Origin of the sequence: Streptomyces sp. NPDC048337 (genome assembly GCF_043201175.1) — a bacterium.
Taxonomy (GTDB): Bacteria; Actinomycetota; Actinomycetes; order Streptomycetales; family Streptomycetaceae; genus Streptomyces.
The window spans coordinates 141,117-196,625 of the sequence record NZ_JBICYR010000015.1; the positions used below are offsets into that span (position 1 = coordinate 141,117).

The window sequence follows — 55,509 nt, forward strand, 5'->3', positions numbered from 1 at the left end:
ACCTCCCCCGCGGCCCTCGCACGTCGCCCCCCCGGGGGACCCCCGCGCCCCCCCCCCCGCCCCCGCCCCCACCCCCGGCCCCACCTCCGCCCCCCTGCCCCGGCCCCCTGCCCCTGCCCCTGCCCCGGCCCCCTGCCCCACCTCCGACCTCCGACCCCCGACGCCTGGCCCCCGGCCTCCGGCTCCCGCCCCGTGCCCCCGCAGCAACCCCACCGCCGCCCCGCCCGGCCAGAGCAGCAGTCAACGCGCGCCCCGCCCGGCCAGAGCAGCAGTCAGCGCGCGCCCCGCCCGGCCAGGGCAGTGGTCAGCGCGCGGTCAGCGCAAGGGCGTGGTCCAGGGCCTGGAGGAGCCGACCCGTCGTGGCCCGGTCGCGGACCGCCAGCCGGAGCCAGGAGTGGTCCAGCCCCGGGAAGGTGTCCCCCCGCCGCACCGCGAAGCCCAGCGCGCGCAGCCGGGTGCGGACCTCCGCCCCGCCCGGCACCTGGATCAGGACGAACGGCCCCTCCGCCACCCCCACCACCGTGACTTCCTCGAACTCCGCGAGCCCCGCCAGCAGGTGCGCCCGGTCCGCCGCGATCCGCCCCGCCGCGGCCTCCGCCTCGGCCAGCGCCGCCGGAGCCACACACGCCTCGGCCGCCACCAGCGCCGGCGTGGACACCGGCCACAGCGGCTGCGCCGCCGCCAGCTTCGCGATGACCTCCGGCTCGGCCAGCACGTAGCCGATCCGCAGCCCCGCCAGCCCCCACGTCTTCGTCAGGCTCCGCAGCACCACCAGCCCCGGCAGGTCCATCCGCCCCGCCAATGCCTCCCGCTCACCCGGGACCGCGTCCATGAACGCCTCGTCCACGACCAGGATCCGCCCCGGCCGGGCCAACGCGGCCAGCGTCGCCGCCGGATGCAGCACGGACGTCGGGTTGGTCGGATTGCCGACCACCACCAGGTCCGCGTCCTCGGGCACCGCCGCCGGGTCGAGCCGGAAGCCGTCCGAAGCCCGCAGCACCACCCGCTCCACCCGGTGCCCGGCGTCCCGCAGCGCCGCCTCCGGCTCGGTGAACTGCGGATGCACCACCACCGGCCGTACGGCGCCCAGGGCCCGCGCGATAAGCACGAAGGCCTCCGCCGCCCCGGCCGTCAAAAGCACCCGCTCGACCGGCAGCCCGTGCCGATCCGCCACCGCCGCGCGGGCCGACCGGCCGTCGGGGTACGCGGAGAGATCCCCCAGGGAGGCGGCGATCCGCTGCTTGAGCCACTCCGGGGGTGTGTCCGCCCGTACGTTGACCGCGAGGTCCACCAGCGCCGAGCCCGCGTCCATCACCTCCGCGTCCCCGTGGTGCCGCAGGTCGTGCGCCTGGGCCGTGGCCACCGCGCAGGTCGCCGCCACCGACCGGCGCTTGGGCACGAGGAGTTCCCCGCCCCCCGCGAGAGCCGCGGCCTCCGCCACCGACGGCGTACCGGCGGCCGTGCGCGCCGCGTCCGAGGGGTGCGGCACCGTGATCGCGGCCAGCTGCTGGGCGGGGTAGCTGAGGAGGGGCACGCCGAAACGTTCCGCCGCGCCCGCGATCCCCGACTCGCCCGCCTTCGAGTCCACCGTGGCCAGCGCCGTCACCGCCCCCGAGGCCAGCCCGGCCCCCCGCAGCGTCTCCTCGACCAGGGCGCAGACCTCCGCCACGGAAACCCCCGCGCGTCCGCCGACCCCGACCACCAGCTGCGTGTCGTACTCGCCCACCGGGGGCCCTCCCTCCGTAGTCGCCGTCACCGGCTCGTCGTGTCCGTCGTCAACAGTCCGACACAGCCCACCCGCGCGCGGAAGTGCGCGCGCGGTGAGGAGTCGGTATTCAGGGGCACATGGCCGTGATGGTGGCGTTGGGCGCGTTCCTGATGACCCTGGCGGGCGGATGGACGGCGCAACGCGTCACCGACCGCCGCCACCTCGTGCTGGGCCTGGCCGGCGGGCTGATGCTCGGCGTCGTCGGCCTCGACCTGCTCCCGGAGGCCCTCCACGCGGCGGGCGCAGAGGTCTTCGGCGTTCCGCTCGCCCTGCTGCTCTTCGTGGCCGGCTTCCTCGTCGCACACGTCGTGGAACGGCTCCTGGCCGTACGTCAGGCCGCGCACGGCGCCGAGAACGGCGCCCGCGTCCCGCAGGTCGGGCTGACGGCCGCCGCCGCGATGGTCGGCCACAGCCTCGCCGACGGCGTGGCGCTGGGCGCGGCCTTCCAGGTCGGCGGCGGCATGGGCGTGGCCGTGGCGCTGGCCGTCATCACCCACGACTTCGCCGACGGGTTCAACACGTACACCCTCACCAGCCTCTACGGGAACGCCCGCCGCAAGGCCCTGCTGATGCTCTTCGCGGACGCCGCCGCACCGGTGGTCGGCGCCGCGTCCACTCTGCTGTTCACCCTTCCGGAGGAACCGCTCGGCGCGTACCTCGGCTTCTTCGGCGGGGTCCTGCTCTACCTGGCGGCCGCCGAGATCCTGCCCGAGGCGCACCACAAGCACCCCGCCCTGTCCACGCTGATGTGCACGGTGGGCGGGGTGGCCGGGATCTGGCTCGTGGTGGGCTTCGCGGACTGATCTCACGGCCGGGCGGCCGCCGCTTCGACGAAGCGGAGGGCCACGGACGGCTCCGCCGCCCAGTGCGTGTGCAGGTAGCTGGCGTGCACGCCCTGCTGTACGAAGCCCTCGACGCGGCGTTCCGGATGCGTGAACCCCCACGCGGGGCCGGTGCCGGCGCCGGGCTCGATCACCGTGCGGTGGAACTCGTGCCCGCGCAGCCGGGTCCCGGCGGGGGCGAGGGCGCTGTCGGACACCGCCACCGCCTCGCGGTAGCCGAGGGTGAGGCGCTCCGACATCCGGGCGTCGGCGTCGAGCACCCCGCACATGGGCTTCCCGTCCAGCGAACGGGCCAGGTACAGCAGCCCGGCGCACTCGGCGGCCACCGGGCCCCCGGCCGCGGCGAATTCGGCGACCGCCTTCCGGAGCGGCTCGTTGGCGGACAGTTCGGGCGCGTACACCTCGGGGAACCCGCCGCCTATCACCAGACCGGAGGTCCCGATCGGCAGGGCCTCGTCCCTGAGGGGATCGAAGGTGACGACCTCCGCCCCGGCCGCGGTGAGCAGCTCCGCGTGCTCGGCGTAGGAGAACGTGAACGCCGCCCCGCCGGCGACCGCGACGACCGGCCGTCGGCCGGGGGCTCCGCTGAGCTCCGCGGGTGCGGCGCCGTTGCCGGTGGCGCTGCCCCCGGGCCCTCCCCCAGCTACCGCTGGGGTTGCCCCCAGCGCCTCAAACGCCGGCGAGGCCGGATGTGGCTGCTGCCGTCCGTTCGGCGCCGCCGCATGTGCGCTGCGCGTCAGCGCAGTGGTCGCGGACCAGGGCTCGCAGGCCAAGGCCGGGGCCGTGCGGGCCAGGGCCAGCAGGGCGTCCAGGTCGCAGCCGGCCCGGACCTGGTCGGCCAGCGCCGCGACAGCGGCAACGGCATCGGCGCGCCGCTCGGCGACCGGCACCAACCCGAGGTGCCGCGACGGCGCCGCCACCTGCGGAGCACGCCGCAGGACGCCGAGCACCGGCATCCCCGCCTCCTCCAACGCCTCCCGAAGCATCGCCTCGTGCCGGTCGGAGCCGACCTTGTTCAGGATCACGCCCCCCAACCGCACCTGCGGGTCGAAGGACGCGAAGCCGTGCACCAGCGCCGCCACCGACCGCGACTGCGACGACGCGTCCACCACCAGCACCACCGGCGCCCGCAGCAGCTTCGCCACCTGCGCCGTCGACGCCAGTTCACCCCGGCCCGCGGCCCCGTCGTAGAGGCCCATCACGCCCTCGACCACGGCGAGGTCGCACCCGGACGCCCCGTGCGCGAGCAGCGGAGCGACCAGCTCCGGCCCGCACATGAAGGCGTCCAGGTTGCGGCCCGGCCGACCGGTGGCCAGTGCGTGGTAGCCGGGGTCGATGTAGTCGGGCCCGGCTTTGTGCGGGGACACGGCGAGGCCGCGCTCCGAGAAGGCCGCCATCAGGCCCGTGGCCACGGTGGTCTTGCCGCTGCCGGAGGACGGCGCGGCGATGACCAGCCGGGGAATGTTGAACGAGGTCACCACTCGATGCCCTTCTGGCCCTTCTGGCCGGCGTCCATCGGGTGCTTGACCTTGGTCATCTCGGTGACGAGATCCGCGAACTCCACGAGCTTCTCGGGCGCGTTGCGCCCCGTGATCACCACGTGCTGGGTACCGGGACGGTTCCGCAGCACCTCGATGACCTCGTCGACGTCGATCCAGCCCCAGTGCATCGGGTACGCGAACTCGTCGAGGACGTACAGCCGGTGCGTCTCGGCGGCCAGATCGCGCTTGACCTGCTCCCAGCCCTCCTTGGCCGCCTGCTCGTTGTCGAGCTGAGCGTCCCGCTGGACCCAGGACCAGCCCTCGCCCATCTTGTGCCAGACGACGGAGCCGCCCTCGCCGGAGGCGCCGAGCACCTTGAGCGCGTTCTCCTCGCCGACCTTCCACTTCGCCGACTTGACGAACTGGAACACCCCGATCGGCCAGCCCTGGTTCCAGGCGCGCAGCGCCAGCCCGAAGGCAGCCGTGGACTTGCCCTTGCCGGGGCCGGTGTGGACGAAGACGAGCGGACGGTTGCGGCGCTGGCGCGTCGTGAGCCCGTCGTCCGGAACGACGGACGGCTGTCCCTGAGGCATTACGCGGCCCTCCTGTTGGTGTCGGATGCGGCAGATGTCACTGCGGTACGTACGTTCTTCACGAGCCCGGCCAGCGAGTCGGCCCGCAGCCCGTCGAGCGTGACGGCGGGCCCGCCGAGATCGGCGGCGAGCACCCCGGCCAGCCCCAGCCGGACCGGCCCCGTCTCGCAGTCCACGACCACCGACGCGACCCCCTCGGCGGCCAGCAGCCGGGCGCCGCGCGCGGACAGCTCGCGCGGATCCCCGCCGACGGCCCCCGCCGAAGTCGCCCGCCCGTCGGTCACCACCACCAGCAGCGGGCGGCGGCTCGGATCGCGCAACCGCTCGATCCGCAGCACCTCGCGGGCCTTCAGCAGACCCGCGGCGAGGGGGGTCCGGCCGCCGGTGGGCAGCCGCTCCAGCCGGCTCGCTGCGGCGTCCACCGAGGAGGTGGGCGGCAGCGCCAGCTCGGCCGTGGCACCCCGGAAGGTGATCAGGCCGACCTTGTCCCGGCGCTGATACGCGTCCAGGAGCAGCGACAGCACGGCGCCCTTGACCGCGCTCATGCGCTGCCGGGCGGCCATCGAGCCGGAGGCGTCGACGACGAAGAGGACGAGGTTGCCCTCGCGGCCCTCCCGCGTGGCCTGACGCAGGTCGTCCTTGCGGATCACCAGGCCGGGCCCGCTGCGCCCGCGCGCCTTCTGGTGCGGGGCGGCCGCGTGCACGGTGGCCGCCAGGTGCAGCTTGCCCAGGTGGCCGCGGGGGCGCTGGGCCCCGGTGGTCCGGCCGTGGGCGGTGCGGGCGCGCGAACGCCGACCGGCGGCGCCCTCGCCCAGCCCCGGCACGCTCAGCATCCTGGTCCGGAACGGCTCGGAGGCCCGTACGGCCGCCTGCTCGGGCCCGTCGGCCCCGCCCTGCGGGGCGGAGGGCTGCGGCTCGGGGGTCTCCCGGGACTCCGGGGTCTCCGGGGCCGCCTCCTCGGGCGCGTCGGGCGCGTGCGCGGTCTCGGGCCCGCCGCTCTGCGGGGGCACGCCGCCGCCGTCCCCGTCGGGACCGCCGTCGTCGTCCGGACCCTCGGGCTCCGGGTCGGGCTCGGGGTCCGCCTCCTCGTCGGGGAACCCGTCCAGGATCTCGTCCAGCTTGTCCTCGTCCAGGCCGGGCGCGTCGAAGGGGTTGCGGCGGCGCCGGTGGGGGAGCGCCAGCAGCGCGGCCTGCCGTACGTCTTCCTTCCGTACGTCGGTCCGCCCGGCCCACGCGGCCAGCGCGGTCGCGGTCCGGGCCATCACGATGTCGGCACGCATGCCGTCGACCTCGAAGCCGGCGCAGGTCGCGGCGATCTGGAGCAGCGCCGTGTCGCCGAGGGCCACCTTCGGAAGCAGGGCCCGCGCGGCCACCACCCGGGCCCGTACGTCCCGTTCGTCATCGGCCCAGCGGGTCGCGAAACCGGCCGGGTCGTCCTCGTAGGCGAGGCGGCGGCGCACCACCTCGACGCGCTGGGCGGGCTCGCGGGAGGCCGCGACCTCGACGGTCAGCCCGAAGCGGTCGAGGAGCTGCGGCCGCAGCTCGCCCTCCTCGGGGTTCATCGTGCCGACGAGCAGGAACCGGGCGGCGTGCCGGACCGAGACGCCCTCGCGCTCGACGTACGAGGCGCCCATCGCGGCGGCGTCCAGGAGCAGGTCGATCAGGTGGTCGTGGAGCAGGTTGACCTCGTCGACGTACAGGATCCCGCGGTGCGCGTCGGCGAGCAGCCCCGGCTCGAATGCCTTCACGCCTTCCGCCAGGGCCCGTTCGATGTCGAGGGCCCCGACGAGCCGGTCCTCGGAGGCGCCGACGGGCAGCTCCACCATGCGCGCGGGCCGGGCCTGGCCCGGACCCGGCTCGTGCGGGCCGTCGGGGCAGGCCGGGTCCGGCGCGGCCGGGGCACAGCTGAACCGGCACCCCGGCACGACGTCCACCTGCGGCAGCAGCGCCGACAGCGCGCGCACCGCGGTGGACTTGGCGGTCCCCTTCTCGCCGCGCACGAGTACGCCACCGACCGCCGGGCTCACGGCGTTGAGCAGGAGCGCCAGCCGCAGGTCGGTCTGGCCGACCACTGCGGTGAACGGGTAGGGCGTGCTCATGTGGTGCTCACTCCTTCGAGGGTGGTGCGGACCGTTGCCGGGGCTCCGCCCCGGACCCCGCGCCTCAAACGCCGGCGGGGCTGGATTTGGCTGCGGCTTTCCGCCTGCTTGCCGGAGTGCCGTGTAGTGAGCCGCACTTGCGGGTCCGGGGCGGGAAAATCCAGCCCGTCCGGCGTTTGAGGACCGGGGTTCGGGGCGGAGCCCCGGTTTCGGGAAGGGGCGGGGTGGGGGAAGGCCGCCCGCAGGGCCGCCGCCGCCCTCACGGGGCGCCCGGGGGGAGGAACGGGAGGCCCGCCGGGGCTCCGGACTCGATCAGGCTCAGCAGCGCACGCGTGTCCGCATGTTCCTCGATCAAATCGCCCAGCAGGTCCAGCTGTTCCTCCCGCAGCGCAGCGAAAGACGTGTCCGGCGCCGGGATGAAGCGGCGCCCCGAGGCCGCCGCCACCTCCCGGAGGAACGCACGGCGGAACCCGTCCGACTCCAGTGAGCCGTGCCAGTGGGTGCCCCACACCGACCCGACCCGGCAGCCGTCCAGGAAGGGGGTTCCGCCCAGGACTTCGGCCACGCCGTGGTGGATCTCGTACCCCGAGACCTCCTCGCCCAGCGCCGAGCCCACCGGCCGGGCCAGGGTCTTCTCCCGCTCGAAGCGGACGCGCACCGGCAGCAGGCCGAGCCCGTCCACCACCCCCGCCCGCGACTCGACGTCGTCGGAGATCCGCTCGCCCAGCGCCTGGAACCCGCCGCAGATGCCCAGCACCGGCCGCCCCTCGGCGGCGCGCCGCGCCAGCGCGTCCGCGAGCCCCCGCTCCCGCAGCCACTCCAGCGCCTTCACCGTGCCCCGCGTACCGGGTACGACGACCAGGTCCGCGTCGGCCAGTTCCTCGGCCCGGTCCACGAACCGCACCACGACCCCCGGCTCCGCCGCCAGCGCGTCGACGTCCGTGAAGTTCGACATCAGCGGCACCGCGCACACGGCGACCCGCAGCACGTCCTCACCCACCGGCGGCGCCACGACCGATTCCCGTACGGCACCCCGCAGGGAGACCCTCCCCCAAGTTCTCGACTTCGCTCGAACAGGGGGGACCCCCATCCCGTCCTCCTCGTCGATGCCCAGCCCGTGTCGGAAGGGCAGCACCCCGTACGTCGAACGGCCCGTGAGCCCGCGCAGCATCTCCATGCCGGGCTCCAGCAGCGAGACGTCGCCGCGGAACTTGTTGACCATGTACCCCGCGATCAGCGACTGGTCCTCCGGCGACAGCAGCGCCGTCGTGCCGAAGAAGGACGCGAAGACGCCGCCCCGGTCGATGTCCCCGACCACGACCACCGGGAACCGCGCGGCCCGCGCGATGCCCATGTTCACGATGTCGGTCCGGCGCAGGTTGATCTCGGCCGGACTGCCCGCCCCCTCGCAGATCACGGCGTCATACGTGCCCCGCAGCTGCTCCAGGCAGTCCGTGACGATGCCGAGGAGCTGCTCCTGCCGGCCCCCGTGGTAGCCGCGGGCGCTCATCTCGCCGACGGGTTTGCCCAGCAGCACCACCTGGCTGCTGCGGTCGCTGCCGGGCTTGAGCAGCACCGGGTTCATCAGCGCGGTCGGCTCGACGCGGGCCGCCTGGGCCTGCATGGCCTGGGCGCGCCCGATCTCGGCGCCCTCGCGCGTCACGAACGAATTCAGCGACATGTTCTGGGCCTTGAACGGGGCCACCTTCACGCCCTGCCGGGACAGCCAGCGGCAGATGCCCGCCGTGACCACGCTCTTGCCCGCGTCCGACGTGGTGCCCGCGACCAGCAGTCCGCCGCCGCGCTTCGCGCCGCTCATGCCTTTCCCCTCCTCGTACGGGAGACCAGCGCCCGGGCCGCCACGCAGGCGCCCAGGGCCAGCCATGTGACCTGACGGGACAGCCGTACGGCCCGCTCGATGTCCGCGACCTCCACCGGCCGGCCCGCCGCGCCGTTCAGCACCGCCCGGTGCTCGACGCGCCCGCCGTACGAGAGGGTTCCGCCCAGCCGTACGCCGAGGGCTCCCGCGAAGGAGGCCTCCACGGGCCCGGCGTTCGGGCTCGGGTGCGCGGCGGCGTCCGCCCGCCAGGCCCGGACGGCCCCCCGGCGGTCCGGGCCGGCGAGGACGGCGGCCAGCGCGGTCAGCCGGGCACCCGGCCAGCCCGCGACGTCGTCGAGGCGGGCGGAGGCCCAGCCGTAGCGCAGGTGGCGGGGGGACTTGTGGCCGACCATCGCGTCCAGGGTGTTCACGGCGCGGAAGGCCAGCAGCCCGGGGACTCCGGCAACGGCGCCCCACACCAGGGCGCCGACCACCGCGTCGGAGGTGTTCTCCGCGACGGACTCCACCACGGCGCGGGCCATCTGCTGCTCGTCCAGGGCCTGCGGGTCGCGCCCGCACAGGTGCGGCAGCCGCTCCCGGGCGACCTCGGCGTCCCCGGCGGCGAGCGCGCCGCCGATGGCGCGGGCCTCCCGGCCGAGCGAGGTGCCCCCCACGACGGCCCAGGTGGCGGCGGCGGTCAGCGCGATACGGGCGGCGGCGGGCCGGGAGCGCACGGCGCGGGCGCCCAGCGCGCCGACGGCGGCCGCGCCCCCGGCGCAGATCAGGGTGTGCAGGGCGCCCCGCGCGCGGTCGTCGCGCCACAGGGCGCCCTCGACGGCGGCGGCGGCTCGTCCGAAGGCGGCCACGGGGTGCCCTCGGCGCGGATCCCCGAGGATCCGGTCGCCGATCAGGCCCGCCGTGGCGCCGTACGCGAAGACGCGGTCGGCACGCATGGTGGCAGGTATGTCCTCACTCAGGGTCCGCGCCCTGGTTCGACGTGTCCGGCGGCGAGAGTTCCTGGCTCCCGGGGCGCACGCACGGTGTGCGCTCCCCGGTGACAGTGGCGGGACCGCGCCGGATTCGCACCGGACTTCCTCTCCATGCCGCCGTATTGGCTCGGGCAGTCCACCACGCACCGCGAACGCCCGTCAACTCGCCGTTGACCTGCGCCGGTGCTGCCGTGGCGGCTGTGCCTGGGCACGCGAAAGCTCCCCCCGGGACGAACCCGGAGGGAGCGTTCAGCGCCGGCGCGTCAGGAGACGATCAGGTAGATCCCGTACGCCACGGCCGCCGCGACGAGCGCGAAGCAGGCGTACGCGCCGCTGCGGGCCAGGGTGGCGGTGCCGCCCTGCTCGGTGGCGGTCTCGTGCTTGGAGAGGCCCACCAGGCCCAGGGTGAACAGGGCCACGAGCGCGACGGTGGCGGAGAGGCTGACCCCGAAGACGGAGCCGAGTGCTGCCCAGTCGATCTTCATACTGCCGTTCCTCTGTGTGTCTCGGTCAGACCGCGGCGGCCGGGGCCGCCGGAGTCGTCGTCGCGGCCGGGATGGTGGCCTTGAGGTCCTCGTCGGTCACGGCGGCGGTGGTGCCGGCGGCCGCGATGGGCGGGACGGCGACGGCGGCCATGGCCGTGGTGACGACACCCGGCTCCTCGGCGCCGGCCGGCTGCACGTCGTTGACGTTGTGGTGGTCGACGACCTGGCGGCGGGAGATGAACCAGATCGCGGCGCAGGCGGCGACCAGGAAGACCGCGACGGCGGCGACGCCGACGTCACCGGTGCGCATGACCAGCTCGGCGCCGGAGGCGACGAGGGCGGCGGCCGGCAGGGTCAGGCCCCAGGCGATGAACATGCGGGTGGCGGTGGACCAGCGGACCACGCCGCCCTTGCGTCCCAGGCCCGCACCCATGACCGCGCCGGAGCAGGCGTGGGTGGTGGAGAGGGAGAAGCCGAGGGTGGAGGAGGCCAGGATGACGTTGGCGGCCGAGGTCTGGGCGGCGAAGCCCTGCTGCGGCTGCAGGTCGGTCAGGCCCTTGCCCATGGTGCGGATGATGCGCCAGCCGCCCAGGTAGGTGCCGAGCGCGATGGCCATACCGGCGGAGACGATGACCCAGACCGGCGGGTTCGCGTCGGGCGCGATCGCACCGCCGGCGATGAGGGCCAGGGTGATGATGCCCATCGTCTTCTGCGCGTCGTTGGTGCCGTGGGCGAGGGAGACGAGACCGGCCGAGGCGATCTGGCCGGCGCGGTAGCCCTTGGTGGAGGTCTTCTCGCCGACCTTGCCGCCCAGCTTGTAGGTGACCTTGGCGGCCAGGTAGGCGGCGACACCGGCCACCAGCGGGGCGGCGATCGCGGGGATCAGCACCTTGGTGACGACCACGCTGCCGTTGACGGCGCCGATGCCGGCGGAGGCGACCGCGGCACCGATCAGGCCGCCCATCAGGGCGTGGGAGGAGCTGGAGGGCAGTCCGACCAGCCAGGTGACGAGGTTCCAGAGGATCGCGCCGACCAGGGCGGCGAAGATGACCTCAGGCTGGATGCCTTCCTCGTTGACCAGGCCCTTGGAGATCGTCTTGGCGACCTCCACGGACATGAACGCGCCGACGAGGTTGAGCACGGCGGACATGGCCACCGCCGTCTTGGGCTTGAGGGCGCCGGTCGAGATGGTGGTCGCCATCGCGTTGGCTGTGTCGTGGAAACCGTTCGTGAAGTCGAACACGAGAGCGGTGATGATCACGATCCCGAGGAGAAGCGTTATGTGCTCCATTTACCCAGGCTTCTGTTTGGCGTCAGTGGCTCGGCGACCGTAGGCAACCTGGATGAACGGAAGGTGAACTGACGCGGGCGGACCGGTGTACTGAGACGCCACGCGTTCAGGCCGTTCGTCCCGATTCTTTCGTAGATATATCGATTAATGCACGTCAAAGTCGGGTGAACGGGCCCCTCCGCCCGGCCGATCCGCCCCCTCGGCCCACCTCTCCCAGCCCCCGAAAGTGAGCCACATCACTCCGCTTCTGCCCCACGCGCACCACCGACGGAACGATCTCCTCCGGTGGCCCGCCGGAGCCCGCGCCTCGACACTGGAGCGGTGCGTACCGCCACGACGACGGCAGCGGCCGTCACCACGACCCTCCTGGGAGCCGGTGCGGCCGCGGTCGCGGCCGCCGTCGCGGGCGGCCGGTATGCCGCCGACGCGGCCCTGCGCACCGAACCCGGGCGCCCCCTGCCCGGCGGGCCGCGCCTCAGCGTGCACTCCACCGCCGCCGGCCGGGTCGCCTTGACCCGGTCCCTCGGCTCCCTGCGCCCCGGTACGTACGGACTGGACGCGCCCGGGGTGCACGCCGTGGTCGGGCCGGTCCTCCCCGACGCCGAGCACGACCCGGACACCGTCGTACGCCGGCTCCTCGCCGTCACCCACGGCAGCCTCGACCCCGGCACCCGGGTCACCCTCACCCCCCAGGTCCACCTCGGGAACCCGCGCACCGCCCTCGGACTCGACCACGCCGACGTGGACGTCCCCGGCGAGCTCGGCGCGCTGCCCGCCTGGTTCCTGCCCGCAGCCCGGGACACCTGGGTCATCACCGTGCACGGGCTCGGCAGCAGCCGGGAGCACCCGATGGTGGTCATGCCCTTCCTGCACCGCCACCGGCTGCCCGTCCTCGACCTCGCCTACCGCGGGGACCTCGGCGCCCCCGCCTCCCCGGACGGCCTCGGCCACCTCGGCGAGTCGGAGTGGCGGGACGTGGACGCCGCCATCCGCTACGCCCTGCGCTACGGCGCCCGGCGCGTGGTCCTGCACGGCTGGTCCACCGGCGCCGCCATGGCCCTGCACGCCGCCGAGCGCTCCGCGCTGGCCGACCGGATCTGCGGACTGGTGCTGGACTCGCCCGTACTCGACTGGCACGCCACCCTGCGCGCCCTCGCCGCGGCCCGCCGCACCCCGGCCGTGATGCTGCCGCTCGCGGTCCGGGCCGCCGAGGGCCGCGCCGGGCTGCGGGCCGACCGCCGGGCCCCGGGCGCGGACCCCGGCGCGCTGCGCGTCCCCGTACTGATCTTCCACGGCCCGGACGACACCTTCGCCCCCTGGGAGCCCTCCCGCCGGCTCGCCGCCGCCCGCCCCGACCTCGTCACCCTGCGCACCGTGCGCGAGGCCGGGCACGGAGCCATGTGGAACGCCGATCCGGCCGGGTACGAGGAGGCGCTGCGCCGCTTCCTGACCCCCCTCATGTGACGCGTCATGTGACCTGGCGGTGAAGGGGGTGTGGCGGCCGGGGCCCCGAGGGCCGTTCGTGCCGGTATGCACCCCCGGTGAGGAGTGGAAACGACCCGTTCCGTTTGGGCTTTCGGCCAGTGACGGGCGAGACTGCTTCCGTGACGTCCCGAAAGCCTGATGAGCAGTTGGCTCGCGACTCCAGACTCCGACTCGTCTCCCCGCGTTCCGTCGCCACGGCCCGCAAGGCGGTGACGGACCGACGTACCCGGCCCGCCCCGAGGCCTCCGGCGGGCACCCCCGCCACGGCCGAACTCGCGAACCGGGCGCGGGCCTCGCTCGCCGACGCCGTACGCCTGACCCGCTGGGCCGAACGCAACCTCGGTGCCGGGGACGGGGGTCGGCCCGCCCCCGCGGGCGCCCTGCCCGCCGTCGACGTCGAACGCGCCGCCGGGGAACTGAACCTGACGCACGGCCAGATCAGAGTCGGCTGGGACCGCGCCCGGCTCGCCGGGCTCGTCGAGGTGCACGGCGGCCACGCCCGGCCCGGCTGGCGGCTGCGCGCGTGGGACCGCGACGACACCGCCGTACTGCGCGGCTGGGTCGCGCTCTTCGACGCCTGGTCGCTCGTCCACCCGGCCCCCGCCGACATCGCCCCCGCGGCCGTCGCCGAGGTCGTCGAGGCGATGCCCCAACTCCTGTCCCTGCTCCAGCTGTCCGCCGGTCCCGTGACCGTCCCCGACCTCCTCGACCTCCTCGGGCAGCGCGTCACCGAACTGCGCGACGAGCGGTGCGAGGTCCCGTACGAGGCGGAACCCGCGACGGCCGGCACCGACCGGGCCGACCGGCCCGTTCCGCTCGCCCGGCTGCTGCGCTGGGCACTCGGCGGACTGGCCGCCGTGGACGCCGTCACCCTCGGCCCCGCCCGGGCCGCCCTCACCCCGCTCGGCAGCTGGGCGGTCTGGGTCAAGCTGGAGCAGATCTGCGTCGCCGCGCAGAGCCCCGCCGGGAACATCGAGCAGTCCGCCGCCGCCATGCTGCACGGCTGCGCCCGGCTCACCCCCGGGCCGGCCCGCGCCGAGTACCAGGCCTGGCTCGCCGCCCGCCCCGTCGGGCACGCCGTGGCCGAGCTGCTCCAGGCCGCCCGCGGCGAGGACGCCCTGCTGCGCGGCCTCGCCTTCGAGGCGCTGCGGGTGGTCGGTGCCCCCGCCGAGCCCGAGGTGCGCGCCACCGTACGGGAGCCGGCCCTGCGCCCCTACGCGCTGCTCTGGCTCGCCGAGCACGACGGGGTCGACCCCGACGAGGCGCAGGACGTGCTCACCCCCGAGGAGTCGACCTGGCTCTGGGTGGACACCGCGGCGGCCATCGCCGACCACGGCGAAGCCGACCTGCTGGCCCGCCACCTCGACTCGGCCGTCCGGACCACGGTCCCGCGGCTGCTGGACGAGGTCCGGGCGGTCGGGCATCCGCGCACGGTCCAGGTCCTGGTCGCGCTGGCGGCGGCCCACCCCGACCCGGCCCTGGCCAAGGCGGTCCGCCGGGCCGCCTTCCAGGTCCACACCGGCGGCGCGTAGCGGTACGGACGAACGCGCCGCGGGTCCCGGACGACTCAGACCTGCGGCGCGTACGTCCCGAAGCTCCAGATGTTGCCCTCGGCGTCCCTGGCCATGTAGTCCCGCGAGCCGTAGTCCTGGTCGGTGGGCTCCATCAGGATCTCCACGCCGTGCTCCGCGGCCCGCCGGTGGTGCGCGTCCACGTCCGCCACCACCACATAGACCCCCGAGGGCCCCGCGTCCGCCATGGCCTTGTCGAAGGCGCCGCCGGTGCCCTTGCTGCCCAGCATCACCACGCCGTTCCCGTAGGCCAGCTCCGCGTGCATCACCGAGCCGTTCTCACCCTCGTACACCGCGACCTGGCTGAAGCCGAAGGCCTCGGTCAGCAGCCTGATGGCCGCCTTCGCGTCGCGGTAGACCAGCGTGGGACAGATGGACGGAACGCCTGCCATGACGATCACTCCCTCTCGTGACGGTGACCCACGTCACAGCATGGCAGGCGCCGCCGACAGTCAGCGGAAGGTGTTGCACTGGGCCATGTCGCCCGTGCGGTAGCCCTGGTAGAACCACTGCTGGCGCTGCTCGGCCGACCCGTGCGTCCAGGACTCCGGGGTCACCCGGCCCTGGAACTTCTCCTGGATCCGGTCGTCGCCGACCGCGGCCGCCGCGTCCAGCCCGTCCTTGATGTCCTGGTCGGTCAGGCTCGTGATCAGCGGCCTGCCCGTGGACTCGTCCGGGGTCCGCGTCGCGTTGTGCGCCCACACCCCGGCGTAGCAGTCGGCCTGGAGCTCCACCTTCACGGCGTTGCTGTTCGCACCCGGCCGCCCGTCCTGGGCCTTCTGGAGCGTCCCGGTCAGGTTCTGGATGTGGTGCCCGTACTCGTGGGCCACCACGTACGCCTGGGCGAAGGGGCCGCCGCTCGCGCCGAACTTGTCCCGCAGGTCGTTGAAGAAGCCCAGGTCCAGATAGACCTTCCGGTCGGCGGGGCAGTAGAAGGGGCCGACCGCCGAGGTGGCCGCCCCGCAGGCGGTGTTCACGCGGCCGGTGAAGAAGACGGTCGGCGCCGGGGTGTAGGTGCCGCCGCGCCGGGTGAACTCCTGCCTCCAGAAGTCCTGGGTGCTGTTGACCACGGCGACCAGCCGGCAGTCCTCCCGGGCGTTCGCGGACCGCCCGGTCTTGCACGCCTGCTTCACCTCGTCGACGGAGGACGAGGCCGGCGACGGCTCGCTGTCCCCGGAGGACAGTCCCAGCTGCTCCGGTCCCACACCGAACAGCAGGCCCATGACCAGTGCGATCAGTCCGACGATGCCGCCGCCGATGGTGGCCCGCCCGCCGGGGATGCGGCTGCCGCGCCGGTCCTCGACCTCGGAAGTGTCCAGACTGGCGTCGTCGTCGAACTGCATCCCGCACCGCCCTCGATCCGTGAAGCCTGGGAGCCAGGTGTCCGCCCCTGCGGCGAGTATCAACCCCTTCATCCTGATACGCGCCCCGGCCTTCCGGGCCGATCCCTGGGCCGAACGGGGGACGAGCGGGAGTGGCGTACGAGGTCCCGGCACCCCGATAAGTAGTTGCGCACCCCCGGTAGAATGAATCCCATGGCAAATCTCCTCGCGGATTAGCGGCGTCGAAGCATCGCGTCCTGCCCCCCTTCCGCCGTCCCCACCGCCCTGGAGTATTTCCGTGATCACCGCCACCGGCATCGAGCTGCGCGCCGGCGCCCGCGTCCTCATCGAGTCCGCCTCCTTCCGCATCGCCAAGGGCGACCGCATCGGCCTGGTCGGCCGCAACGGAGCGGGCAAGACCACCCTCACCAAGTGCCTCGCCGGCGAGGGTCAGCCCGCCGGCGGCACCATCACCCGCTCGGGCGAGGTCGGCTACCTCCCGCAGGACCCCCGCACCGGTGACCTCGACGTCCTCGCCCGCGACCGGATCCTCTCCGCCCGCGGCCTCGACGTCCTGATCAAGAAGATGCGGATGAACGAGGAGCGCATCGCGGGCGGCTCCGGCGCCACCCGCGAGAAGGCGCTCAAGCAGTACGAGCGCCAGGAGACCGAGTTCCTCACCAAGGGCGGGTACGCCGCCGAGTCCGAGGCCGCGACCATCTCGGCCGCCCTCAGCCTGCCCGACCGGGTCCTCGGCCAGCCGCTGCACACCCTCTCCGGCGGCCAGCGCCGCCGCGTCGAGCTCGCCCGGATCCTCTTCTCGGACGCCGACACCCTGCTCCTCGACGAGCCCACGAACCACCTCGACGCCGACTCGATCGTCTGGCTGCGCGATTACCTGAAGAACTACCGCGGCGGCTTCGTCGTGATCTCCCACGACGTCGACCTGGTCGAGACCGTGGTCAACAAGGTGTTCTACCTGGACGCCAACCGGTCCCAGATCGACGTCTACAACATGGGCTGGAAGCTCTACCAGCAGCAGCGCGAGGCCGACGAGAAGCGCCGCAAGCGCGAGCGCCAGAACGCCGAGAAGAAGGCCGCGGCCCTGAACTCGCAGGCCGACAAGATGCGCGCCAAGGCGACCAAGACCGTCGCCGCGCAGAACATGGCCAAGCGCGCCGAGCGCCTGCTGTCGGGCCTAGAGGCCGTCCGCGTCTCCGACAAGGTCGCCAAGCTGCGCTTCCCGGACCCGGCGCCCTGCGGAAAGACCCCGCTGACCGCCGAGGGCCTGTCGAAGTCGTACGGCTCCCTGGAGATCTTCACCGACGTCGACCTGGCCATCGACAAGGGCTCCCGCGTGGTCATCCTCGGCCTCAACGGCGCCGGCAAGACCACGCTGCTGCGGCTGCTCGCGGGCGCCGAGAAGCCGGACACCGGCGAGGTCACCCCCGGCCACGGCCTCAAGCTCGGCTACTACGCCCAGGAGCACGAGACGCTCGACCCCGAGCGCACGGTCCTGGAGAACATGCGCTCCGCCGCGCCCGACCTGGACCTGGTCGCCGTACGCAAGACGCTGGGCTCCTTCCTCTTCTCCGGCGACGACGTGGACAAGCCCGCGGGCGTGCTCTCCGGCGGCGAGAAGACCCGGCTGGCCCTGGCCACGCTGGTCGTCTCGTCGGCGAACGTGCTGCTGCTCGACGAGCCCACCAACAACCTCGACCCGGCCAGCCGCGAGGAGATCCTGGGCGCGCTGCGCACGTACAAGGGCGCGGTCATCCTCGTCACGCACGACGAGGGCGCCGTGGAGGCGCTGGAGCCGGAGCGGATCATCCTGCTCCCGGACGGCGTCGAGGACCTGTGGGGACCGGACTACCGGGACCTGGTGGCCCTCGCCTGACCGCCCCCGGGCCCCTGATCCAATTCCTTATGGATCATTCGGCTCAGGGGTGATCCATCATCTGAGTGAGACGGTCTCGTACCGTTGCACGGCGCACGACGGCCCCGGCCGCACCCCCGAGCGGGAGCGGCCGGGGTCGTGCGTTTTCCGGCGTCCCGCCCCTGACCTGGCGATTCCCCGCGAGGGCGGTGAAGTGTGACGGAGGTCATGCAGCGGAAGAGGAGATTCCGTTCTGCTCGGGTGTCCACCAGTCGAGAAATGCCGTCGCACCGACCTTGCTGAATGGGTGGCCAGGAAGCGTGGGAGGGGTGATCATGAGAAGTCCAGAGCGCACTTCCCATGAGGAGGCACGGGTGGCCGAGACTCTGAAGAAGGGCAGCCGGGTGACCGGCGCCGCGCGCGACAAGCTCGCGGCAGACCTGAAGAAGAAGTACGACTCCGGTGCGAGTATCCGGGCGCTGGCCGAAGAGACCGGCCGGTCCTACGGATTCGTCCACCGGATGCTCAGTGAGTCCGGGGTTTCGCTGCGCGGTCGCGGTGGCGCGACGCGGGGCAAGAAGGCGGCTACGGCCTGACCCCGTTCTCCGCGGTTCCACATAGGTTCCAGCTGTTCCAGCAGTACCTTCGGTGACCCCCGGTCGACTCCGCGGTCGGCTGGGTGGTTACTGTGCAGTCACTTAGGCCGGAATCGCGGCCGACTGCACACCGGAGGCATACAGATGACTCTGCTCGACAAGGACGGCGTACGACTCACCGTCGACGACACGGTCGCCACGGTGACACTGACCAATCCGGCCAAGCGAAACGCCCAATCCCCCGCGCTCTGGCGGGCTTTGGCGGAGGCCGGAAGGTCGTTGCCGGGCACCGTCCGGGTCGTCGTGCTGCGCGGCGAGGGCAAGTCCTTCTCCGCCGGGCTCGACCGGCAGGCGTTCACCCCCGAGGGTTTCGAGGGCGAGCCGTCCTTCCTCGACCTGGCACGCGGTTCGGACGAACTGCTCGACTCCACCATCGCCGAATACCAGGAGGCATTCACCTGGTGGCGGCGTAACGACATCATCTCCGTCGCCGCCGTGCAGGGGCACGCGATCGGCGCCGGCTTCCAGCTCGCGCTCGCGTGCGACCTGCGCGTGGTCGCGGACGACGTGCAGTTCGCCATGCGCGAGACCAGCCTGGGTCTGGTGCCCGACCTCGCCGGCACCCAGCCGCTGACCTCGCTCGTCGGCTATGCCCGGGCGCTGGAGATCTGCGCCACGGGCCGCTTCGTGCACGCCGAGGAGGCCGAGCGCGTCGGCCTCGCCAACCTGGTGGTCCCGGTGGAGGAGCTCGACGCCGCCGTCCAGGACCTCACCACCGCACTGCTGGCCCCGCCGCGGGACGCCGTCATCGAAACCAAGGCCCTGCTGCGCGACGCGCAGTCCCGGCCGTACGACGACCAGCGCACCGCCGAGCGTGCGGCTCAGGCACGCCGCCTGCGCGACCTGGCGGGCCTCTCCGACTGACCCGCGGGTGCGGATCCGGCCGATGCCGATCGACTGGCGTAGTCCCGGCGCGGGAGCGGCGCCGCGCGCTTAACGTGGTGCGGAGTGAGTCCGCACGCGCGAAGGGACGAACGATGACGGAATCCGCACCCGCATCCGCATCCGGGAGCTCCGGCAAGGCCCCCGGCGACCGCGGTCGCACCACCATCGAAGGCGGTGTGGTCGAGAAGATCGCCGGGCTGGCCGCGCGCGAGGTGGTCGGCGTGCACGCCATGGGCAGCGGCAGCGCCCTCTCCCGTACCTTCGGCGCCGTCCGCGAACGCGTCCCCGGCGGCCAGAAGGCCGCCGTCAGCCGCGGGGTCAAGGCGGAGGTCGGCGAGGTGCAGACCGCCCTCGACCTGGAGATCGTCGTCGACTACGGCGTGTCGATCCGAGACGTGGCCCGGGCGGTCCGTGAGAACGTCATCGCGGCGGTCGAGCGGATGACCGGCCTGGAGGTCGTCGAGGTCAACATCGCGGTCAGCGACGTCAAACTGCCCGACGAGCCCGACGAGCCCGACGCGGAACCGCAGACCCGGCTCCAGTAGCCGAGAGGAGCCACGCAATGAGCATGGCGGTCGCCGGCCTCTTCGCCGGCATGGCCCTCGCGTTCGCCGGATACTTCGGCGGCTTCGGGGCCTTCCTGCTGGTGGCCTCCCTCGGCGCCATCGGCTTCGTCGCCGGCCGGTTCCTCGACGGGGACCTGGAGCCCGGGGACCTCTTCCGCCGCCGCGACGACCGGCGCGGGTGAGGCCCCGATGAGCACTCCGCCCCGGGCCACGCCGCCCCGGGTGCCGCCCGCCGACCGGGGGGCCACCCGTATCGCCGACCGGGTCGTCGCCAAGATCGCGGCCCAGGCCGCCCGGGAGGCGCTCACCGCACCCCCGGAGCAGGCCGCCGCGCCGCACGCGACCGTCACCGTGCACCACGACATCGCACGGGTACGGGTGAGCCTGGAGCTCGCCTACCCCTCCGACCTCGCCGCCCAGTGCGCCGCCGTACGCGGCCGGGTGGTCGGGCGCATCGAGGAGTACACGGAGATGTCCGTACCCGAGGTGGACATCGACATCGAGCACCTGCACTCCACGCACACCCGGTCCGCCGCCGGCCGGGACCGGCGGCTGCGGTGACCGGCGCGCACCGGTTCCGCTCCGCCCGGCGGACCCCGGCCGCGCTCGCCGCCCTCGTACTGCTGGGGGCGTCGGCCCTGTTCCTGTACGACCTGGCCGCGGTACGGGCCCACCGGCCCGGCATGGGCTGGCGCCGCGAGCTCGCCCACGAGCTGGACCGGCACACTCCGGCGGACCTGGGGGTGCTGCTGGGCGGCGGGGCCCTCGCCGTGGCCGGAGCGGTGCTCCTGCTGCTGGCGCTCACCCCCGGGCTGCGCGGGATCCTGCCGATGCGGACGCCGGAGCCGGCCGAGGGCGCCGCCGCGGTGCGGGCCGGGCTCGGGCGGAAGGACGCGGCGCAGGTGCTGCGGGACCGGGCCATGGAGGTGTCCGGGGTGCGGTCGGTCCGCGTCAGGATGGGGCGGTCCCACGTCGGGGTGCGGGCCACCTCGCACTTCCGGGAGCTGGACGACGTACGGGCCGACCTGGACGCGGTGCTCGCCGTCGGCATCGAGGAACTGGGACTCGCGCACCCGCCGCATCCGCACGTACGGGTCAGGAGGTGAGCGGGTGCTCGGGCTGGTGAACCGGATCCTGCTGGCGGTGGCCGGGCTGGTGCTGCTGGCGGCCGGGGTCTCGGTGCTGACGGCGTCCTGGCCGCTCGGCGGCCGGCACGCCCCGCTGCTGACGGAGGAGGCCCGGCGCCGGTACTGGCATGCCGAGGGCTGGTGGTGGTGGGCGCTGCTCGCCGGGCTCGCGCTGATGGTGCTGCTGGCGCTGTGGTGGCTGCTGTCCCAGCTGCGGCGCTCGCGGCTCCAGGCGGTGGTCGTGGACACCGGGGACGGGGCGTTCGCGCTGCTGCGGGGGCGTGCGCTGGAGGAGGCGGTGGCGGCGGAGGTCGGTGCGCTGGACGGGGTCGCCCGCTGCCGGGTCGCCCTGCGCGGGCGGCGGGGCTCGCCCGCCCTGCGGGTCGCGCTGGAGCTGGAACCCCACGCGGTCCCGGCCGACACCCTCGCCGCCCTCGCGGGCCCGGTCCTGACCCACGCCTGCCGCTCGGCGGGCCTGGCCGATCTGCCGACGGAGGCCCGCCTCCGGGTCACGTCCCACCGGGCCCAACGCGTGACCTAGCCCTGCGGCGCCGCTGCCGGGGGCTCCGCCCCCGGACCCCCGCGCCTCAAACGCAGGCGAGGCTGGATTTGGCCGGCGTTTGAGGAGCGGGGTGCGGGGCGGAGCCCCGGTCTTGTGGCCGCACACGCAGGGAGACGGCGGGTCAGAAGCCGTGCCGGGAGCCGCCGTCGACCGGGAGCATGATGCCCGTCAGGTAGGAGGCGGCCGGGGAGAGGAGGAAGGCCGCCGAGCGGCCGAACTCCTCCGGGGTCCCGTAGCGCCGCAGCGGGATGCGCGACTCGTGCCCGGCCCTGGCCGCGTCGGCGTCGCCGGACAGCGCGTCCAGCTCCCGCACCCGGTCCGTGTCGATCCGCGCAGGCAGCAGCCCGACCACCCGGATCCCGCGCGGCCCGAGGTCCACGGAGAGGGACTTCGCGAAGCCCGCCAGCCCCGGGCGCAGCCCGTTCGAGATGGTCAGGCCGGGGATCGGCTCGTGCACCGAGCCCGACAGCACGAAGCCGATGACACCCCCCTCGCCCAGTTCGGCCGCCGCCGCCCGCGCCAGCCGTACCGCGCCCATGAAGACGGAGTCGAAGGCCGCCGACCACTGCTCGTCGGTGTTGTCCGCCGCCACACCCGGGGCCGGGCCCCCGACGCTGATGAGGATGCCGTCCAGCCGGCCGAACCGCTCGCGCGCGGTCGCGATGAGCCGAGCGGCGGCCTCAGGGTCGGAGTTGTCGGCCGCCACTCCCACGGCGTTCGGGCCGAGCGCGGCCGCGGCGTCGGCCGCCCGCTTCTCGTCCCGCCCCGTCACGACGACCTTCGCGCCGTCGGCGGTCAGTTCACGGGCGGAGGCGAAACCGAGGCCGCGCGTGGCCCCGGTGACGATGTAGACACGGTCCTTCAGTCCAAGATCCATGCCGACACGCTACGCCGTCGCCGGCTCCGGCTCCGGCTCGTCGGCGGATGCGGCCTTCGCGGCCGCTTCCGCACGGTCGCGCTTCTCCCGCCGTACGAGGATCAGCCAGCCCACCGGCACCGCGGCCGCGAACAGCCACCACTGCACCGCGTACGCCATGTGCGGCCCGATCGAGTCGTGGTCGGGGTCGCCGATGGGCTCGGGGCTGCCGTCCGCCGGGGTCGGAGCGGTGAGTTCGAGGTAGCCGCCGAGGACGGGCCTGCCCAGGTACTCCGCCTGCTGCGCGCTGTTGATCAGCATCACCTGGCGGTCCGGGAGTCCCTTGCGGTCCTTGATGCCGCTGCCGCCGCTGGTCTCGTCGGCCTTCAGCCGGCCGGTGACCGTGACCTCGCCCGCGGGGGCGGCAGGCACCGGCGGGTAGGCGCGGGGGTCGTCGCCGCCGGGCACCCAGCCCCGGTTGACCAGCACGACCCGGCCGTCGCCGAGCACCAGCGGGGTCACGACGTGGAAGCCGACCTTGTCGTCGGCCGAGGTCCGCATCCGTACGACCACCTCGTGCGCGGTGTCGTACGTGCCGGTCGCGGTGACCGCGCGCCAGTAGTCCGCGCGGGGGACGGTGTGGCCGGGGGAGGTGATCCCGGTCATCGGGACCGGCTTCGCCCGCAGGTTCGCGTCGATGAGCTGGTTCTGCGCGACCCGGTGCTCATGGCGGTGGAACTGCCAGAACCCCAGCTTGATCATCACGGGGATGAGGACGAGGGCGATGAGGGTGAGGCACACCCACTGCCGGGTCAGCACAAAGCGGTACACGCCCACGACGGTACCCCCAGCGACGAGGACCCCGGCGGCCGGGTGGCCCACCGGGGTCACGGGAGGGAACGGGGCGCGTGGTGCGGGGGAGTCAGACGTGGTCGACGATGCCCACCTTCCCCTCCGCTCTGGCGCAGTGCGCCCCGCAGTACCACTGTCCTTCGACCTCGGCGCCCTGCCCGATGATCCGGACCTGGCAGTGCTGGCAGAGGGGCGCCATGCGGTGGATGGCGCAGGAGAAGCAGTCGAAGACGTGCACCGCGCCCTGCGCGTGCACCTCGAAGGACATGCCGTAATCGTTTCCGCAGACCTCACAACGTGCCATGTGCCGAATGCTGCGCACGGCGGAGGACCGGAACAAGATCCAGCGGGGTGAGTCGCCGCGCCTGCACCCGCCCGGCGCAACGCCCCCCGCTCAGGACTCCGCGTCCGCCACGTCCCGCAGCAGCTGCGTGAAGGCGGCCTCGTCGACGATCGGCGTGCCGAAGGACTTCGCCTTGACCGTCTTGGAGGTCGCCGAGTCGGGGTCGTTCGTCACGAGCAGGCTGGTGAGCCGCGACACGCTCGTCGCCACGTGCAGGCCCGCCTCGACGGCGCGGTCCTCCAGCAGCTCCCGGTCGACCGAGGTGTCACCGGAGAAGGCGATCCGCATGCCCTGCTTCAGCGGCTTGCCGTCCTCGAAGCGCCCCGGGTTCGGGTACGGGCACGGCGGCCGCTTGCGCGAGGCCCGCCAGGTGCCGCCGCCCCCGTACGAGGCCTGGTAGCCGACCCGCGGGGCGGCGGGGGAGTCGGACCACTCCGTCAGCGGCCGGCACTCCAGCAGGGGCAGCCGTACGCCGTCCCGCGCGGCCGCGTGCAGCGACGGACGGAAGGCCTCCGCCAGTACCCGGGCGTCATCGAGCGCGTGGTGGGCGCGCTGCTGGACCACGCCGAAGTGCGCGGCGAGCGACTCCAGCTTGTGGTTGGGCAGCGGGAGGTTCAGTTCCTTCGACAGGGCGATGGTGCACAGCCGCTGACGGACCGGCGCGGTCTCGGCGGCGCGCGCGTACTCCCGGGCGATCATCTGCCAGTCGAAGATGGCGTTGTGCGCGACGAGCACGCGGTCCGCGAGCCGGTCCGCGAACTCCTCGGCGATGTCCTTGAAGAGCGGAGCGTCGGCGAGCATCGCGCTCGTCAGACCGTGGATCCACACCGGTCCGGGATCGCGCTGCGGGTTGACCAGGGTGTACCAGTGGTCCTCCACGTTGCCCCGGGCGTCGAGCCGGTAGACGGCGGCGGAGACTATCCGGTCGTCGCGAGCGAGTCCGGTGGTCTCCACGTCGACGACCGCGTATCCCTGGGGGTACGCGGTCGGCCACATCGTCTCTGCGGTCGTACGGTCGTCGAGCATGGTCACAGAGGATATCGGCACGGACTGACATCGCCCGCCGCCCGGGATCATCCCAGGGCCGCGACGAGGTCCCCGGCGGCCAGCTGTTCGAGCCCGCAGCCGTCAACGGGCCCCGGCAGCAGCCGGTATACGGACCCCCGCGCACCGGCCGGCGCCACGTCCCCGTCCACCAGCGCCAGGAGGGCGGAGCGCCCGGAGGCGGCGGCTCCCGCGAGGGCCTCCACGTCCGGAGCAGCCAGGGCGGTGTCCGGATCGCCCAGCCCGACGAGCCGTGCGGCGAACGCCGCGGTGTCCTCGCCCGCGCGCCGGCGGTAGGTCCACAGCTCGTCGGGGTCGCTCGGCCGGGGCGTGCGGCGCAGTACGACGACCTCGCCGCAGCGGGCGGCGGCGTGCCAGCCGGCCAGCTCCCACAGGGTGGTGCGACCGGTGGAGAAGTACTGGAACAGGTCGCGGCCGATCCGGGCCAGGTCCTCCTGGTGCGCGTACACGCTGTGGTAGCCCTCGTCGTCCGGCAGGTGCACGTCGGTCCACAGGAAGCCGCGCCGCTCCAGGTCGACGAGGAGCGGCACGTGGATCCGCGAGTTGCCGACCAGGTCGTAGCGCTGCCGGACGGCCCGCGGGTCGTAGCGCGAGGTGCGCCCGGAGCGGCTGGGCAGCGCCATGAACCCGGCGAAGGCGTCGGGCAGCACCTCGAAGGGGAAGTTGTTGTAACTGAAGACGACCGGCATGGCGAAGCGCACACCGGTGTCGGCGAGGGCGTCGAGGTCGATGTCCACGTACTCGCTCGCCCCGGCGGGCGCGGGCGCGGAGGTGAGGTCGCCCGAGTGGACGACGGCCCGCCCGCCGTAGACCAGGTTCGTGTAGTCGCACAGGCCCGCGTAGTTCCAGTCGGAGTCGAAGAGCACCACCGACAGGTCGAGGTCCACCGTCTTCCTCGGCGGCTCCATCCAGTGCAGGAACATCCGCAGCACCTCGCCGTCGGGCAGCGCCTGGAAGCTGCCCTTGGGGACGGTGACCAGAGCCTTGGCCGCGGCCCGCTCGGCGGAGGGCACGTGCAGGTGGGCCAGGCGGGAGTCCAGCACCGCCACGTCGTACGGCTCGGCCGTCGACAGGCGGCGCAGCAGCTCCCGCTCGAACAGCCCGCTCACCGCTCGGGTCACCGACTCGGCGAGCGGGGCCCGGGTGTCGTCCACGGTGTAGGAGTGCGCGACCTGGCCGCGGGGGAAGAACACCCGCCGGGTGCCGGGCAGATGGCGGATCCGCAGCCGCCCCAGCGCGGACAGGACCGGGCCCGGCCCGGCCTTGGGCAGCCGCTCCGCGAGCACGGCGGCGACCCGTTCGGGCAGGGCGTCCGAGTCGTAGCGGCGCAGCAGGTGGTCGAGGCGGCGTACGAGCTCCCCGGGCCGCTCCGCCAGGACAGCGAGGGCGCGGTCGGGGTCCCCGCCGCGCAGGGCCTCCTCGGCGCGCCCGGTCCAGGTGGCGGCCCTGATGCGCGAGCCGTCGACGCGTACGGCGTGCGGGTGGGCGGCGGCGGTGGCCAGCAGGGCCTCGCCCAGCGCGGTGCCCCGGACGTCGGTCTCCCGCAGCACGGCGAACGCCAGCGCCGCCCGCGGGTGGCGGCCGTGGTGCTCGAAGGGGTGCAGGATCTCGGCGGCGCGCTTCCAGGTGTCGGGGTGGCGCAGTACGTCCTCGACGAGCAGCGCGGGGTCCAGCCCGTCCAGCAGGCCGAGCAGTTCGCGCCGCAGCGGGCGGGGCAGGGAGCGCATCCGGGGCGGTGCCAGCAGGTCGGCCTCGCCGCCGGACCACACGGCCAGTAGCCGCAGGACGTCGGTCGCGGTGGTCAGCCACCGGGGCAGCAGGGCGCGTACGGCCTCGCGGGTGCGGCGCTCGAGCAGCAGGGTGCCGAGCACCATGGCCTTGGTCTCGCGCACCGGGATCGCGTCCGGAAGCCAGTCGAGGCCGGCCGGCGCGTGTCCGAGGAGCACCCGCGCCTCCGCGGTGTCCTGGGGCGACAGCGGGGTGCGGCGGGCGAGCAGCCGGCCGAGGGCGGTGACCGCGTCGGCCGCGCGGTCGGTGCCCAGGCCGAGCAGCCGCAGCGGGCCCGCGGAGTCTGCGGGTGCGGGCCGGCCGGGCCGGGGTGCCGGCACCAGGAACGGGTCCGCGGGGTCGATCCGGCGGTGGCAGATCGGGCAGCCCGTGTAGACGCTGCCGTCCCAGCAGCTCCGGCACACCAGGTGGGCGCACGGCGAGACGGGGTGGACGCTGCCGACGGTCGCGCACAGCACGCACGGCTGGGCGGGCCACTGGAGGAGCAGGGTGAAGACCCGGTCGATCCACAAGGCGTACGTGTCGTCGGGCACGGAGGCCGGGAAGGTGCGGAAGAGCGGCATGTGGGTGCGGTCGGCGCCCAGCAGGACGTCGATGTCGCGGACCAGGCGGGTGCCGGCGTCGGCCAGCCCCCTGGGCCCGAGCCAGGCGAGTGCGGAGCGCAGCGGAGCCGTCAGGGCGAAGCCCCGGTCGAGGAGTTCGGCTTCCAGGGCCGTCAGGCCCTCGGCGGTCGAGGGGTCGCCCGGGCGGGGCCCGGCCTGGTCGACGTACACGGTGTGGAGACGGCGCAGCAGAACGGTCGACAGCTCGGGCAAAGGGGGGATTCCTCCGGAACCGGGGAGAGAGGTGGGGCGGGGGCGGAGAGGGGACGCGCTGCGGTTTTCGGAGAAGGATGAGAAGGAAGCACGTCGCGGAGCCGCCCCCGCGGACCAGATCCAACCACGGCGGCGGGCCGGCGCAAACCGATTTAACGGCCCGTCCGCGGGGTCGGCGGGGCCGGTGCCAGCACGGTCGTCACCAGGGCGCGTACGGAGAGCAGGAAGAGGTGCTCCGGATCGGCGGGGCGGGCCAGGGCGCGGGCGAGGGCCGGGTCGTGGGGGGCGGTGGCCGGGTCCCAGAGCTCGCTCTCGGCCGGGGACTGGGCGGGGGAGCGCTCGCGGTTGCGCTCGACCAGGAGGAAGCCGACGATCTGGAACTGGATGGCGCGCACCGCGTCGGCCGCCCGGGCTCCGCGCAGCCCGCCGGCGTGCACCTCGTGCACGAGCGCCTGCTGCGCGGGCAGGAACATCCGCTCGGTGAGCCCGCGTTCGTGCACCATCGCGATCAGGTGCGGGCGTTCGCGCAGTTCGCGGCGCAGGGTCCGGGCCACCGAGACGATCCGTTCGGCGGGGGTGCGGCCGAGCGGGCGGATCGCGCCCATCTCCTCCACCGTCCGCTCCACGAGCGCGTCGAGCAGCGATTCGCGGTTGCCGACGTGCCAGTAGATGGAGGTCACCGCCGTGCCCAGCTCGGCGGCGAGCTTGCGCATGGTGAGGGCGGCCGGGCCGTGCTGCTTGACCAGGGACGCGGCGGCGTCCAGTACCTCCCGGCGGGTCAGCGTGCTTCTGGCCATGTCAGCGGGCCGCCAATCTGTCGATGCGTCAGTTCGGTGCGTGCAGGGGTCTTTACCCTTCATCGGTGGCAGTGTAACTGTGTTACAGAGCCGACCGAAGGAGTGGTGCTGGAGATGGCACGCGTACGGTACGGAGCGCGCACCGAAGCCGAGATCACGGCGTCGCGCGAGAAGAGTTCCCAGCTCCCCGACATCTGGTCCACCGGTGTGGTGGCCGTCTGGGAGAGCGATCCGGACGTGGTGGCGGCGGTCCTCCCGCCGCCGCTCAAGCCGGCCGACCGGCCCCTCGTACGGGCCAACATCAGCAAGGTCGACCTGCCCGGCTACCCGCTCGGCGCCGGCTCGGTGGCCGTCGCCGCCCAGCACGGCGGGGTCGAGGGCTGGTACCCGCTGGTCATGCCGATGACCCACGAACGCGCCCTGATCGGCGGCCGCGAGGTCTTCGGCGAGCCCAAGAAGCTGGGCGAGGTCACCGTGGAGCGCGAGGGACTCGTCGTACGGGCCTCCCTCGCCCGGCACGGCATCGCCTTCGTGGAGGTGCGCGGGGCGGTGGACCGCGAACTGCCGCCGCCCGAGCCCACCCAGAAGACCGACTTCTACTTCAAGTTCCTGCCCGCCGTGGACGGTTCGGGCTTCGACGCGGACCCGGTCCTCGTGCACTGCACCCGCAACGAGAAGGTCCGCAAGCTGGAGCACATCACCGGTGACGTGGTGCTCCGCGAGTCCATGTTCGACCCCATCGCCGACCTCCCCGTCCGCCGGGTCGTGGAGATCACCATCGGCGAGAAGACCACCGACCAGAAGGGCAAGGTCGTCGAGCGGGTCAGCGCCCAGGCCCTGCTCCCGTACATCCACCAGCGCTACGACGACCCGATGCAGATCCTCGACGGGCCGCCCGAGGGGAGTGTGTGACATGCGACTAGAACCCGGACAGGTGGCCGTCGTCACCGGCGCCGCGAGTGGCATCGGCCTCGCGATGGCCCGCCGCTTCGCCGCCGAGGGACTGAAGGTGGTCCTCGCCGACGTGGAAGAAGGCGCCCTGCGCAAGGCCTCCGACGAACTGGTCGCCGACGGCGCCCAGGTGCTCGCCAGGACCGTCGACGTCGGCGACCGCGACTCCGTGCTCTCGCTGGCCGACGCCGCCTACGAGGCCTTCGGCGCCGTGCACGTGCTCTGCAACAACGCGGGCGTCGGCTCGGGCGCCGAGGGCCGCATGTGGGAACACGAGCCCAACGACTGGAAGTGGGCCTTCTCCGTCAACGTGTGGGGCGTCTTCCACGGCATCCAGGCCTTCGTCCCCCGCATGATCGCGGGCGGCGCACCCGGCCACGTCGTCAACACCTCCTCCGGCGACGGCGGCATCGCCCCGCTGCCCACCGCCTCCGTCTACGCCGTCACCAAGGCGGCCGTGGTCACCATGACCGAGTCCCTCTACGCCCACCTCAAGGCGGAGGGCGCGGCCGTCGGAGCCTCCGTCCTCTTCCCCGGACCGCACATGCTGCGCACCGGACTGTGGGAGTCCCACCGCAACCGGCCCGAGCGCTACGCGAAGCAGCGCCCGCGCAAGACCCCGTACCGCAGCCTCGACCAGTACGAGGCCGCGATGAAGCAGGCCGGGCACGAGGTGAACTTCACCCCGGTCGAGGAGGTCGCCGAGCACGTCGTCGACGGCATCCGCGCCGACCGCTTCTGGATGCTCCCGGCGAGCGAGCACAGCGACCGGCAGATCCGCGCCCGGTCGCAGTCGATGCTCGACCGCGCCAACCCCGCCTACCTGGAGAGCTTCATCCTCGACTGAGGAGCGTCTCGCGTGAGTGACACACCGTACGAAGACCCGTACCTGATCATCTCCTCCGACTGCCATGCAGGCCTGCCCACCGAGCAGTACCGCCCCTACCTCGATTCCCGCTTCCACGCGCAGTTCGACGAGTTCCTCGGCGAGCGCGACGCCCGCCGCGCGGAGGCCACCCGGCTGGGCGTGCGCAACGAGGCCTTCGCCGAGAAGTGGTTCCACGACCACGAGGAAGGCCTCAAGGGCGGCTGGGACACGGCGCAGCGGCTGAAGGAACTCGACGGCGACGGGGTGGCCGCCGAGGTCGTATTCCCCGACGCGGACGCCGTCGACAGCCAGACCGCGGCTCCCTTCGGGGTGGGTCTGGGCCTCTCCGGCGACCAGGACCCCGAGCTGGGCATGGCGGGCGCGCAGGCGCACAACCGCTGGCTGGCCGAGTTCGTCTCGCAGACCCCGGAGCGCCACTGCGGCGTCGCCCTGCTCCCCATCACCGGCGAGCCGGACAAGGTCGTCGCCGAGATCCACCGGGCCAAGGAGTCCGGGCTGGGCGCGCTGATGATCCCCGCGATGTGGGTGGACAAGGCGCCCTACCACGACCGCCGCTACGACCCGGTGTGGGCGGCGGCCGCCGAGACGCAGATGCCGATCGTCACCCACTCCGGCTCCTCGCCGCGCCACGAGTACGGCGACCACCTGGGCATCTTCGTCTCCGAGGTCACCTGGTGGCCGTCCCGCCCGCTGTGGTTCCTGCTCTGGTCCGGGGTCTTCGAGCGGCACCCCGGCCTCAAGTTCGGCGTCGCGGAATCCGGCTGCTGGTGGCTGCCGAACCAGCTGTGGTTCATGGACCGCCTCTACCTCGGCGCGCACGGCGGCAAGAAGCTCTCCCCGTTCGAGGAGCTGAAGCGGCCGCCGAGCGAGTACCTGGACCGGCAGGTCTTCATCTGCGCGACGAACACCAAGCGCCGGGAGCTCGCCCAGCGCTACGAGATCGGCGTGGACAACATCCTGTGGGGCTCGGACTTCCCGCACCCGGAGGGCACCTGGCCCGCCACCAGGAACTGGCTGAAGAACACCTTCCACGACATCCCGGTGGAGGAGACCCGCCGCATGCTCGGCCTGGCGGCGGCGGAGGTCTTCGGCTTCGACACGCAGAAGCTCGCCCCGATAGCCCGCCGGATCGGCCCCACCCCGGCCGAGCTGGGCCAGAGCCCCGACCAGGCGGCGGTGGAGGCCTCCTGGGCCCGCTCCCGCGAGGTGGGCCGGCACTGGCTGACGGACAACGACTTCCCGGTACTGGGGGTCCCGGAATGACAGGCATGACGGGCGACGACCGCTACACGGTGATCTCGGCGGACTGCCACGCGGGCGCCGACCTGCTGGACTACAAGCCGTACCTGGAGAGGCGCTACCACGACGAGTTCGACGCCTGGGCCGCCACCTACGTGAACCCGTACGAGGACCTCCTCGCGGACACGGCGGACCGCAACTGGAACTCGGCGCGCCGCCTCGCGGAGCTCGAAGCGGACGGCATCGTCGCGGAAGTCCTCTTCCCGAACACCATCCCGCCGTTCTTCCCCAAGGCCTCGCTGATGGCCCAGCCCCCGACGGCCGCGGAGTACGCGATGCGGTGGGCCGGGCTGCAGGCCCACAACCGCTGGCTGGCCGACTTCTGCGCGGACGCGCCGGGACGGCGGGCGGGCGTGGTCCAGATCCTCCTGAACGACGTGGACGCGGCGGTGCGCGAGATCCGCCGCACCCGTGAAGCCGGCCTCACGGGCGGCATCCTGCTGCCCGGCGTCCCGCCCGGCTCCACGGTCCCGGAGCTCTACTCGGAGGCGTACGACCCGATCTGGGCGGTGTGCGACGAGCTGGACGTCCCGGTCAACCACCACGGCGGCTCGGCCTCGCCCCCGCTCGGCGACGAACCCGCCGCCCGGGCGGTCTTCATGGTCGAGACCACCTGGTTCTCGCACCGAGCCCTGTGGCACCTCATCTTCGGCGGCGCCTTCCGCCGCCACCCGGGGCTGAAGCTGGTCCTGACGGAGCAGGGCTCCGGCTGGATCCCGGGCGTGATGGAGATGCTGGACTACTACCACGGCCGCCTGGTCGCGGCCTCGGGCACGGCCGAGTCCAAGTTCGGGGCGGGCCTGGCGGACGCGATGGGCAGGGGCCCGAGCGAGGTCTGGCGGGACAACTGCTTCGTGGGAGCGAGCTTCATGCGCCCCCACGAGGTGCCGCTGCGGGAGCGGATCGGCCTCGACAAGATCATGTGGGGCAGCGACTACCCCCACGACGAGGGCACCACCCCCTTCTCCCGCGAAGGCCTCCGCATCGCCTACGCGGGCCTCCCGCGGGAGGAGGTCGCGGCGATGGTCGGCGGCAACGCGGCCCGGGTCTACGGCTTCGACCTCGCGCTCCTGGACGCGGTGGCCGCCAAACACGGCCCCCTGGTCTCGGAGATCGCCGAACCCCTGACGGAGGTCCCGCCCCAGGCCACCAGCCCGGCCTTCGCCCGAGGGGGCTCGGTCCGGGTCTGGTGACGACCGGCTCCCGCCGGGGCGGCGCCCTCCTAGTGGAACAGGAGCCGCTCTGGCGGGAACGACTCGGCACCGCGTACGTAGGTGCCCCCGTAGACGCGGACGGTGAGGTCAGGACGTTCGGCGAGGGGCGCGAGGTCCACCGTGCCGCAGGCGCTGAGGGAGAGCGTCTTCAGGTCGTCCAGCCGCGCGAGGCTCTCACCCGTCCCCTCGGCCAGCCGGCAGTCGCTGAAGAATATGCTCCGCAGCCGGGGGAAGCGCAGCACGTCGTCGGCCTTCAGGTCGTGGCAGTGGATCAACTGCAGGTACGTGAGGTCCGGAGCCGCTGTCAGGACTTGCAGTTCCGCTGCTTGCCGGTTCCCGGTGACACTGAGGGACGTCAGGCCGGGCCAGCGTTCCAGCCCGTCGAGGGACGTGGACTCGGTGCCCTCGTACAGCCACAACCCGGTGAGCCGGGTCAGTCCGGGGAGTTCACCCACCGACCGGAAGTGCCCGGTCGAACCGAGCCCCACCGTGATCAGCTCCGGAAGTCTGTCCAGCACCTTCAGGGAAGCGTTGCCACTGCCGGCCAGGAAGAGGCTCGTCAGTGGCAGGCCCGCCAATGGAGCAAGGTCCCGCACTGCGGGGCACTCGCTCAAGCTGAGGTGTTCCAGCTCTCGCAGGGCCGTCAGGGGGCCGACGTCGGACAGCTCGGGCGAGGCCAACACGTACAGCATCTGCAGGCTGTTCCGGGCGGCCACTTCGGGAGGGATCTCGGACACGCCGAACAGCCGCAGCCGCCGGAACTCGCCGAGGCGCGCCAGACAGGCCAGTTGATCCGGGGTGCGTACGGACAGCAGTGCCTGCTCCGCCGATACGTCGGAGAGGACCTGGTCGGCATAGGTCTCGGTGTCGAAGTGGCCCCAGGCGTCGTCCAGTTCGGAAAGGGGCTCAGCCCGGGTGTCATTGCGGAACCGGCGGATCAGCGCCAGCGCTCGGTCACCTCCCACCAAGGCTGCGGTCCGGATGGTTGCCGCCGCGCCCAGAACGCTGAGATCGTCTCCGGGGCCCGGGAGCAGGTCCAGGACGAGTTCACCCGCCTTGGCCAGTTCCGTCGCCTCGGACGGTGCTCGCGGCGGCAGCAGCTCGGCGGTGCGGGACTGGATCTCGCTGCGCAGGGACGGGTCCAGTTCCGGGGCGTGTTCGAGGCAGGCGGCGGCCAGCAGGGTCAGGCGGTTGCGGGCGCTCTTGACCTTGTCCGCACGCTTGAGCAGCCCCCGCAGGATGCGGGTCCGCTCGTCCGGACGCGCGTGGCCCACGGCCATGCGTACCACGTCGTCCCAGGTGTCGTCCTGGGCGTTCTTCACCAGCACGCCGAAGTCCCGTGACTCCACCGCCGCCTTGGCGCCGAGGTAGTCCTGGAAGGTGCGGTGCACGAAGTCCACCGAGCCCTTCACCGGCTCGCGCAGCAGACCGCTGCGGATCAGCAGGTGCGCGAACACCTGCTCGGCGTCCCCTTGCTCGCGTACCTGCGGCATCGCGTCGAGCCATACCGCCACCAGCTCGACGGCCTCGTCCCGGCCCGCCTCGACCTGGCCATTGCGGATCAACCAGTACGCGAACCGCTGCAGCAGCAGAATCTGCTCGTCCCGGGTGAGGTAGACCCCCTCGACCCCGCTGATCTCCCGCTCGATGTCCCGTCGGACCAGCAGCATGTCCAGAGCCGCGTCGTACAGCTCCTTGCGCGCCCGGGGGAGCCGCATGCGGCGGTCCCGGTTCAGGGCGCAGAGCAGTGCGCACATCAGGGGGTTGGTGGCCAGCCGGCCCAGGTCGCGGCGGGCCGACACGGCCTCCAGCAGCGAGACCTCGTAGGCGTCGAGGTCCTCGCCCGCCGGGCCGTGCTCCGCCCGTGCCGCCCGGTGCCAGTGGGCGATGAACGCCACCACGTCCGCGCGCTCCATCGGCAGCAGCGAGTGCGGGGTGAAGCCCAGCCCGGCGAGCCAGTCCTCCGGGACGGCCGACGGGCGGGTCGTCACCACGTACCGGGCCTTGGGGAAGGCCGAGACGAGCGAACGCAGCCAGGCCTCCGTACGACCGCGCAACCGTTGCGGGACCTCGTCCACCCCGTCGACCAGCACCAGCGCCCGGCCGCCGAGCATCAGGTCCTCGACCCAGCCGGCCGGCGCCGACAGCGGCACGCCCGACGCCTTGAGGAACTCCTCCGGCAGCGGCAGGGCCTCAGCCGTGGTGAACGAGCGCAGGCGCAGCACGAACGGCACGCACGCGCTCCACGGGCCGCCCGTCTGCCGGGCCGCATTGACGGCGAGCCACTGCAGAAGGGTGCTCTTGCCCGAGCCCGCCGGGCCGCGCAGCAGCACCCGGTTCGCCGCGCCGAGCGCGTGCTCCGCCTTGGCGGTGCTCTGGTGCATGCCCGGCTCGCCCGGCAGCAGCAGCTGCTGCTGCTCTCCGCTGACCGTGAGGCTGATGTAGGCGACGTCCAGCGGCCACTCCTCCCGGGCCCGCCCGGTGGTCACCCCGTACAGTTGGAGCCGGCCATGGGTCTCGGCGACGTAGCGCGCGTACCGCTCCTCGAAGGCATACGCCGCCCCGTCCGAGCGGTCCTGCAGCCGGTCCAGCGAACGGGCCAGCTCGCCGGTCCGCCGCACCAGTTCCACATCCGCCCGGGCCCCGAACCCCGGCAGGGTCGTCGCGTACTCCACCGCGTGCGCGCAGCAGAGGCCCACCAGCCGCCGGTAGGCGGCGTCCGCCGGAGCGCTCAGGCCCGCCGGCGGGGTGTGGGCCAGGACCGACCCGGTCAGGGTCGCCGGGTCCAGGTCCGCGGCGAAGAGGGCCTCCGCGTCCAGGGCGCCGAGCCCGGCGAAGGCGTCGACCACCGCGTCCAGCGCCGCCTGCCGCTCGTGGTCCGGCAGGTCCGCGCAGACCGGGCCCATGCGGTCGGCCAGGGCCTGCGCCAGCCGGCGGATCTCCGGCCCGCCCAGTTCCGCCGGTGGTTTGTGCCAGCGCGGCACCGGACTGGCCGAATCCGCCGTCAGGCCCGCCCCCGGCGCCCGCGCCAGGAGGGACTTCACCAGAGCCCCCGCAGCAGTGCCCGCAACCCGTAAGACAGCCGTCTCCAAGCCCGTCATCCCCCACCTTCCCCTCGGCTCGGACACTATCGCGCGAACCGCCGGTAACCCCGATGGATACCGATCGGTAACAACCCCTAGCGGCACCCCTGAAGCCGCCTCTATGGTGCGGACATGCCGAACCTGCCCGATGTCGTGCTGTGGTCCATACCCGCCTTCGTACTGCTCACCGTCATTGAGATCGTCAGCTACCGGCTCCATCCCGACGAGGACGCCGCCGGCTACGACACCAAGGACGCGGCCACGAGCATCACCATGGGGCTCGGCAGCATCGGCTTCGACCTGCTCTGGAAGCTCCCGGTCGTCGCGGTCTTCACCACGGTCTACGAACTCACCCCGCTGCGGGTGCCGTTCCTGTGGTGGACCGCCCTGCTGATGCTGCTCGTCCAGGACTTCCTCTACTACTGGCAGCACCGGCTCCACCACGTCATCCGCATCCTGTGGGCCTGCCACGTGGTCCACCACAGCAGCCGGCGGTTCAACCTCACCACCGCCCTGCGCCAGCCCTGGACCAGCGCGACCACCTGGTGGTTCTACCTGCCGATGGTCGCCCTCGGGGTGCACCCGGCCGCGATCCCCTTCTGCTACGGCATCAACCTCCTCTACCAGTTCTGGGTGCACACCGAGCGGATCGGGAAGCTGCCGAGGCCTTACGAGTACGTCTTCAACACCCCCTCCCACCACCGGGTCCACCACGCCTCCCAGGGCGGCTACCTGGACCGCAACTTCGGCGGGATCCTGATCGTCTGGGACCGGATGTTCGGCTCCTGGGTGGGGGAGACGGAGCGGCCCGTCTACGGGCTCACCAAGAACATCGGCACCTACAACCCGCTGCGCGTGGCCACCCACGAGTACGCCGCCATCGCCCGCGACGTCCGCGCCGCCGACAACTGGCGCGAGCGCGCCGGCCGCGTCTTCCGCGGCCCCGGCTGGCAACCCGTGCCCTCCCGGGCCGGGCAGCAGACCCAGACCCCGGCCCCGGTCGCGGCTTCGGCCGCGGTTGTCGCTGCCGAGGGCCGGTCCTCCGGACGGGAGGCCGGCGCGTGAGCGTCACCGAGTTCCGCGCGTCCTCCCGGACCCGCCCCGCGCCCGCTCCCGCCGGTCCGGAGCGTGCCGCGTGAGCGCCGCAGGGTCTCCGGGGCGCCAGGGCCCCTCCTGGGCCGCCGACCAGGCCCCGGCCGACGGCCGGGACCGCCTCGCCCGGGCCGCCCTCACGGGCTTCGCCCTGGCCACCGCCGTCGACCTCGGCTCGCTGCTCGCCCACTGGCACCTCGGCCACGTCCTCGCCAAGCCGCTGCTGATGCCGCTGCTCGTCGCGTACGTGATCACGCGCGGCGGGCCCCGCCTGCTGGTGGCCGCCCTGCTCTTCGGCTGGGGCGGGGACCTCGCCCTGCTCTTCGACGCCGAGCCCGCCTTCCTCCTCGGCATGGGCTCCTTCGCCGCCGGGCACGTCTGCTACCTGGTCCTCTTCGGCCGGCGCACCACGAACCCGCTGCTCGGAGGCGCGTACGGACTCGCCCTCATCGGGACCGTCGCCCTGCTCTGGGCGGACCTGCCGGCCGATCTGCGGATCCCCGTCGCCGGATACAGCCTGCTGCTCACCGCCATGGCCTACCGCTCCAGCGCCCTCGGCCGCACCGCCGGGATCGGCGGGGCGCTGTTCCTGCTCTCCGACACCCTCATCGCCACCGGTGTCGCCGAGTGGCCCCAGCTGCCGCGCCCCGACTTCTGGATCATGGTCACCTACATCGCCGCCCAGTACCTGCTGACCACCGGCACGCTCACCCGCGAGGCAGGCGTACGGTAGGGGAGGTCTTACAAGACTCAACCATCCCCGAGCCGGAGGACTGCACCACCATGCGCGCCACCGTCATCCACGCCCCGCACGACATCCGCGTGGAGGAGGTGCCCGACGCTGCGATCCAGCGACCCGAGGACGCCGTCGTCCGCGTCCTGCGTGCCTGTATCTGCGGCAGCGACCTGTGGGCCTACCGCGGCGAGGCCGAGCGGCAGCCCGGCCAGCGCATCGGCCACGAGTTCCTCGGCATCGTCGAGGAGACCGGCTCCGCCGTGTCGGGCCTCAACGCCGGTGACCTCGTCGTCGCCCCCTTCATGTGGTCCGACGGCACCTGCGACTACTGCTCCGAGGGCCTGTACACCTCCTGCGTACACGGCGGCTTCTGGGGCTCGGTCGGCCACGACGGCGGCCAGGGCGAGGCCGTCCGCGTCCCGCACGCCGACGGCACGCTCGTGAAGCTGCCCGCCGCGGCCGCCTCCGACGACCACCTGCTGACCGGGCTGCTCGCGCTCTCCGACGTGATGGGCACCGGCCACCACGCCGCCCTGGGCGCCGGCGTGCGCAAGGGCTCCACCGTCGCCGTCGTGGGCGACGGCGCGGTCGGCCTGTGCGGCGTCCTCGCCGCCAAGCGCCTCGGCGCCGACCGGATCATCGCGCTGGGCCGCCACAGCGCCCGTACGGACATCGCCAAGCTCTTCGGGGCCACCGACGTCGTCGCCGAGCGCGGCGAGGCCGCCGAGACGGCCGTCCGCGAGCTGACCGGCGGCCAGGGCGCGCACGCCGTCATCGAGGCGGTCGGCACCGAGCAGTCCATGCGTACCGCCGTGAACATCACCCGCGACGGCGGCGCCATCGGCTACGTCGGTGTCCCGCACGGCAGCGGCACCGGACTCGACCTCGGCGTCATGTTCGACCGCAACATCACCCTGCGCGGCGGCGTGGCCCCGGTCCGCGCCTACATCCCGGAGCTGCTGGAGGACGTGCTGAGCGGCGCGATCGACCCGGCTCCCGTCTTCGACCGGGCCGTGTCCCTGGACGAGGTCCCGGACGGCTACCGCGCGATGGACGACCGCAGCGCGCTCAAGGTGCTGATCAAGCCCTGACCCGGTGAACGGACGAACGGGCCGGGCGGGGTGTTCCCCGCCCGGCCCGTTCGCGTGTCGGCCGACTGCTCGGGCGACTACTTGACGGCCTTCAGCGCGTCGACCACGCCGTAGCCGTAGTAGCCCGTCTGGCCCCACTTGCCCGCGCAGGTGGTCGCGTTGATCAGCGCGCCGGTGTTGTCGTATATCTGCGCCGGGCAGGCCGTCTTCGTGGCCTGGCCCTTGAGCATCGCCTGGATCTGCGACGGGGTGGCTCCCGGGTGCGCGCTCTTGAGCAGGGCCGCGACGCCCGCGACGTGCGGGGCGGCCATCGAGGTGCCCTGCTTGTAGCCGTAGCCGCCGCCCGGCACGGTCGACAGCACGCGGCCGTTGGCGTCCGGCGTGGCCGGGATCTGCCACTTGTCGCCACCGGGGGCGGCGACGTCCACGACCCCGAGGCCGTAGCTGGAGTAGTACGACCGGAAGCCCTTGTCACCGGTCGCCGACACCGTGACCACGCCCGGGAGCTGGGTGGGCAGGTCCAGGCAGACCTTCGGGTCGATGGTGCGCGGCACCGGGGTGGCGTCGTCCGGGCTGGTGTCGTCCGTGAGGGAGTCGGCGGCCAGGTCCTGGTTGGAGTTGCCCGCCGAGGCCACGTTGAGCACGCCCTTGCGCTCGGCGTACTTGCTGGCCCGGCCGATGGCCTCCACCAGCGCCTTCTGGTCGTCGTCCGTCTTGCAGTTGAAGAGCCAGGGGTCGACGTAGTAGCTGTTGTTGGTCACCTCGATCCCCTTCTCGGCGGCGAACATGAAGCCGCAGACGACCGCCTCGGTGAAGAAGAGGCTGGTGCCGGGCTCGCTCACCTTGATCGCGGCCACCTTCACGCCGGGCGCCACACCGCTGACGCCGACGCCGTTGCGCGGGGCCGCGATGGTGCCGGCCACGTGCGTGCCGTGGTCGCTGCCGTCCGGGTACGGGCGCCAGGCGCCCTCGGTGGTGTCAGCGACACCGCCCACGCAGTTGGCCGACTGCTCCTTGGAGAAGTTCGCGGCGAGATCCGGGTGGGTGTCGTCGACACCCGTGTCGATGACGCCCACCGTGACGTTCCGGCTGCCATCGTTGATCTTGTGAGCCTGATCGGCCTTGATCGTCCGCAGGTCCCACTGGTTGGGCTCCAGCGGCTCCTGACCCTCCTGCGCCGTCGCCGCCGCCTTGGCGGCGTCCGCCTCGCTCAGCCGCTGCGTGGAACCCTCCTCGGTGGTCTGCACCGTCTGGAGGGGGGCCGTACGGGTGGCGCCCACCGACACGAAGAGGCCGCGCTGCGTCCGCAGCTGCTTGGCGAAGTCCGGGTTCTGGGAATGTGCGACGACGACCCCGATCTGATCGTAGGACGTCACCACCGTTCCACCGGCGCGCTCGATGGCCTTCTTCGCCTGCTTCACCGTCCCGTACGCGGTCAGGTTCGCCACGTACGACAGCTTGGGGCCGGTGGTGTCGGCCTTCGAGGCCGTGGCCGCGTCCGCCGTGTTGCCGAGCGGGGCGGCGGAGGCCGACACCGAGGGCAGGAAGGCGAGCGATGCGGTGAGCACCAGGCCGACCGGAACGGCGAGAGCACGCCGGCGGCCGGATCCCAGATGAGCCATGGGTTCTCCAGATCATCCTTGAAAAAGCCGTCCGGTCGCGGTCACGACGGACGGGTTCATGACAAGGGAACCTAGCGCCGCTGTTCCCTTCCGCGCCATCAGTTCGAGACATCAGTTTCCAAACAATCAGTGGGTGTTGAACCGTCCCGACACGCCGTCCGTGCCGTTGACAGGGGGGATCAGCACCACCGTCCCCCCACACGGAGGTTGTTTTGTCCGTCGTCCCCACCGCACCCGCGTCACAAGGAGAGCCCCCCGTGACCACCGAAGCAGCGCCGCCGCCGGGCGGCGCGGGAACGCCCCTGGCGGGCCCCACGGCCGAAGAGTTCGGACACGTCCAGCAGAGCGCGGAGTTCGCCGAACTGCGCAGCTCCTACCGCTCCTTCGCCTTCCCACTCACCGTGGCCTTCATCGCCTGGTACCTGCTCTACGTCCTGCTGTCCAACTACGCGGGCGGCTTCATGGGGACGAAGCTCTTCGGCAACATCAACGTCGCGCTCGTCCTCGGCCTCGCCCAGTTCGCGACGACCTTCCTGATCGCCTGGTGGTACTCCCGGCACGCCGCCGCCGAGCTCGACCCGAAGGCGTCGGCCATCAAGCAGCGGATGGAGGCCGGAGAGTGAGCGCCGCGCTCCCCCTGACGACGGTCGCCGCGGGCGCCACCGAACACCGTCCGCTGATCATCACCCTCTTCGGGCTGTTCGTCGTCGCCACCCTGATCATCACGGTCTGGGCCGGCCGCCAGACCAAGGACGCCGCCGACTTCTACGCCGGTGGCCGCCAGTTCACCGGCTTCCAGAACGGCCTGGCCATCTCCGGCGACTACATGTCCGCCGCGTCCTTCCTCGGCATCGCCGGAGCCATCTCCCTCTTCGGCTACGACGGCTTCCTCTACTCCATCGGCTTCCTCGTCGCCTGGCTGGTCGCCCTGCTGCTCGTCGCCGAGCCGCTGCGCAACTCCGGCCGCTACACGATGGGCGACGTCCTCGCGTACCGGATGCGCCAGCGGCCCGTCCGTACCGCCGCCGGCACCTCCACCATCGTGGTCTCGATCTTCTACCTGCTCGCCCAGATGGCCGGCGCGGGCGTACTCGTCTCGCTGCTCCTGGGCATCACCAGCGACGGCGGCAAGGTCGCCGTCGTCGCGCTGGTCGGCGTCCTGATGATCGTCTACGTGACCATCGGCGGCATGAAGGGCACCACCTGGGTCCAGATGATCAAGGCCGTGCTGCTGATCGCGGGCGCCCTGCTGATCACCTTCCTGGTGCTGCTGAAGTTCAACTTCAACATCTCCGCCCTGCTGGGGCAGGCCGCCGAGAACAGCGGACAGGGCGCCAAGTTCCTGGAGCCGGGGATGAAGTACGGCAAGGACTCGCTCACCAAGCTGGACTTCATCTCGCTGGGCCTCGCCCTGGTCCTCGGCACCGCGGGCCTGCCCCACATCCTGATCCGCTTCTACACGGTCCCCACCGCCAAGGCCGCCCGCAAGTCCGTGAACTGGGCCATCGGCATCATCGGGGCCTTCTACCTGATGACCATCGCCCTCGGCTTCGGCGCCGCCGCCCTGCTCAAGCGGGCCGACATCCTGGCCTCCAACAAGGCCGGCAACACCGCCGCCCCGCTGCTCGCCCAGGAGATCGGCGGCGGCGCGGGCTCCACCGGCGGTGCGATCCTGCTCGCGGTGATCTCCGCGGTGGCCTTCGCCACCATCCTCGCGGTGGTCGCGGGCCTGACCCTGGCCTCCTCCTCGTCCTTCGCGCACGACATCTACGTCAACGTCATCCGCAGGGGCAAGGCCACCGAGCAGGAGGAGGTGCGCGCCGCCCGCTGGTCGACCGTGGTCATCGGCGCCGTCGCCATCTTCCTGGGCGCCCTGGCCCGCGACATGAACGTCGCCGGCCTCGTCGCGCTCGCCTTCGCCGTCGCCGCCTCCGCCAACCTGCCGACGATCCTGTACAGCCTCTTCTGGAAGCGCTTCACCACCCAGGGCGCGCTGTGGTCCATCTACGGTGGTCTGATCGCGGCGGTCGGCCTTGTGCTCTTCTCGCCGGTCGTCTCCGGCAAGCCGACCTCGATGTTCAAGGACGCCGACTTCTACTGGTTCCCGCTGGAGAACCCGGGCATCATCTCCATCCCGCTCGGCTTCCTCCTCGGATGGCTGGGAACCGTCCTGTCCAAGGAAGAGGCGGACCCGGAGAAGTTCGCCGAGCTGGAGGTCCGCTCCCTCACCGGAACAGGGGCGCACTGAGATCGTCCGAATACCGAGCGTGGCCGCGTCGTAGTTCCCTACGACGCGGCCACGTAACGTCTCGTTCATTCGGGCACCTCTGGACGACACACGCGTCGCGTAATCTCGAAATAGAACGCGTGAGGTAGATCCAATCTCGCGCGTACCTCTACTTCCGGACAGGGGAGGGGGCCCACAGTGCTTCTCGACACCTACGGCCGCGTGGCCACTGACCTGCGCGTCTCGCTCACCGACCGGTGCAATCTGCGCTGTACGTACTGCATGCCCGAGGAGGGACTGCAGTGGCTCGGGAAGTCGGACCTGCTCAGTGACGACGAAATCGTCCGGCTGATCCGCATCGCCGTCACGCAGCTGGGGATCACCGAGGTGCGCTTCACCGGCGGCGAGCCGCTGCTCCGCCCCGGCCTGGTCGGGATCGTCGAGCGGTGCGCGGCCCTGGAGCCCCGCCCCAAGATGTCGCTGACCACCAACGGCATCGGCCTCAAGCGCACCGCGCAGGCCCTGAAGGCCGCCGGCCTGGACCGGGTGAACGTCTCCCTGGACACCCTGCGGCCCGAGGTGTTCAAGACCCTTACCCGCCGTGACCGGCACAAGGACGTCATCGACGGCATGGCGGCGGCCCGCGATGCCGGCCTGACCCCCGTCAAGGTCAACGCCGTGCTGATGCCGGGGCTGAACGACGACGAGGCCCCCGACCTGCTGGCCTGGGCCGTGGAGAACGAGTACGAGCTCCGCTTCATCGAGCAGATGCCCCTCGATGCCCAGCACGGCTGGAAGCGCGACGGCATGATCACCGCCGGGGACATCCTCCAGTCCCTGCGCACCCGCTTCACGCTCACCGAGGAAGGCGCCGAGGAGCGCGGCTCCGCCCCGGCCGAGCGCTGGGTGGTCGACGGCGGCCCGGCCACCGTCGGAGTCATCGCCTCGGTCACCCGCCCGTTCTGCGGCGCCTGCGACCGTACCCGGCTCACGGCCGACGGCCAGGTCCGTACGTGCCTGTTCGCCACCGAGGAGTCCGACCTGCGCTCCGCCCTGCGCTCGGGCGCCCCGGACGAGGAGATCGCCCGGCTGTGGAAGCTGGCGATGTGGGGCAAGAAGGCGGGGTCCGGCCTCGACGACCCGTCCTTCCTCCAGCCCGACCGCCCCATGTCGGCGATCGGCGGCTAGACCCCGGCTCGGCCGCTAACGCTCCGAGCCCTCCGGCTGCACCCACTCGTCGAGCTTCACGACGTCCTTGAGGAAACCGCGGACCCCCAGGAACTGGGAGAGGTGTTCGCGGTGCTCCTCGCACGCCAGCCACGTCTTGCGCCGCTCCGGCGTGTGCAGCTTCGGGTTGTTCCACGCCAGGACCCATACGGCCGCGTCGCGGCAGCCCTTGGCGGAACAGGTGGGGGTTTCGGTATCGGGGGAGGTCACGCCTCAACCCTACAAACCGCCGGAACGGAAAGGCGACGCCGGGCAGCCACGGGGGGAGCTGCCCGGCGTCGGTCCGTCGCTCCGACGGGGGATGCGGAGCGCGTAGGCAGTATGTCACGCAGGACCCGGTGCGGTGCACCGGAACTTCATGATTGATCTGAGCTTTTCTTGAGGTTTCCCGAGTCCAGCGCCGGCCGGACGGGAGCCGGGATGAAGTTCGAGGGCAGCGAGGGGGCCGACTCGCGCCCCGCGTTCGCGATGACCACGGCGACGTAGGGGAGCAGGGCGCCGGCGATCAGCGTCACGATCGCCACCGGCCGCTGCACGTTCCACAAGACCACGGTCGCGATGACCGACAGGGTTCTGATGGCCATCGAGACCACGTAGCGGCGCTGGCGGCCCCGTACGTCCTCGGCGAGACCCATCCGCGCCCCGGTGATCCGGAAGACCTCGGCCCCGTTCCGTTTCTGCCGCTTCGTCCGCTCCACGCTCCACCACCCGATCAGCCGCCGGACACTCCCCGGCCCGGACCCTCCCACGGTACGCCGCCGCCCCGGCCGCGAGGAGAGGGGGTGTCCCTCGAATGGAGCTGCCCGAAATGCGCCGTACGTGCCACGCGTCGAGACTGGGCCCACATGCGCACAACGCGCCACGAGGAGGCTCGACATGCAATGGTTGTGGGCGATCATCGTCGGTTTCGTGCTGGGCCTGATAGCCCGGGCCATCCTGCCGGGCAAGCAGCACCAGCCCCTGTGGCTGACCACCCTCTTCGGCATCGCCGGCGCCATCCTCGGCAACGCCGTCTCGCGCTGGATCGGCGTCGAGGACACCCGGGGCATCGACTGGATCCGGCACTTGCTGCAGCTTGCCGGAGCGGTCCTCGTCGTCGGTGTCGGCGACATGGTCTACGGAGCGCTCCGCGGCGGCAGGAAGCAGATGACGTAGCGGCCCCGACCCGGGGCACGGCGGAGGGGCCGGCCGGACAATGGCGTCCGACCGGCCCCTTCGCCGTGCTTCCTTGTGCCCCGCGAGGCATCAGGCGTCAGGTGTCAGGCGCTGGTGACCTCGACCGCGGCCAGGTTCTTCTTGCCCCGGCGCAGCACCAGCCAGCGGCCGTGCAGCAGGTCCCCCTTGGCGGGGACCGCGTCCTCGGCCGTGACCTTCACGTTGTTCACGTAGGCCCCGCCCTCCTTCACGGTCCGGCGCCCGGCCGACTTGCTCGCGACCAGGCCGGTCTCGGCGAACAGGTCCACGACCAGGCCGAGCTCCGCCACCTGGGCGTGCGGCAGCTCGGACAGGGCCGCGGCCAGCGTGGCCTCGTCCAGGTCCGCCAGCTCGCCCTGGCCGAACAGCGCCTTCGACGCGGCGATCACGGCGGCGCACTGGTCGGCGCCGTGCACCAGCGTCGTCAGCTCCTCCGCCAGCGCCCGCTGCGCGGCGCGCGCCTGCGGACGCTCGGCGGTCTGCGCCTCCAGCTCCTCCAGCTCCTCACGGGACTTGAAGGACAGGATCCGCATGTAGGTGGAGATGTCCCGGTCGTCCACGTTCAGCCAGAACTGGTAGAACGCGTACGGGGTCGTCATCTCCGGGTCGAGCCAGACGGCGCCGCTCTCGGACTTGCCGAACTTGGTGCCGTCCGCCTTGACCATCAGCGGCGTCGCCAGCGCGTGCACGACCGCGCCCGGCTCCAGACGGTGGATCAGGTCGAGACCGGCCGTCAGGTTGCCCCACTGGTCGGAGCCGCCCTGCTGGAGCACGCAGCCGTGGCGCCGGTACAGCTCCAGGAAGTCCATGCCCTGCAGGATCTGGTAGCTGAACTCGGTGTAGCTGATGCCCTGGTCGGAGTCGAGCCGCTTGGCGACCGAGTCCTTCGTCAGCATCTTGTTGACGCGGAAGTGCTTGCCGATGTCCCGGAGGAACTCGATGGCGGACATGCCCGCCGTCCAGTCCAGGTTGTTCACCATGACCGCCGCGTTCTCGCCCTCGAAGGACAGGAACGGCTCGATCTGCGTGCGCAGCCGCGTCACCCAGTTCGCGATGGTCTCCGGGTCGTGCAGGGTCCGCTCCGCGGTCGGCCGCGGGTCACCGATCTGCCCGGTCGCCCCGCCGACCAGCGCCAGCGGCCGGTTCCCGGCCAGCTGGAGCCGCCGCACGGTGAGCACCTGGACCAGGTGCCCCACGTGCAGCGAGGCGGCCGTCGGGTCGAAGCCGCAATAGAACGTGACAGGACCGTCCGCGAACGCCTTGCGCAGCGCTTCTTCGTCGGTGGACTGGGCGAACAGCCCGCGCCACTTCAGTTCGTCGACGATGTCCGTCACGGTCTCTCGACTCCTTTGATGTCTGGAATTGCCAAGGTCAGTCTAGGTGGGTCAGACGCCCTTGCTGACCGAACTCATGTTGAAATCCGGGATACGCAGCGCCGGCATCGCGGCCCTGGTGAACCAGTCGCCCCACTCGCGCGGCAGGGTCTTCTCGGTCCGGCCCGCCTCGGTGGCCCGCGACAGCAGGTCCACCGGGGACTCGTTGAACCGGAAGTTGTTGACCTGGCCCGTGACCTGCCCGTTCTCCACCAGGTACACGCCGTCCCGGGTCAGGCCCGTGAGCAGCAGGGTGGCCGGGTCGACCTCGCGGATGTACCAGAGGCAGGTCAGCAGCAGCCCCCGCTCGGTGGCGGCCACCATCTCCTCCAGCGACTTGTCGCCGCCGCCTTCCAGGATCAGGTTCCCGAACGCGGGGGAGAGCGGCAGCTCGGTCAGCGCGGCGGTGTGCCGGGTCGTGGTCAGCCGGGCCAGCTCGCCGTCCCGGATCCACTCGGTCGCCGGGACCGGCAGGCCGTTGTCGAACACCGAGGCGTCGTCCCCCGAGCTGTGCGCGACCACGAACGGAGCCGACTCCAGCCCCGGCGCGTTCGGGTCGCTGCGCAGGGTCAGCGGCAGCTCGGAGAGCTTCTCGCCGAGCCGGGTGCCGCCGCCGGGCTTGGAGAAGACCGTCCGGCCCTCCACCGCGTCCCGCGCCGCCGCCGACCACATCTGGTAGATCAGCAGGTCGGCCACGGCCGTGGGCGGCAGAATCGTCTCGTACCGTCCGGCGGGCAGCTCGACGCGCCGCTCCGCCCAGCCCAGGCGGACGGCGAGCTCCGCGTCCAGAACGGTCGGGTCCACGTCCTTGAAGTCCCGGGTGGCGCGGCCGGCCCAGGCCGAGCGCTGCATGTCGGGGCTCTTGGCGTTGAGCTCCAGGGTGCCCTTGGGCTGGTCGTGGCGCAGCCGCAGGCCCGTGGAGGTGCCGACGTACGTGGACACCAGCTCGTGGTTGGCGAACCCGTACAGCTCCCGGCCGCCCGCCCGCGCCCGGGCGAAGGCCTCGCCGAGGGCCGGGGCGAAGTCCGCGAACACCGCCGAGGAGGTCTCGGCCGGGGCGTCGGCGAAGTCCGGCGACACCGGGGTCCCGGTCACCAGCGGCTGGGCGTCCTCGGCCGGACCCGCCCCGCGCGCGGCCGCCTCGGCGGCACGCACCAGCGGCTCCAGGTCCTCCACGGTGACGGCGGAGCGCGAGACGACCCCCGAGGCCGTCCCCTCCCTGCCGTCGACCGTCGCGATGACGGTCAGGGTCCGGCCGCGGGTCACGCCGTTCGTCGTCAGGGCGTTGCCCGCCCAGCGCAGATTGGCCGTCGACTCCTCGTCGGCGATGACGACACAGCCGTCGGCGGTGGACAGCTCCAGCGCCCGCTCGACGATCTCGTGGGGCTTCGTACGGCTCATCGGCCGGCCTCCTGCGTGGTGTTCAGACTGTGCTGTTCCGGGGGACAACCCCCGGACCCCCGGCAGATCCCGTGCTGACGGTCACCGCTCATCGGCCGGCCTCCTGCGTGGTGTTCAGGATGTTCACGTCGCGGAACAGCGCGGACGGGCAGCCGTGCGAGACCGCCGCGACCTGGCCCGGCTGGGCCTTGCCGCAGTTGAAGGCGCCGCCCAGGACGTAGGTCTGCGGACCGCCGACCTTCTCCATCGAGCCCCAGAAGTCGGTGGTCGTGGCCTGGTACGCGACATCGCGCAGCTGCCCGGCCAGCCGGCCGTTCTCGATCCGGAAGAACCGCTGCCCGGTGAACTGGAAGTTGTAGCGCTGCATGTCGATCGACCAGGAGCGGTCGCCGACCACGTAGATCCCGCGCTCCACCCCTCCGATCAGGTCCTCGGTGGACAGCCCGCCCGGATCCGGCTGCAGCGACACGTTCGCCATGCGCTGCACGGGCACGTGCCCGGGGGAGTCGGCGTAGGCGCAGCCGTTGGAGCGCCCGAGTCCGGTCAGCTTCGCGATCCGCCGGTCCAGCTGGTAGCCGACCAGGGTGCCGTCCTTGACCAGGTCCCAGCTCTGCGCCTCGACGCCCTCGTCGTCGAAGCCGATCGTGGCCAGCCCGTGCTCGGCGGTGCGGTCACCCGTCACGTTCATGATCGAGGAGCCGTACCGGAGCTTGCCCAGCTGGTCGAAGGTGGCGAAGGAGGTCCCCGCGTACGCCGCCTCGTAGCCCAGCGCCCGGTCCAGCTCGGTGGCGTGGCCGATGGACTCGTGGATGGTCAGCCACAGGTTGGACGGGTCCACCACCAGGTCGTAGCGACCCGCCTCCACGCTCGGTGCCCGCATCTTCTCGTCGAGCAGCTCGGGGATCTGCTCCAGCTCGGAGTTCCAGTCCCAGCCGGTGCCGGTCAGGTACTCCCAGCCGCGCCCGGCGGGCGGGGCGATGGTGCGCATCGAGTCGAACTCGCCGGTGACCTCGTTCACGGCGACCGCCGTGAGCTGCGGGTGGATCCGCACCCGCTGCTGCGTGGTCGTGGTGCCCGCGGTGTCGGCGTAGAACTTGTTCTCGTGGACGGCGAGCAGCGAGGCGTCCACGTGCGTGACCGCGTCGGCCGCCAGCAGCCGCGTGCTCCAGTCGGCGAGCAGCGCCGCCTTCTCCGTGTCCGGCACGTCGAAGGGGTTCACGTCGTAGGCGGAGATCCAGGTGCGGTCCGCGTGCACCGGCTCCTCGGCCAGCTCCACCCGCTCGTCGGAACCGGCCGCCTTGATCACCTGCGCCGACAGCTTCGCCATGGCCACGGCCTGCGAGGCCACCCGGGCGGCGGCGTCCATGGTCAGGTCCACGCCGGAGGCGAAGCCCCAGCTGCCCCCGTGCACCACCCGGACCGCGTACCCGAGGTCGGTGGTGTCGGACCCGCCGGAGGGCTTGGCGTCGCGCAGCCGCCAAGAGGCGCTGCGGATCCGCTCCAGCCGGAAATCGGCATGCTCGGCGCCCAGCGCGCGCGCCCGTGCGAGCGCCGCGTCGGCGAGCGCCCGCAAGGGGAGCGCGGTGAAAGCCGCGTCGATGGAATGGGGCACGGAAGTCCTCCCGGGGTCGGGGCCGGTCGCCCCGATCATGTCGCGCTCGGGGCCCTTGTGCCTACATCTTTCTGTAGGGACTCGACAGAGCCCGTCGCAAGGCCCTGTCGGAGGTCGATTCTCCGTACGACGGGTGCGGCCTATAGGTTTTCGGTATTCAGACCGCTAGCGAAAGGGTGATCCGTTGAGCCGCTCGGTTCTCGTCACCGGAGGTAACCGGGGCATCGGCCTCGCCATCGCCCGAGCCTTCGCGGAGGCCGGCGACAAGGTCGCGATCACGTACCGGTCGGGTGAGCCGCCCGCGGAGCTCACCGCGCTCGGCGTCCTGGCGGTCCGTTGCGACATCACGGACTCCGAGCAGGTGGAGCAGGCCTACAAGCAGATCGAGGACACGCACGGCGCGGTCGAGGTGCTCGTGGCCAACGCCGGCATCACCAAGGACACGCTGCTGATGCGCATGTCCGAGGAGGACTTCGCCTCGGTCGTCGACACCAACCTCACCGGCACCTTCCGGGTGGTCAAGCGCGCGAACCGCGGCATGCTCCGCGCCAAGAAGGGCCGCGTCGTCCTGATCTCCTCGGTCGTCGGCCTGCTGGGCTCGGCGGGCCAGGCCAACTACGCCGCCTCCAAGGCCGCGCTGGTCGGCTTCGCCCGCTCCCTCGCCCGCGAGCTGGGCTCCCGCAACATCACCTTCAACGTGGTCGCGCCCGGGTTCGTCGACACGGACATGACTAAGGTGCTCACCGACGAGCAGCGCGCGGGCATCGTGGGCCAGGTGCCGCTCGGCCGCTACGCGCAGCCCGAGGAGATCGCGGCAGCCGTGAGCTTCCTGGCGTCCGACGACGCCGCGTACATCACAGGAGCCGTCATTCCCGTTGACGGCGGATTGGGCATGGGTCACTGATCACCATGAGCGGAATTCTCGAGGGCAAGCGCATCCTCATCACCGGTGTGCTGATGGAGTCGTCCATCGCTTTCCACACCGCCAGGCTGGCCCAGGAGCAGGGTGCCGAGGTCATCCTCACCGCGTGGCCGCGCCCGTCGCTGACCGAGCGCATCGCCAAGAAGCTGCCCAAGCCGGTCAAGGTGATCGAGCTCGACGTCACCAACGACGAGCACCTGGCCCGCCTGGAGGGCCTCGTCCGCGACGAGCTCGGCGGCCTCGACGGCGTCGTGCACTCCATCGGCTTCGCGCCGCAGGACGCCCTCGGCGGCAACTTCCTGAACACCCCGTTCGAGTCGGTCGCCACCGCCATGCACGTCTCGGCGTTCTCGCTGAAGTCGCTGACCATGGCCTGCAAGCCGCTCTTCCCGGCGGAGGGCGCGGCCGTCGTCGGCCTGACCTTCGACGCGCAGTTCGCCTGGCCGCAGTACGACTGGATGGGCCCGGCCAAGGCCGCGCTGGAGGCCACCAGCCGCTACCTCGCCCGTGACCTGGGCAAGGAGAACATCCGCTGCAACCTGGTCTCGGCCGGTCCGCTCGGCTCGATGGCCGCCAAGTCCATCCCGGGCTTCTCCGACCTGGCGGACACCTGGAACCACCGCTCCATGCTGGAGTGGGACATGAGCGACCCGGAGCCGACGGGCCGCGGTGTCGTGGCCCTGCTGTCGGACTGGTTCCCCAAGACCACCGGCGAGATCGTCCACGTGGACGGCGGCCTGCACGCCATGGGCGCCTGACGGCCCCTGGCGTCCGTACGCACGGCGGCGGCCGCGCTTCCCTTCCGGGAGGCGCGGCCGCCGCCGTTTTCGCGAGTAAGGGAGAAGCCGCGGCGGCGCGTTCGATCGTATGTTCACCGGCCGACCGGATCTTCCCGAGTCGAAAACCGGGACAGATGCCTGCAAACTGGCCGAGTCGGGATCTTCCCGGCTCCTGCGGGGAGGAGGTACGGGAGTGCGCGCGAGGCCGAGCCGAGCGGTATCACTGCTGGTCACCTCGGTGATCCTGACGGGACTCATGGTCCCGGGGGCGGCCGCCCGGCCCGCGGTCGGCGAGCCGGCTCCCGGCCCCGAGGCGGGGTCCCCAGCCGTCGTCGACCTCGCGGAGATCCCCGTCGAGCCACCCGTACAGCCCGCGCGCCCCGCCCCGCAGGAGCTCTTCGGCGCGGACTGCGACATCGAGATCAACGGCTCGTCGGTGACGGCGCACTGCCACAACGGCTACCCGGAGACCGACCTCGTGCGTCTGCACGTCGAGTGCGACCGCTGGTGGGACGTGGACGGCGACGGCGCCCCCGTGGCCGTCGGCCCCGCCGGGCGCATCGAGCTCGCCAGCCGCTGCTGGAAGGAGGTCCGCTCGGCCTGGGTCAGCCACCAGCGTCCGTGAGCGGGACCTACCGCGCGTCCCGGCCGAGACAGGCGAACGGATAGCCCGCCGCCTCCGACGCGGCCGCGTCCCCGTCCCCCCGCCGGATCGCCTCGATCAGCCGGGCGTGGTCCAGATGCGCGGCCGGGTCCAGCTCCGTGCCCACGTCCGTGCGCAGCCAGTCCGCCACCAGGTCGCCGAGGTCCGCGTACAGCTCGATCAGCACGTCGTTGTGCGAGGCCGTCACCACGGCCATGTGCAGGCTCACGTCCGCCGCGACGAACAGCTCCGCGTCCCCGCTCGCCCAGGCCTCCTCGCGCCGCGCCAGCAGCGCGTCCAGCTGTACGAGGTCCCGCTCGGTCCGCCGCTCCGCCGCGAGGCGCGCCGCGGAGGACTCCAGCGTCGAGCGCAGCTCCGCGATGTGCCGGGGCTCGGCCCCCGCGAAGCGGCGGTGCATGACCCCGGCCAGCTCGCTGGTGGCGAGGACGTATGTGCCCGAGCCCTGGCGGATGTCGAGCAGGCCGTTGTGCGCCAGCGCCCGTACGGCCTCGCGCACGGTGTTGCGGGCGACGCCGAGCAGCTCCACCAGCTCCGGCTCGGTGGGGATGCGGGCGCCGACCGGCCACTCGCCGGAGGTGATCTGGTTGCGCAGCTGGGCGATCACCTGATCGACGAGCGCGGAGCGCCGGGGCGAGGTCAGCGGCATGGGGTCCTCTCGGATGCGGGCACTGCCGGTACTGGACAACCAATCATCCCATGATTCTATGATGGTTGAATGTCCGACGAAGAAATCCAGACCCTCGACCGACCCGCCGGGGGCCACAAGCCCGCCCGGCAGGCCGCCGAACAGCCCTCCCCGCAGGCCACCGGCGAGGCCGCGCCCGCCGCCCCCACCCTGCGGGCGACGCCGCAGCCGGCCTGGCTCGGCCCGGTCCTCATCGTCGGCATCGTGCTCGCCGCCCTCAACCTGCGGCCCGCCATCACCAGCCTCGGCGCCCTCTTCGAGGAGGCCCGCACCGGCCTCGGCATGAGCGGCACCGTCGCCGGACTGATCACCTCCGTGCCCGCCCTCTGCTTCGCCGTCTTCGGCGTCACAGCGCCCCGGCTCTCCCGCCGCTTCGGCCCCGCCGCCGTCGTCTGCGCCGGCATGGCCGCCGTCGCCTCCGGGCTGCTGATCCGCCCCTTCACGCACAACGCCGCCGGATTCCTCGCCGCCAGCGCCCTGTCCCTGGCGGGCATAGCCCTGACCAACGTGCTGCTCCCGGTGATCGTCAAGCGCTACTTCCCGGACCGCGTCGGCACCATGACCGGCCTGTACTCCATGGCGCTGGCCGCCGGCACCTCGCTCGCCGCCGCCGCCACCGTCCCGCTGACCGACGCCCTCGGCGGCAGCTGGCGCACCGGCCTGCTGATCTGGGCCGTGCTCGCGCTGGTCGCCGTACCGCCCTGGCTGCCCGTCGCCGCCGTGAGCCGCCGCGAGAAGGCCGCCGCACCCGCCGCCGTGCGCGAGAGCGCCGGGCCGTCCGTCGTCCGCAGCCGCACCGCCTGGGCCCTGGCCTGCTACTTCGGCCTCCAGGCCACCGGCGCGTACATCACCATGGGCTGGCTCCCGCAGATCTTCCGCGACGCCGGGGTCTCCGCCTCCACCGCCGGCGTGCTGCTCGCCGTCACCATGGTCATGGGCGTCCCGCTCGCCTTCGTCATCCCCGGCCTCGCCGGCCGGATGCGCAACCAGGGCCCCATCGCCGTCACCCTCGGCCTCTTCGGCCTCGCCGGCTACCTCGGGCTCTACTTCGCCCCGGCCGCCGGCGCGTGGGCCTGGGCGCTCCTGCTCGGCGTCTCCAACTGCGCCTTCCCCCTCGTCATCACGATGATCGGCCTGCGCGCCAAGTCCCCGGCCGGCGTCGTCAAGCTCTCCGCCTTCGCCCAGAGCACCGGCTACCTCATCTCCATCCCCGGCCCCCTCCTCATCGGCACCCTCTACCAGCACAGCGGCGGCTGGGACCTGCCCCTCGCCCTGATGGCCGGACTGCTCGTCCCGCAGATCTGCCTGGGCGTCCTGGCCGGCCGGGACCGCACGATCGAGGACGAATGCGGCATGCGAGACTGATCGGCATGTCGCCCGTACTCGAACCGAACCCGCAGAACGGCCACAAGAAGCTCGGCCTCGTGCTCGGCGGGATGCTCCTCGTGACCGTGATCATCGCCGTGATCGCTACGCTCGCCTCCCCGTGACGCGGACCCCCCCGGGGGGTGGGTAGGGCTAACCCCACCAACCCCTAGGGGGCCAGGCTCAGGGTGAACTGGGGTGCGCCCCGGATGGGGACCGCTGCCTCGGATCCATAGATTCGAAGACAGCGAGCCAGCCCACCCGCACACCCACGGAGGCGGCCATGTCGGCCCCCACGCACACCCGGTCCCTCCCGACCCGCCCCGGCCCCGCCGCCCGGGCGGGCGCCGCCGAAGCCCGCCTGCACTGGTGGGCCCTGGCCCTGCCCGCCCTCGCCTTCGGCCTCCTCCTGCTGCTCCTCGCCGGATCCGGCGAGGCCCACGCCGAGTCCGGAGAGGCCTCCGGGCTGCTCCACGTCACCCAGCAGTTCCTGCGCGCCGTGGGCTGAGCGCCCGCGTGCGCCGGGGTGCGTCACACCGGCGGGTGCGGCCTCTCAACACCCTGCGCCCCGTGGCCCGTTTCATGCGAAGCTGGGAGCCATGAGCGCCGACACACCCCGCAGGATCGCCCTCCTCCGGCACGCCAAGGCCGACTGGCCCCAGGTCTCCGACCACGACCGCCCGCTGGCGGAGCGCGGCCGCAAGGACGCGCCGGCCGTCGGTCTGAAGCTCGCCGAAACCGGCATCGCCTTCGACCTGGCCCTCTGTTCCACCGCCGCCCGCACGCGCGAGACATGGAAGCTCGCTGTCCAGGAGCTGCCGCACCGGCCGAAGACCTCGTACGAGGAGCGGCTCTACGACGCCTCGCTGGGCGAGCTCATCGCCCTGCTGAACGAGACCTCCGACGAGGTCGACAACCTCCTCGTCATCGGCCACAACCCCGGGATGCACGCCCTGGCCGACGCCCTCGCCGGGCGCGCCGAGGGGGACACGCTGGCGCGGATGACCCGTACCGGATTCCCGACCGCGGCCCTCGCCGTCGTCTCCTTCAACGGTTCGTGGAAGTCCCTGGAGCACGGTGTGGGCACGCTGCTCGACTTCTGGACCCCCAAGGAGCACTGACCGGCGGTACGCAGCCGTACGCGTGAGCGGGACCCGGCAGCCGGGTCCCGCTCACGCGATGTCGTACCAATCAGGCGAGGTCGGCGGCCTCGATCTCCTCGCGGGTGATCCCGAGCAGGTAGAGCACCGCGTCCAGGAAGGGCACGTTCACCGCCGTGTGCGCGGCCTCGCGGACCACCGGCTTGGCGTTGAAGGCCACGCCGAGGCCGGCCGCGTTCAGCATGTCCAGGTCGTTGGCGCCGTCGCCGATCGCCACCGTCTGGGACAGCGGTACGTCGGCCTCCGCGGCGAACCGGCGCAGCAGCCGGGCCTTGCCCGCCCGGTCCACGATCTCGCCGGTGACCCGGCCCGTCAGCTTCCCGTCGACGATCTCCAGGGTGTTGGCGGAGGCGAAGTCCAGCCCCAGCCGCTCCCGGAGGTCGTCCGTCACCTGGGTGAAGCCACCGGAGACCACACCCACCTGGTAGCCGAGCCGCTTGAGCGTGCGGATCAGGGTCCGGGCACCCGGGGTCAGCTGCACCTCGGCCCGCACCTTGTCCACGACCGAGGCGTCCAGGCCGGCCAGCAGCGCCACGCGGGCGTGCAGCGACTGCTCGAAGTCCAGCTCGCCGCGCATGGCGCGCTCGGTGACCTCGGCGACCTCGGCCTCGCAGCCGGCGTGCGCGGCGAAGAGCTCGATGACCTCGTCCTGGATCAGGGTCGAGTCCACGTCCATGACCACCAGCCGCTGGGCGCGGCGGTGCAGCCCGGCCGAGACCACGGCCACGTCGACGCCGATGTGCGAGGCGGCGGTGGCCAGCGCGGTGCGCAGCGGCTCGGTCTCCACGCCGGAGACGGCGAACTCCACCGCCGTCACCGGGTACTTGGCGAGCCGGAAGATACGGTCGATGTTGCCGCCGGTCGCGGTGATCCGGGCGGCGATGGCGGCCGTGGACTCGGCGGTGAGGGGGTGCCCGAGCACGGTGACGTGGGAACGGCCACTGCCGCGGGGCCGGTTGTCACCGGTACCGGAGAGGATCTCGGCCTGCA

At 72.7% G+C, this 55,509-nt stretch carries 53 protein-coding genes, 1 pseudogene and 1 riboswitch (1 of these 55 cut by a window edge); of the genes and pseudogenes, 29 read left to right on the forward strand and 25 right to left on the reverse strand.

What is annotated here, in order from left to right:
- Positions 1-304 precede the first annotated feature (304 nt).
- Complete coding sequence (gene cobC, locus ACGFYU_RS23795) at positions 305-1,726, reverse strand: Rv2231c family pyridoxal phosphate-dependent protein CobC (RefSeq protein WP_393829321.1); 1,422 nt, start codon at positions 1,724-1,726, stop codon at positions 305-307.
- Positions 1,727-1,845: 119 nt separating this feature from the next.
- Here cobC and ACGFYU_RS23800 point away from each other — a divergent pair, with 119 nt between their 5' ends.
- Positions 1,846-2,571, forward strand: coding sequence for a ZIP family metal transporter (locus ACGFYU_RS23800; RefSeq protein WP_393829322.1), 726 nt, complete (start codon positions 1,846-1,848; stop codon positions 2,569-2,571).
- 2 nt (positions 2,572-2,573) lie between these two features.
- On the opposite strand, the gene ACGFYU_RS23805 is transcribed toward ACGFYU_RS23800, so the two are convergent.
- The 7 genes and pseudogenes from ACGFYU_RS23805 to ACGFYU_RS23835 all read right to left on the reverse strand — a co-directional run bounded on the left by ACGFYU_RS23805 (position 2,574) and on the right by ACGFYU_RS23835 (position 11,367).
- On the reverse strand, positions 2,574-4,091 hold the full coding sequence (locus ACGFYU_RS23805) for a cobyrinate a,c-diamide synthase (RefSeq protein ID WP_393829323.1): 1,518 nt from the start codon (positions 4,089-4,091) through the stop codon (positions 2,574-2,576).
- Positions 4,085-4,684: a cob(I)yrinic acid a,c-diamide adenosyltransferase gene (gene cobO / locus ACGFYU_RS23810; RefSeq protein ID WP_053678569.1), complete on the reverse strand. Its 600-nt coding sequence runs from the start codon at positions 4,682-4,684 to the stop codon at positions 4,085-4,087. The genes ACGFYU_RS23805 and cobO overlap by 7 nt, the downstream gene beginning before the upstream one ends.
- A complete protein-coding gene (locus tag ACGFYU_RS23815) occupies positions 4,684-6,783 on the reverse strand; it encodes a putative cobaltochelatase (protein ID WP_393829324.1) in 2,100 nt (699 codons plus the stop codon). Before ACGFYU_RS23815 ends, cobO begins: the two co-directional genes overlap by 1 nt.
- Positions 6,780-8,602, reverse strand: a pseudogene (locus ACGFYU_RS23820) (cobyric acid synthase). Before ACGFYU_RS23820 ends, ACGFYU_RS23815 begins: the two are co-directional and overlap by 4 nt.
- Complete coding sequence (locus ACGFYU_RS23825) at positions 8,599-9,555, reverse strand: cobalamin biosynthesis protein (protein WP_393829325.1); 957 nt, start codon at positions 9,553-9,555, stop codon at positions 8,599-8,601. The pseudogene ACGFYU_RS23820 and the gene ACGFYU_RS23825 overlap by 4 nt, the downstream one beginning before the upstream one ends.
- A gap of 58 nt (positions 9,556-9,613) precedes the next feature.
- Positions 9,614-9,700, reverse strand: a riboswitch (cobalamin riboswitch).
- Positions 9,701-9,854: 154 nt separating this feature from the next.
- Complete coding sequence (locus ACGFYU_RS23830) at positions 9,855-10,076, reverse strand: hypothetical protein (protein ID WP_266630466.1); 222 nt, start codon at positions 10,074-10,076, stop codon at positions 9,855-9,857.
- Positions 10,077-10,101: 25 nt separating this feature from the next.
- Positions 10,102-11,367, reverse strand: coding sequence for an anion permease (locus ACGFYU_RS23835; RefSeq protein WP_393829326.1), 1,266 nt, complete (start codon positions 11,365-11,367; stop codon positions 10,102-10,104).
- A gap of 321 nt (positions 11,368-11,688) precedes the next feature.
- On the opposite strand from ACGFYU_RS23835, the gene ACGFYU_RS23840 reads away from it, so the two are divergent.
- Both ACGFYU_RS23840 and ACGFYU_RS23845 read left to right on the forward strand, forming a co-directional pair.
- Positions 11,689-12,831 carry an alpha/beta hydrolase family protein gene (locus ACGFYU_RS23840; protein WP_393829327.1) on the forward strand — a complete coding sequence of 381 codons (1,143 nt, stop codon included), beginning with the start codon at positions 11,689-11,691 and terminating at the stop codon, positions 12,829-12,831.
- A 140-nt stretch (positions 12,832-12,971) separates the two neighbouring features.
- Positions 12,972-14,384, forward strand: coding sequence for a hypothetical protein (locus ACGFYU_RS23845; RefSeq protein WP_393829328.1), 1,413 nt, complete (start codon positions 12,972-12,974; stop codon positions 14,382-14,384).
- Positions 14,385-14,419: 35 nt separating this feature from the next.
- Here the strand turns inward: ACGFYU_RS23845 and ACGFYU_RS23850 are convergent, their stop codons facing one another.
- Together ACGFYU_RS23850 and ACGFYU_RS23855 are read right to left on the reverse strand one after the other, a co-directional pair.
- Entirely contained in the window at positions 14,420-14,815 is a 396-nt protein-coding gene (locus ACGFYU_RS23850) for a VOC family protein (protein ID WP_393829329.1), read from the reverse strand.
- Positions 14,816-14,875: 60 nt separating this feature from the next.
- Complete coding sequence (locus ACGFYU_RS23855; protein ID WP_393829330.1) at positions 14,876-15,766, reverse strand: neutral zinc metallopeptidase; 891 nt, start codon at positions 15,764-15,766, stop codon at positions 14,876-14,878.
- 277 nt (positions 15,767-16,043) lie between these two features.
- Between ACGFYU_RS23855 and ACGFYU_RS23860 the strand changes: the two genes are divergently transcribed.
- The 8 genes from ACGFYU_RS23860 (at position 16,044) to amaP (ending at position 21,396) form a co-directional block, all read left to right on the forward strand.
- The gene (locus ACGFYU_RS23860) at positions 16,044-17,642 is read left to right on the forward strand and encodes an ABC-F family ATP-binding cassette domain-containing protein (protein WP_393829331.1); all 1,599 of its coding nucleotides are present in this window, start codon (positions 16,044-16,046) and stop codon (positions 17,640-17,642) included.
- Positions 17,643-17,995: 353 nt separating this feature from the next.
- Positions 17,996-18,217 (forward strand): helix-turn-helix domain-containing protein, encoded by a 222-nt coding sequence (locus tag ACGFYU_RS23865; RefSeq protein ID WP_030010789.1) that lies wholly within the window; start codon positions 17,996-17,998, stop codon positions 18,215-18,217.
- A gap of 144 nt (positions 18,218-18,361) precedes the next feature.
- Entirely contained in the window at positions 18,362-19,141 is a 780-nt protein-coding gene (locus ACGFYU_RS23870) for an enoyl-CoA hydratase/isomerase family protein (RefSeq protein ID WP_393829332.1), read from the forward strand.
- A 113-nt stretch (positions 19,142-19,254) separates the two neighbouring features.
- Positions 19,255-19,707 carry an Asp23/Gls24 family envelope stress response protein gene (locus tag ACGFYU_RS23875; protein ID WP_393829333.1) on the forward strand — a complete coding sequence of 151 codons (453 nt, stop codon included), beginning with the start codon at positions 19,255-19,257 and terminating at the stop codon, positions 19,705-19,707.
- A 17-nt stretch (positions 19,708-19,724) separates the two neighbouring features.
- Positions 19,725-19,910, forward strand: coding sequence for a hypothetical protein (locus ACGFYU_RS23880; protein WP_393829334.1), 186 nt, complete (start codon positions 19,725-19,727; stop codon positions 19,908-19,910).
- Between the two features lie 7 nt (positions 19,911-19,917).
- Positions 19,918-20,289, forward strand: coding sequence for a hypothetical protein (locus ACGFYU_RS23885; protein ID WP_393829335.1), 372 nt, complete (start codon positions 19,918-19,920; stop codon positions 20,287-20,289).
- Entirely contained in the window at positions 20,286-20,834 is a 549-nt protein-coding gene (locus ACGFYU_RS23890) for a DUF6286 domain-containing protein (RefSeq protein ID WP_393829336.1), read from the forward strand. Before ACGFYU_RS23885 ends, ACGFYU_RS23890 begins: the two co-directional genes overlap by 4 nt.
- A 4-nt stretch (positions 20,835-20,838) precedes the next feature.
- A complete protein-coding gene (gene amaP / locus ACGFYU_RS23895; protein WP_393829337.1) occupies positions 20,839-21,396 on the forward strand; it encodes an alkaline shock response membrane anchor protein AmaP in 558 nt (185 codons plus the stop codon).
- A gap of 142 nt (positions 21,397-21,538) precedes the next feature.
- Here amaP and ACGFYU_RS23900 read toward each other — a convergent pair whose 3' ends face one another.
- The 6 genes from ACGFYU_RS23900 to ACGFYU_RS23925 form a co-directional block, all read right to left on the reverse strand.
- A complete protein-coding gene (locus ACGFYU_RS23900; RefSeq protein ID WP_393829338.1) occupies positions 21,539-22,294 on the reverse strand; it encodes an SDR family oxidoreductase in 756 nt (251 codons plus the stop codon).
- A 9-nt stretch (positions 22,295-22,303) separates the two neighbouring features.
- Positions 22,304-23,104, reverse strand: coding sequence for an SURF1 family protein (locus ACGFYU_RS23905; RefSeq protein ID WP_393829339.1), 801 nt, complete (start codon positions 23,102-23,104; stop codon positions 22,304-22,306).
- Positions 23,105-23,195: 91 nt separating this feature from the next.
- Positions 23,196-23,429 (reverse strand): hypothetical protein, encoded by a 234-nt coding sequence (locus ACGFYU_RS23910; protein WP_393829340.1) that lies wholly within the window; start codon positions 23,427-23,429, stop codon positions 23,196-23,198.
- A 90-nt stretch (positions 23,430-23,519) separates the two neighbouring features.
- Positions 23,520-24,494: a DEDDh family exonuclease gene (locus ACGFYU_RS23915; RefSeq protein ID WP_393829341.1), complete on the reverse strand. Its 975-nt coding sequence runs from the start codon at positions 24,492-24,494 to the stop codon at positions 23,520-23,522.
- A gap of 47 nt (positions 24,495-24,541) precedes the next feature.
- Positions 24,542-27,136: an MXAN_6230/SCO0854 family RING domain-containing protein gene (locus ACGFYU_RS23920; protein WP_393829342.1), complete on the reverse strand. Its 2,595-nt coding sequence runs from the start codon at positions 27,134-27,136 to the stop codon at positions 24,542-24,544.
- A 152-nt stretch (positions 27,137-27,288) separates the two neighbouring features.
- A complete protein-coding gene (locus tag ACGFYU_RS23925; protein ID WP_393829343.1) occupies positions 27,289-27,933 on the reverse strand; it encodes a TetR/AcrR family transcriptional regulator in 645 nt (214 codons plus the stop codon).
- Between the two features lie 114 nt (positions 27,934-28,047).
- On the opposite strand from ACGFYU_RS23925, the gene ACGFYU_RS23930 reads away from it, so the two are divergent.
- From ACGFYU_RS23930 to ACGFYU_RS23945, 4 genes are read left to right on the forward strand one after another with little or no spacing between them, the layout of a single operon-like run.
- Positions 28,048-28,845 (forward strand): acetoacetate decarboxylase family protein, encoded by a 798-nt coding sequence (locus tag ACGFYU_RS23930; RefSeq protein WP_393829344.1) that lies wholly within the window; start codon positions 28,048-28,050, stop codon positions 28,843-28,845.
- A 1-nt stretch (position 28,846) separates the two neighbouring features.
- Positions 28,847-29,731, forward strand: coding sequence for an SDR family NAD(P)-dependent oxidoreductase (locus ACGFYU_RS23935; protein ID WP_393829345.1), 885 nt, complete (start codon positions 28,847-28,849; stop codon positions 29,729-29,731).
- A 12-nt stretch (positions 29,732-29,743) separates the two neighbouring features.
- The gene (locus ACGFYU_RS23940; RefSeq protein WP_393829346.1) at positions 29,744-31,036 is read left to right on the forward strand and encodes an amidohydrolase family protein; all 1,293 of its coding nucleotides are present in this window, start codon (positions 29,744-29,746) and stop codon (positions 31,034-31,036) included.
- Between the two features lie 5 nt (positions 31,037-31,041).
- A complete protein-coding gene (locus ACGFYU_RS23945; protein ID WP_393829347.1) occupies positions 31,042-32,265 on the forward strand; it encodes an amidohydrolase family protein in 1,224 nt (407 codons plus the stop codon).
- Between the two features lie 29 nt (positions 32,266-32,294).
- Here ACGFYU_RS23945 and ACGFYU_RS23950 read toward each other — a convergent pair whose 3' ends face one another.
- Positions 32,295-35,387, reverse strand: a complete 3,093-nt coding sequence (locus ACGFYU_RS23950; RefSeq protein WP_393829348.1) for an NACHT domain-containing protein — start codon at positions 35,385-35,387, stop codon at positions 32,295-32,297.
- A gap of 114 nt (positions 35,388-35,501) precedes the next feature.
- Here ACGFYU_RS23950 and ACGFYU_RS23955 point away from each other — a divergent pair, with 114 nt between their 5' ends.
- The 3 genes from ACGFYU_RS23955 (at position 35,502) to ACGFYU_RS23965 (ending at position 38,288) form a co-directional block, all read left to right on the forward strand.
- Positions 35,502-36,434, forward strand: coding sequence for a sterol desaturase family protein (locus tag ACGFYU_RS23955; RefSeq protein ID WP_393829349.1), 933 nt, complete (start codon positions 35,502-35,504; stop codon positions 36,432-36,434).
- A gap of 70 nt (positions 36,435-36,504) precedes the next feature.
- Positions 36,505-37,194 carry a lysoplasmalogenase gene (locus ACGFYU_RS23960; protein WP_393829350.1) on the forward strand — a complete coding sequence of 230 codons (690 nt, stop codon included), beginning with the start codon at positions 36,505-36,507 and terminating at the stop codon, positions 37,192-37,194.
- 50 nt (positions 37,195-37,244) lie between these two features.
- Positions 37,245-38,288: a zinc-dependent alcohol dehydrogenase family protein gene (locus ACGFYU_RS23965; RefSeq protein ID WP_393829351.1), complete on the forward strand. Its 1,044-nt coding sequence runs from the start codon at positions 37,245-37,247 to the stop codon at positions 38,286-38,288.
- A 77-nt stretch (positions 38,289-38,365) separates the two neighbouring features.
- Here ACGFYU_RS23965 and ACGFYU_RS23970 read toward each other — a convergent pair whose 3' ends face one another.
- Positions 38,366-39,910 (reverse strand): S8 family serine peptidase, encoded by a 1,545-nt coding sequence (locus tag ACGFYU_RS23970; protein WP_393829352.1) that lies wholly within the window; start codon positions 39,908-39,910, stop codon positions 38,366-38,368.
- Between the two features lie 257 nt (positions 39,911-40,167).
- Between ACGFYU_RS23970 and ACGFYU_RS23975 the strand changes: the two genes are divergently transcribed.
- The 3 genes from ACGFYU_RS23975 (at position 40,168) to moaA (ending at position 43,325) form a co-directional block, all read left to right on the forward strand.
- On the forward strand, positions 40,168-40,533 hold the full coding sequence (locus ACGFYU_RS23975) for a DUF485 domain-containing protein (RefSeq protein WP_393829353.1): 366 nt from the start codon (positions 40,168-40,170) through the stop codon (positions 40,531-40,533).
- Positions 40,530-42,158, forward strand: coding sequence for a cation acetate symporter (locus ACGFYU_RS23980; protein ID WP_393829354.1), 1,629 nt, complete (start codon positions 40,530-40,532; stop codon positions 42,156-42,158). Before ACGFYU_RS23975 ends, ACGFYU_RS23980 begins: the two co-directional genes overlap by 4 nt.
- Before the next feature lie 177 nt (positions 42,159-42,335).
- On the forward strand, positions 42,336-43,325 hold the full coding sequence (gene moaA, locus ACGFYU_RS23985; RefSeq protein WP_393829355.1) for a GTP 3',8-cyclase MoaA: 990 nt from the start codon (positions 42,336-42,338) through the stop codon (positions 43,323-43,325).
- Positions 43,326-43,340: 15 nt separating this feature from the next.
- On the opposite strand, the gene ACGFYU_RS23990 is transcribed toward moaA, so the two are convergent.
- Together ACGFYU_RS23990 and ACGFYU_RS23995 are read right to left on the reverse strand one after the other, a co-directional pair.
- Complete coding sequence (locus ACGFYU_RS23990; RefSeq protein ID WP_393829356.1) at positions 43,341-43,574, reverse strand: hypothetical protein; 234 nt, start codon at positions 43,572-43,574, stop codon at positions 43,341-43,343.
- Positions 43,575-43,720: 146 nt separating this feature from the next.
- On the reverse strand, positions 43,721-43,999 hold the full coding sequence (locus ACGFYU_RS23995) for a DUF3099 domain-containing protein (protein ID WP_393829378.1): 279 nt from the start codon (positions 43,997-43,999) through the stop codon (positions 43,721-43,723).
- Positions 44,000-44,240: 241 nt separating this feature from the next.
- On the opposite strand from ACGFYU_RS23995, the gene ACGFYU_RS24000 reads away from it, so the two are divergent.
- Positions 44,241-44,519 carry a GlsB/YeaQ/YmgE family stress response membrane protein gene (locus ACGFYU_RS24000; protein WP_393829357.1) on the forward strand — a complete coding sequence of 93 codons (279 nt, stop codon included), beginning with the start codon at positions 44,241-44,243 and terminating at the stop codon, positions 44,517-44,519.
- A 104-nt stretch (positions 44,520-44,623) separates the two neighbouring features.
- Here the strand turns inward: ACGFYU_RS24000 and tyrS are convergent, their stop codons facing one another.
- The 3 genes from tyrS to ACGFYU_RS24015 all read right to left on the reverse strand — a co-directional run bounded on the left by tyrS (position 44,624) and on the right by ACGFYU_RS24015 (position 48,944).
- Positions 44,624-45,892, reverse strand: a complete 1,269-nt coding sequence (gene tyrS, locus ACGFYU_RS24005; RefSeq protein WP_393829358.1) for a tyrosine--tRNA ligase — start codon at positions 45,890-45,892, stop codon at positions 44,624-44,626.
- Positions 45,893-45,943: 51 nt separating this feature from the next.
- Complete coding sequence (locus ACGFYU_RS24010; RefSeq protein WP_393829359.1) at positions 45,944-47,332, reverse strand: metallopeptidase TldD-related protein; 1,389 nt, start codon at positions 47,330-47,332, stop codon at positions 45,944-45,946.
- Between the two features lie 88 nt (positions 47,333-47,420).
- The gene (locus ACGFYU_RS24015) at positions 47,421-48,944 is read right to left on the reverse strand and encodes a TldD/PmbA family protein (protein ID WP_393829360.1); all 1,524 of its coding nucleotides are present in this window, start codon (positions 48,942-48,944) and stop codon (positions 47,421-47,423) included.
- A gap of 184 nt (positions 48,945-49,128) precedes the next feature.
- Here ACGFYU_RS24015 and fabG point away from each other — a divergent pair, with 184 nt between their 5' ends.
- The 3 genes from fabG (at position 49,129) to ACGFYU_RS24030 (ending at position 51,270) form a co-directional block, all read left to right on the forward strand.
- Positions 49,129-49,848, forward strand: a complete 720-nt coding sequence (fabG, locus tag ACGFYU_RS24020) for a 3-oxoacyl-[acyl-carrier-protein] reductase (protein WP_393829361.1) — start codon at positions 49,129-49,131, stop codon at positions 49,846-49,848.
- Positions 49,849-49,853: 5 nt separating this feature from the next.
- Positions 49,854-50,624 (forward strand): enoyl-ACP reductase FabI, encoded by a 771-nt coding sequence (gene fabI, locus ACGFYU_RS24025; RefSeq protein WP_007263356.1) that lies wholly within the window; start codon positions 49,854-49,856, stop codon positions 50,622-50,624.
- Between the two features lie 214 nt (positions 50,625-50,838).
- Positions 50,839-51,270: a hypothetical protein gene (locus ACGFYU_RS24030; protein WP_393829362.1), complete on the forward strand. Its 432-nt coding sequence runs from the start codon at positions 50,839-50,841 to the stop codon at positions 51,268-51,270.
- A gap of 7 nt (positions 51,271-51,277) precedes the next feature.
- Here ACGFYU_RS24030 and ACGFYU_RS24035 read toward each other — a convergent pair whose 3' ends face one another.
- On the reverse strand, positions 51,278-51,955 hold the full coding sequence (locus ACGFYU_RS24035) for a FadR/GntR family transcriptional regulator (protein WP_393829379.1): 678 nt from the start codon (positions 51,953-51,955) through the stop codon (positions 51,278-51,280).
- A gap of 69 nt (positions 51,956-52,024) precedes the next feature.
- On the opposite strand from ACGFYU_RS24035, the gene ACGFYU_RS24040 reads away from it, so the two are divergent.
- From ACGFYU_RS24040 to ACGFYU_RS24055, 4 genes are all read left to right on the forward strand, one after another.
- Positions 52,025-53,359 (forward strand): CynX/NimT family MFS transporter, encoded by a 1,335-nt coding sequence (locus ACGFYU_RS24040; protein ID WP_393829363.1) that lies wholly within the window; start codon positions 52,025-52,027, stop codon positions 53,357-53,359.
- Positions 53,360-53,364: 5 nt separating this feature from the next.
- On the forward strand, positions 53,365-53,484 hold the full coding sequence (locus tag ACGFYU_RS24045) for an SGM_5486 family transporter-associated protein (protein ID WP_393829364.1): 120 nt from the start codon (positions 53,365-53,367) through the stop codon (positions 53,482-53,484).
- A gap of 158 nt (positions 53,485-53,642) precedes the next feature.
- The gene (locus tag ACGFYU_RS24050; protein ID WP_393829365.1) at positions 53,643-53,867 is read left to right on the forward strand and encodes a hypothetical protein; all 225 of its coding nucleotides are present in this window, start codon (positions 53,643-53,645) and stop codon (positions 53,865-53,867) included.
- Between the two features lie 91 nt (positions 53,868-53,958).
- Entirely contained in the window at positions 53,959-54,480 is a 522-nt protein-coding gene (locus ACGFYU_RS24055; protein ID WP_393829366.1) for a SixA phosphatase family protein, read from the forward strand.
- A gap of 70 nt (positions 54,481-54,550) precedes the next feature.
- Here ACGFYU_RS24055 and serB read toward each other — a convergent pair whose 3' ends face one another.
- Positions 54,551-55,509, reverse strand: partial view of a phosphoserine phosphatase SerB gene (gene serB / locus ACGFYU_RS24060; protein ID WP_393829367.1) — the 3' portion only. The gene runs 241 nt beyond the window's last position; 959 of the gene's 1,200 nt are visible here — the last part of the coding sequence; the start codon falls outside the window, past its right edge — the gene reads right to left on this strand; it ends in the stop codon at positions 54,551-54,553.

Excerpts from the sequence above, each read along its gene's own strand:
- ACGFYU_RS23800 (WP_393829322.1), top strand. The coding sequence starts at position 1,846 with ATGGCCGTGATGGTGGCGTTGGGCGCGTTCCTGATGACCCTGGCGGGC.
- cobO (WP_053678569.1), bottom strand. The coding sequence starts at position 4,684 with ATGCCTCAGGGACAGCCGTCCGTCGTTCCGGACGACGGGCTCACGACG.
- ACGFYU_RS23815 (WP_393829324.1), bottom strand. The coding sequence starts at position 6,783 with ATGAGCACGCCCTACCCGTTCACCGCAGTGGTCGGCCAGACCGACCTG.
- ACGFYU_RS23825 (WP_393829325.1), bottom strand. The coding sequence starts at position 9,555 with ATGCGTGCCGACCGCGTCTTCGCGTACGGCGCCACGGCGGGCCTGATC.
- ACGFYU_RS23830 (WP_266630466.1), bottom strand. The coding sequence starts at position 10,076 with ATGAAGATCGACTGGGCAGCACTCGGCTCCGTCTTCGGGGTCAGCCTC.
- ACGFYU_RS23835 (WP_393829326.1), bottom strand. The coding sequence starts at position 11,367 with ATGGAGCACATAACGCTTCTCCTCGGGATCGTGATCATCACCGCTCTC.
- ACGFYU_RS23850 (WP_393829329.1), bottom strand. The coding sequence starts at position 14,815 with ATGGCAGGCGTTCCGTCCATCTGTCCCACGCTGGTCTACCGCGACGCG.
- ACGFYU_RS23855 (WP_393829330.1), bottom strand. The coding sequence starts at position 15,766 with ATGCAGTTCGACGACGACGCCAGTCTGGACACTTCCGAGGTCGAGGAC.
- ACGFYU_RS23870 (WP_393829332.1), top strand. The coding sequence starts at position 18,362 with ATGACTCTGCTCGACAAGGACGGCGTACGACTCACCGTCGACGACACG.
- ACGFYU_RS23875 (WP_393829333.1), top strand. The coding sequence starts at position 19,255 with ATGACGGAATCCGCACCCGCATCCGCATCCGGGAGCTCCGGCAAGGCC.
- ACGFYU_RS23880 (WP_393829334.1), top strand. The coding sequence starts at position 19,725 with ATGAGCATGGCGGTCGCCGGCCTCTTCGCCGGCATGGCCCTCGCGTTC.
- ACGFYU_RS23885 (WP_393829335.1), top strand. The coding sequence starts at position 19,918 with ATGAGCACTCCGCCCCGGGCCACGCCGCCCCGGGTGCCGCCCGCCGAC.
- ACGFYU_RS23900 (WP_393829338.1), bottom strand. The coding sequence starts at position 22,294 with ATGGATCTTGGACTGAAGGACCGTGTCTACATCGTCACCGGGGCCACG.
- ACGFYU_RS23910 (WP_393829340.1), bottom strand. The coding sequence starts at position 23,429 with ATGGCACGTTGTGAGGTCTGCGGAAACGATTACGGCATGTCCTTCGAG.
- ACGFYU_RS23915 (WP_393829341.1), bottom strand. The coding sequence starts at position 24,494 with ATGCTCGACGACCGTACGACCGCAGAGACGATGTGGCCGACCGCGTAC.
- ACGFYU_RS23925 (WP_393829343.1), bottom strand. The coding sequence starts at position 27,933 with ATGGCCAGAAGCACGCTGACCCGCCGGGAGGTACTGGACGCCGCCGCG.
- ACGFYU_RS23930 (WP_393829344.1), top strand. The coding sequence starts at position 28,048 with ATGGCACGCGTACGGTACGGAGCGCGCACCGAAGCCGAGATCACGGCG.
- ACGFYU_RS23935 (WP_393829345.1), top strand. The coding sequence starts at position 28,847 with ATGCGACTAGAACCCGGACAGGTGGCCGTCGTCACCGGCGCCGCGAGT.
- ACGFYU_RS23945 (WP_393829347.1), top strand. The coding sequence starts at position 31,042 with ATGACGGGCGACGACCGCTACACGGTGATCTCGGCGGACTGCCACGCG.
- ACGFYU_RS23950 (WP_393829348.1), bottom strand. The coding sequence starts at position 35,387 with ATGACGGGCTTGGAGACGGCTGTCTTACGGGTTGCGGGCACTGCTGCG.
- ACGFYU_RS23955 (WP_393829349.1), top strand. The coding sequence starts at position 35,502 with ATGCCGAACCTGCCCGATGTCGTGCTGTGGTCCATACCCGCCTTCGTA.
- ACGFYU_RS23965 (WP_393829351.1), top strand. The coding sequence starts at position 37,245 with ATGCGCGCCACCGTCATCCACGCCCCGCACGACATCCGCGTGGAGGAG.
- ACGFYU_RS23970 (WP_393829352.1), bottom strand. The coding sequence starts at position 39,910 with ATGGCTCATCTGGGATCCGGCCGCCGGCGTGCTCTCGCCGTTCCGGTC.
- ACGFYU_RS23995 (WP_393829378.1), bottom strand. The coding sequence starts at position 43,999 with ATGGGTCTCGCCGAGGACGTACGGGGCCGCCAGCGCCGCTACGTGGTC.
- ACGFYU_RS24000 (WP_393829357.1), top strand. The coding sequence starts at position 44,241 with ATGCAATGGTTGTGGGCGATCATCGTCGGTTTCGTGCTGGGCCTGATA.
- ACGFYU_RS24010 (WP_393829359.1), bottom strand. The coding sequence starts at position 47,332 with ATGAGCCGTACGAAGCCCCACGAGATCGTCGAGCGGGCGCTGGAGCTG.
- fabI (WP_007263356.1), top strand. The coding sequence starts at position 49,854 with ATGAGCGGAATTCTCGAGGGCAAGCGCATCCTCATCACCGGTGTGCTG.
- ACGFYU_RS24035 (WP_393829379.1), bottom strand. The coding sequence starts at position 51,955 with ATGCCGCTGACCTCGCCCCGGCGCTCCGCGCTCGTCGATCAGGTGATC.
- ACGFYU_RS24040 (WP_393829363.1), top strand. The coding sequence starts at position 52,025 with ATGTCCGACGAAGAAATCCAGACCCTCGACCGACCCGCCGGGGGCCAC.
- ACGFYU_RS24045 (WP_393829364.1), top strand. The coding sequence starts at position 53,365 with ATGTCGCCCGTACTCGAACCGAACCCGCAGAACGGCCACAAGAAGCTC.
- ACGFYU_RS24050 (WP_393829365.1), top strand. The coding sequence starts at position 53,643 with ATGTCGGCCCCCACGCACACCCGGTCCCTCCCGACCCGCCCCGGCCCC.
- ACGFYU_RS24055 (WP_393829366.1), top strand. The coding sequence starts at position 53,959 with ATGAGCGCCGACACACCCCGCAGGATCGCCCTCCTCCGGCACGCCAAG.